The sequence below is a fragment of the Borrelia sp. RT5S genome (assembly GCF_021165755.1).
GTDB lineage: Bacteria > Spirochaetota > Spirochaetia > Borreliales > Borreliaceae > Borrelia.
Window position 1 is genome coordinate 1 of the sequence record NZ_CP088941.1, and the last position, 44,552, is coordinate 44,552.

Consider the following 44,552-nt stretch of genomic DNA (forward strand, 5'->3'; position numbering starts at 1 on the left):
ATTTAGTACAGATGTGTTGACTGGTGCTGCACGAAAATATACTCTTGCTACACTAAAACTTACTCTTGTTGCACGAAAATATACAAAAGATGTTTGTTAAGTTTTGAAAAAGTACAATTGATGCACAAAAATATACACTTGTTGCATTTTCCTTGTGTTAAGTATACTTCTACTATTTGATAATAACAAGTACTAATGTTATAATTATTTTGAGGTCATTTCAAAATGCAAGCACAATCTTTAAATACTGAAGTTCTTACTAGACAACATGTAACTCAAGAAATTATTTATGATGAGTTTGTAAAGTTAGGCATGCAGAAGTTTGTTGCTGATGACTTATCTAAACGGTACTATCACAATGAGCTTACTTATAAGGACTTGGAATATTTAGAAGATAAATTCGGCTTGTTACTGGAAAAATTTAGAGGACAGATTAAAGCACGAGATTGCTATTGTAAGGACTGAAATTGCTGCTGTTAGAACTGAGTTGAAGAATGATATTGCTAGTGCTTCAAAGTCAATCAAGTGGATGTTTGGTACTATTATTACATTTATTATTGGTCTTTTCTTAACTTTAATACCAATACTTTATACCCTGCCTAAGGGATAATTCTTTGATAAAACACTTATTAATGCTATAATTATTTAAGTCACGATCTAGTCTTTAGGACTGCTTTTTTAATAAATGCACTAAAGCAAGAAGTTTTTATAAGAAAATATAGTCACTTTAATAAGTGGCTATATTTTTTATTTAAATGAAGAAGCAGCAAAAACATGAATGGGTGGTCTTTAGAAAGACCTGCCGCCTCTACTTGAGAAAATATGTGTTATAGAAATTGTATTCTATAGTAAGTAAGTATATCTAAATAATGAGTAAAAACATAAAAGTGCTCATGTTTTTATTTAAATGAAGAAGCAGCAAATCATGTGTGTCAAAAACAAGCTCTGCCGCCCCTAACTGAAAATGCAAAAACTTACTTATTATAAAACTTCTTTATAATAAGTAAATATCTAAAGTGAGTAAATATATTTAGTATATATCTAGTAATATATCTCTAAATAATGAATAAAAACATAAAGTGCTCATGTTTTTATTTAAAAAGGAAGCACAATATCCATTCTAAGTTAAGATCCCCCTAATACTACTACTCCCTTGGGTACTATTTAATAAAGAGTACAAGCTTAAATGAAAGAGTTACATATTTGATGTTGCTACACAAATGAGGTATACTTCCTAATAAATGCTTAATTTATTCTCTAGTTTTAAAACTATTTTTAGAAAAAGAAAAGAGACTGAGTTTGTTGACATGCCTCTTTTTGTAAATCCTGACCAGTTTATTAAACTGGCTGCGTATTTACTAGAATCAAGTAATACTAAATTTAATCTAATCGGTTTGATGATGGCTACTGGTGTTCCTTTTTCTCATATACGACATAAGGTTATGGTTAAGCAAAAGGATAGCAAGACTATTGTTTACAAATCAGATCTTATAGAAGAAGAGATTACAAGACATACTCTTTGCGATGCTGGTGTTGTCGTTGCTGTTATGCGATCTCTTGTTTATAAGAACACCGATTCTCATATTATTGCTTGGAAGCTTAATAGGATAATTAAACACTTATTTAACAGCAATATTACTATAAAGACTTTAAGTAAAATATACGATGTTATTCTAATCAAACAATCAGGGTTGCCTGCTCGTACTCAAGGGTGTGGAATAGAACTAGTTGATATTGATACAATAAACCTTGCAAGTAAAATAGAGTATATAGACTCGTTTAAACCCATACAGATAAACAAAGCTAACCTATCTCATTATAAGATGAGTGACTCGCGTTTTAAGAAAACCATAGCTCGTTTAGTAGAAGAATTCTTAACAGAGGATGATGGTACTCAGAAGACAATCCACACACTTAATACCTATCTTAGGATTAAAACAGAAGAGAAAGGCATTAACTACAGATCTACTTATAGACAAAGAAAACACCTCTTATCTCGTCTTCTGCACTAGCCTAAATGCTAATCATCTTCATCCTGCATGTTACTCAGACTAAATACATTTAGGATACCAAACCCCACAAAAGCCCCCACTGCAACAGCAAGCAGTAAATAAATTAGCAACATAACTTCCAAAACATTAATTTCCCTAACCACCATTTAGGGACAAAATCACTAATAGCTTATCTTAAAAACTTCCCAAAGCACCCCTAACCATGAAAAACAGGTATAGCATATACACGTAAGCTAGAACCGCTGTAAGGAAAAGAGAAAGTATTAGAACAATAAGAACTACCCTTAAGACTTGAAACCTAAATTTAGTTTCCCTAGCTTTAGGGGACCCCTGATTCTTCTTTACTAAGGCCTCAAACTTCCTAAGCCTTCGCTCTAACTCTTCTTTAATCTCATCTTGTCTAGCTTGCTTAAGGAAAGACTTTCTTACTAGTAAGAGCATAGGAACTCCAAACAATATAATTACTGGAGTATACACAAGTAATTCACCGCCCAGCGTTAATAAAAAGCTCATGTAACTACCTATTAGAAAGAGCTAGTAGAGACCTAAAGCCCTGCTAGAGCAAGCAACTCCCACTCATACTCCACAAACCCATACCCGCTCTGCAAGCACATAAACATGCCCAGCATATTCAACCAATTAAACCTTCTCATACAAACACTCCAGTGGCATTGCAACAAAACCGCACTGCCTAAAAGATTTATAAAGTAAAGGATACCTCTTAACTTACCAACTTCAATACTTTTGTTAACTATAATTTAATTAGGACTTGTTTTATTTAATTATTAAGTTATAATTGCAAGGTAAGGATTACTAATCCTTGCCTTACCCAATATAGCTATTTTTACGCACGAAGCGGTCGGTTTTTCGTATAGAGCACAAAACCTATTGGGGGCGCCAGCTCCCGACCGCCAGCTTAGTGCGTGCGTTAACAACTGCATTTAGGCTTCTCTTTTAAGGCACTCTTACTTTTTTTGCTCTAAAAAATTAGGCTATTTTTTGTTTTTACTCACTATTTGGATATAGTTTTCTATATAGACTTAGGTAATTTCGTGTATAACAGACTCGAAATGCTGGAATATATGTTGTAGATCCTTATGGTCCCTTAGGGACCCTAAAGGGGACTTAACTCTCTTATCTCTCAAACTAATAAATTTCAACTTAGAGATTAAGTCCTCTTTTTTTTTATTATCTTGTTTAAGTAATATGGAGTTGATAAGGCTGTTTTATGCATTACTGGGTTTTTTGATAAAAATTAGGCTATTTTCGTGTTTTTGCTATTTATTTGGATATACTTACTTCTACATATAATAAACCTATTATACTGAAATCCTTTAGATTTCACATGATGGAATCCATAACCGACTTGGTACTTTGATTTATCTCGAGGTACTCTTAATTAAAACACTTAACAGCAGTGCACTTGCATTGCTGTTCTCTTATACTTGGCAACTAATAGATTTACCTTAAACCTCAAGCCTTCTTAACAACACGCCGTAGAAGCACTCTTGTCTTCTTAAGCTTAACAACAGCCTTCTTTACTACAGCCTGTTTTACTGCAGCCTTCTTCTTAAGAGCATCCTGTCGAGGCGCCCCTAAAAACTCCTCAGCCCTAGCTTTTAAAGTCTCTAAAGACTGCTTATCTTGACAAAAGATATTTAAATTGCCATCTAAGAAATTAATATCAAGACCATAACTGATGGGGGTTTTAAAGAAAGTACAAGAGATAAACTCGCCATTTGTCCCATCTCTAGTAAAGAGATAAAAATACCTACTACCTTTATCATCAGTCCTTTCAAAGAAAATCTTTAACCACCTCTGATCTGGATCAGCTTCAATTGAGATTAACTTTTCATAAAGATGTGATCTATAAATCTTCCTATTCCCTTCAGTAGTAGAAGACCTACCAAAGAAATAAAAAAACCCTGCTTGCATACAAATATTCTCTTTTGTAAAAATTACCTACTCACCTTACTGCAAAGTAAGTCCCTATACATACCTATTTTCAAACACTTTCCTTAAGCATTACAGAATCCTGTTGATAAGTTTCTAGTTTAACACTAGATACATCTATTAAACCCATACTATATTATACAATATATAGCAATACTAATTAATAGCCATGTGGAGTTACTAGTAAAAAATATTAGATTACGATTTATTTGACAATAATACTTGATAATACTTATTATTAAATACTTTTCTTTAAAAATAATACTAGTTATCGGTGAATCCTATGAATCTTTTCCCTTTTCTTTTCTCTTAAGAGCAGGCTTTGGTTGTAGTTCTTCTTCTACTCTTGCATCTACTCTTGCTTCTAAATCAGGAGCTTGTTTCTTCCCTTTCCTAACAGGTGCGGCGCTCCTATCTTGTAGTGGTACAGCTACTTGCTCTTGTTGTGGTACAGCAAGTGGATCAACGTCCTCTTGTTGCAATGCTGCATGCGGTGCTGCAGGCTGCACATCTACTTGCTGATCTTGTTGTAGTGCCTCTTGCTGCTGCGGCACTGGTTCTTTGACTGGAGCTGCTTTAACTAGTCTAGCGATAAATATTTCCTTAAAATCCTTATAAAGGGCATCAAGTATGGTATTAAACCTGAAACAACTCTTTGTTTCACATAAATATTCATTATCCTGTTTCTTAACTACAATATCACCTCTAGCCTTGCATTTCTTTTCAATCCATTCAAGCACATAAGCATATATGTAATCCCAATTCATGTCTTGTGCAGTAAGGACTGGAAAATTAGTAATACTAGCATCCTGACTCTTCTCTTGTATGTCACGGCTCTTGTAAATTTTCCAAAACTTATCTCTTCTAATCCAAGCCTTTACTGCTACGTGTTTAGGTCTAAACCTCATCTTACCTCCCTTAAAGTGCTGCTTTTAAAGCCTTTATTTACAAAAATGTTACTTCTTTGATGTGTAATACTCTCTTTTGGTGTTACAAACCCACCACAAGCCCCTCGCGGCGTGTAGTTTTTTTTAAGTCTATCTAGTATGTTGTAGTAATAAGAATTATTAAGAATTCCTTTATAGCTTAACTTATCACCAAGAGAATTCATATAAAGCCTTACCGTTTTTCTTAAGTCACTTGAAGCTAGATTTGGAAAACATTTCCTATAAGGACCCCTTTCTAGTGAGTCTATTAATACACTAAATATGATGCTTCTAGTTTCCTTATTAACTTCTATTGCTTTACCTTCTCGTTTACTCTCACTATTCTTAGCTTTATACTTATCCTTAAACCTTAATTCCCATATTATGTGATAGTCACTAACAACTTCATCTTTCCTCTTCATCATCATCCATATTTTCCTCTTGTACCTACTAATAAATTGTTCTTTAAAGTTACTAGCGATATCTTTAATGCTGTATTCCTTCTCATACTGTTTAAGTGCTGTCTCTAAGTTAAGCATTGCATTGATGTAGGTTGCTTCATTAATGCAATGCTTACTAATCTCATTCATGTACCTACTGCTTATTTTATACTCAACAGCAAGCCTGCTTACTACTCTCCCTCTCTTTACTTGAGTCGTGTTTACTTTTTCTAGTCTTTTTTCTTTATTCACTTCTATAGAATTCTTACTATAGTTATTATTAGGTTTCATAGGATCCGATACCCTCCCATGCGAAATTGCTTGCTGCTGCTTAATGCCTTCCTTTTGCTTCTTATCCGATTTATTCGATTTAGTTTCCAAACTAGCCTTTAGCTTCCTAGATTTCTTTTCTTTCTTTTCTTTAGCTACTCTCATATTGATCTCTTCAGGTGTTATTACTTCACCAGCTACTTCACTTATTACTTCATTAGCTACTTTACCAGCTACTTCACTAATGACTTTACTTACTACTTCATTTAAACTGATTGTACTTTCATCGACATTTATTGCTTGATCTGTATCGAACGGATTTTGATCAAATTTTACACTAGCAATATGCTCATCAAAATCCCCAATGATAATCTTATCTTTAAGTCCCTCTATGAGCTGTTTTTCTAAATAAGTATCAATTATTTGTTTGTATTTGCTTGCAAGCTCCATGTTTTGCATATAAAAGGAAGTGCTTCCCTTATCCACACCAAATCGTATAGTTACTGTTTTAAGTAATCCCATTTGGTTTAAAAGCTTTATGTCGTTTTGTATGGTGCGTTTGCTTACTTTCTTCTGTCCATCTCTTTCTAGTAAGTCCATGCATATTAAATAGATATCAGAAGCAGAATATCTTTGATTTAAATGCTTATATTGCTTGTTCTTAGCATTAACTGTCCAGTATATCTTATGAAGCCTATCGCCTCTATAAGACTTGCGTTTTATGATATCCTGAACCTGAAATACCTTAATCTTGCCACAACTAGCTGCATCCTTGCTCTCATTAAGCTTCATAAGCCTGTTTAGTAATAAATCTTCACGTTTTTTCTTATTTGGGGTGGGTTTAGTATTGTATTTTTTTCTGTGGTCTGTTATCATTTACCTACCTATTTGCCCTTCGAGACGGTTGGGATTTTTATTAGTGTCTCGAGGGTTTCGTTCAGTCTTAGCTATCAACTAAGACTTTATTTTTTTGTTATCTAATTATAAAGGTACGATCTAATCTATGCAATACGAAACTATCTTTTTTCCATACCTTACCACTAATTCTAGTAAACGGTTGATTTAATATTTTCATAGACTAAATACTATACCAATCACGCCAATTTATCAATAAATGCTAGGATAATTTTATTGAATTATTAAAGATTTAATGAAATACTAATAAACATAAATAGCTAGTTAATAAATTTAATTTAATTACTTTTAATAAGTTATCAACTAGCTACTTTTCTTTTTTTAAAAAATATTAAATTTAGGCAAGCCTAAATATCCTATATAGGATCTTAGTTTGATTGCTTGAGGTTTTAACTCTTATGGTGTAGATTAAATATCTTTTTTTTCTTTATTGTTTTTAGAGATATTGCTTACACCCCTGACTGAATTTACCTCGATATCCTCATTATTTGCTTTAGAAATAGCATCGCCTTCTGTTTTTTTGCAGCCAACAACTCCTGCACTTGATTTTTAAGCTCCTGCACTTGATTTTTAAGCTCCTTTATTTCCCTATCTCTTTGTGCAAATCTTCTATCTACTTTTTTTTCTACGTTTTTTTCTACGTTTTTTTCTATATTATGCTTAAATAGAGCTAGAGAAAGATCTGTGTCAGATTTGTCTTGTTTGTCTTGTTTTTGATATTTTTCAATAACTTTATTGACATCTTGTATGATTCCATAGACTTGCATTTGAATTCTTTTTTTAACATCATGACGATGAAGGTTATCCACTAAAAGAGGGATTACGTCCTCTGGAAGGTACTCAACGCCTTTAAACACGATAAATGCATTAATCTTACGTGCTTTAGCGCTTAAATTATGAGGCATAATTTTGTAGTTGTACTCCGATTCAAGTATTTCTGCTGCCTCTTTAGCTTCAAATAATTTAATTTCATCTATAACTTCCATAAAAACTCCTGATTATTATACAAAATTCAATATACTTATAAGTATATTTCATTATAAATATTATTATAATGAAATATATAATTAAATTTATAACAGTATTTATAATGAAATTTATTTATAATATTTGATATAAAGGCATAATTACGCGTATTAGTAGCTTTTAATTTTATTATAATGAAATTTTTTATGAAAAAGACATCAAATATTTGCTTTTACCAAATATTTGATGTAGTTTGTGTGGTTAATTGTTTTGTAATTTAATGATTCTATAACAAGGTTCCATAAAAGAAACAAGGCGGGCGCCTCATTTTTGTGGCTTGCTGCGGGGATGAGGTTACTGTTTATCATGGGAGGTATTTAGGTGAGTACTGGAAAACAGCTAGGCATTATTGGAAGCATAGTAACTGCAGTATTCTTAGGAACATCCGGACTTGGAACATATGCAACATATGCACTTAAGGGATTTTTATCCGAATTTAGACAAGAGATTCTAGATTTAAGAAGAGACCCTGTGCTTGAATCCTCACTAGATACCCTTAAGGGCAGGCTTGAGGTGTTAAAACACCAGCTTACCGATTTAACAGACGAGTTTACTAGCCAGCGGGATGCACATAGAGAGCTTGCAAACAGTTTAGGCAAGCAAAGAGTAGACATCGTAGCTATTAAACAAGAATTGGTGCGTTTAACTAGTCTTATTAGTGAAGAGACGAGACATAAAAGAGACGAGACATAAAAATATTTAAGAATAAAGAAGAGACATTTAAAATGAGAGATAAAATATTAAAGTTTATTTACCACATGCTCTACGGAGCACTTAAAGACTACTTCTTACGTAAGCACAAATCTGAACTGCTTGAAGGCGCGTGTCAGCAGGCGCGGGGGCAGGCTTTAGTGGTAAGTCGTGTGGTTGAGGTTGAAAAGCATAGGCTTGTACTGCCCTTACAGCACAGCTTTAGAACAAATAGTCCTGTTATTGCTGATTATGGCTGCTATTTTCTATGCATACTATTCTTAGCATTAGTTGTAAAAGAGATTAAGGACGGGGTTGAGAAGTGTTTTGATAAGTTTGAAGTTGACCTTCTATATAAAAGTTTAGCATCACTAGGAAGCTTGAGAGCACAAAATTCTTATGTAGAAAGCCCAAATTTAATACTAGCGTGCCTTGGACTTGACGAGCATGTTTGCTACAAGGACAAACACCACGATGTTAGTTATGTAGCAGGGGATGAGGACATGCTTGTTGGTCAGTACAAAGATAATGAGAGTGGGCTGCATCATTTCGTGGTTCTAGGCAGCGGGCGTGAGGTTGTATGGGATTCACTTGGCAACTCTCAAGCAGTAAGGAGTGGCTCCCTTTTAAGTCTACGGGTGTTTAAGCTACTCGATAAGAAGCTCACAGGTCCTGTTAAGGATCGTCTATCTTTTTACAAACAACAATTTGAAAACCTTAAAGAATCACTAGAAGGTATTTAGTTTAGTAACTAGTATGAATTTAATTTAAAGTAGTATTTAAAAATTGTAAAGATTATTTAAAAATCGTTATTAATTAAGAAAGGGTTTAGTTAATATTTTAATGGTTTCTTTAATTAAACGCTGGTTAAAGGTTAATTTAAACCATTAAGGGAGATCAATTGAACATTATAAAAAGTGTTAATAGGATCCTCGATGCTGCAGCACAACAGCAGGCTATAGTTGATAAGCTTGGTGGTGAGGCTGGTGTTGTACTTGCAAAACAGGGTCTTGATATTACAAATGCAGTAATAAATTTCGTCACCTCTGTTCGGGATCATATAGAGCAGGCTAACGAGAGGAAGGCAGCACAGCTCATTAAAGCAAAGCTTCAGGCTGCCATAGACATAGCAGACAAGGCCGCAGCAAGTCTGCACTCAGAAGGTGGTTGGGAAGCTTACGATAAGCTTATAGCGGAGCGTGGTCGTGCTGGTAAGGAGGCTCTTGGACGCCTTGAAGAGGAGGATGCGTAGTATGTTTAAAGACAACAAACTTATTTTAATACCACCGGTGTTGCCGTTGCTACTGCTCCTAATAATCTCATGCCGCAGCATAGCAACGCTACCACAAGAACCCAGCATGCAGGCTGGTGAGGATATTGAAATATTAGTTGCTAATGAAGCTGAGCTTTACAAGTATTGCTTAAAACTTAATGCATGGCTTGTTGATGCTAGGAAGTACGTAGGTGATTACTACCCATCAGAGCAATTTCCATACTTTGGAAATTTTGATCCAGAGTACCAAGGCGGGCTTGGTGAGGCTGGCCTTAGGGCTCGAATTGCTTACTACAAGAAATATGCAGAAGAGAGCAAACCTATAGCTAGGAGCATTTATGCTAAGTACAGCAAGACTAGCTTGGAGTAGCTAATGCCTGAAGAAGAAGTAGCTGCACAACCAGAAGTAGTTGAAGCTGAGGCAGCCCAACCAGAAGTAATTGATCAAGAGGCAGTTGATGAGAGGACACGCGAGGACTCAACTAGAGTAGGTGGTGCAGCTGGTGTGCCTCTTGAGGTGCCTGAGGCTCCTGATGAACTTAATCCTGATGAGCTTGAAGAAGAAGAGCTTTCGTGTGGTGAGGATGAGCTTGATATCGTGTTCTTCACAGACGAAGGACAGCTCTTTGATCTTACTCCCTACACTGACATTACAAGCGTGACACTGGAGCAAAGGATTGTAGACCCCACACTCAAGACAGCCTCAAGCGTGTTCAAGTTTGCAGCAGCAGGTCTTTCAAATGAATTTCTCAACTTTCTATTCTTCAGACAGGACGACATATTTGTAGTAGTAAAGGAGGGCAGCAGCCCTCTATTTGCTGGAATACTGGAAAAATTCTTTACAAGAGAGGTACTAGAGGCAACCGCATCTATTAGCTTTACTGTAAATGATTATTCCAAATTGCTACGTATCTCGTTTGAGAATCCAGTACAATTCCCAGTCAATTTTGCTCCTGATTGGCTTTACGTGTATAACCCTTACACGCAAGACCAGTCAATAGTGCACCTGATACTTGCCAAGACTAAACTAGCTAATTCTGTTGATAATGAAGCTTCTGAGGCTATTTTGGAGCGCGTGCCTGCTGTAATTATTGATAGTGGAGAGGACGTTGAGACAATTCTATCGGCTCTTCTTTACGAATTTGGTTATGCATACACATTCACGGGAGCAGGCAAGCTAGTAATACTGCCCATATGGAGATCAGAGGTAGTAAAGCGTGAGGTGCAGCTTTGCAGTATTGACGCTGCAAGCTATGTCTGTTCAAAAAGCAGCGCTAGTAGCTATGATTCAAATCGCATTATTTGGCGGCAGGGCCAGTTTCAAGCTAAAAGCGAGGCAATAGCAAAGAAGCGACCGCTCTACTCAGCACCCATTAACGTGGCAGGCACGGGCGGCGGGATGTATGTGGGTGTGCTGCAAAAGGGAGTGGTTTATCCTGATTTTGCAGACAAGGCTGGCAGTGCTGTTTATCAAGAGTATGATCCTACTTGGTTTGATACTGCATACAAATGGGATTTTACCAGACATGAAGTGTGGCATGATAAGTATGCTTTAAATGAAAACTTAGCAATAATATCAACACATAATCTTGAGGCAAGGTTTAGTGCTGACTCAAGTATCAAATTAGTGCATGAGGAGTACTTCCCTACAAAAGCCAAATTATGGTTTGTAAATGAATCAACCTCTCAAGGATCAAAATACATATACTACTTTGATATTTATGGGGATGTTTTCTATACAACCGTACGCAACATAATGCAAACTGACAATGCTGATGATTTTTATGCTAAACGAGCTGAGTATGCAACAAGGTTCATATTTGATCCAGACTCAGCAGTAAGGCTCTTTGACTTCCTAACTAACTTAAGAGTTAAGGGACACACGATAGTCAATTTTAAGTCAAAACAAGAACTACAGCTTACAGATTTCGTCAGGCTTAAGCTTGAGGATGAAGAGCTTGACCATTTCTTCTTAATACTTTCAAAAAAATATGTGCGTTTTGATATGCAAACTCGCTTCTTTGAGTATGAGGGACTTACATGGGGGGATTACTCCCATTATGATTACCTGACTACATCTAAGCACATAGGGGCTGTTGATTCGAAGCTTTTCTTAAGGGAGGTAATAGTGGCTCCTTTTAACCATGATCAATACAAGCAAGACGATGTTTATGAGGATGATTTTTTTGAAGAGCAGCAAGAGAATACAAGACCACACTTTAAAGCTACAGGTTTTAAAGACGAGGAGACAATTAAGCTTGCTATACAGCTTGCAAAAAGAGAGGGTGTAAACAAGATCAGGCTACTTGCAGGTGACTTTTACTTCTACACACCCCTACTGCTTGACAACCTTGAACTTAAAGGTGATAGCAAAACAACAGTATATACTGGTGGCTTTGCTACTAATGTATTTAGTGCACAAAAGGCTTTCAAGATGACAGGGTTTAGTGTGTGTCAGTCTCGCATGAGTGAGCTCTTAATAAGTGGTGGCAAGCTTGCTGAGTACCCACAGCCGGAAGCTGTTTATGAAGTTGTTGATGCAGTAGGCGCAGTAGTAGAAGACGCAGTAGAAGCAGCAGCAGTAAATGCACAAGACGCAGTAGAAGCAGTAGATGTAGCATTACTAGATCAATGCGATGAGTACCTGTTAGGCAATAGGTTTGCTGAGGCTGCATCATTAAGTCTTTGTTCCGTTTATGGACTTGTTGAGGAAAAGCGTGCTTCCATTTATGCAACAAACGCTTCCTTTGTTTACCTTAAAGACATGAAGTTTAGTTGTAATCTGGGCACCGCACTACAAACAGAGGGAGTCGAGAAGATTTTACTTGAAGATGCACAGTTTAGAGGCACTGCTGCTGCATGGAGGGTGTCAGGTGTACGTAATATGAACATAATGGACACACAAGTAAGCTCGTCTACTCGAGCAGCCACGGCTAGTGGAGACAATATTTTGATTAGAAATTCTGATTTTAATGGGAATAAGAATGCAGTCAAGCTTTCCAAGTTCTCTAGTGTTAGGGTACAGGGCAGCCAGTTTAGCAACAACTCAGGCACAGCCTTGCAACTTGAGCATGTAAGCAGGGCACGCCTTACTGATAACATATTCACATCAAACGACGTTGGGCTTGCAAGCACTCAAACTCAAGACTTACTCACACGTGATATACATGAGAAGAACAAGATCGCTTTTGTAAAGGAAACCAAACAAGGTGTGCTTAGCAGAGTAGTTGATGCTAATACATACAAAGAGAATACAATAGACACCCAAGAGAGGGAGGTAGCCTAGTGGGGATAAGTGATGAGGATTGGCTTGAGATTAAGAGAAGACTACAAGCTGATAATGTTAAGATCCAGTTTGGAGTAGGAGATGCTGCTGCTGCTGCAGACTACATAGGAGCTGCAGGCGAGCCTATTTATGTAGAAGACCGCGAGGCCTTTGCTGTTTGTGATGGCAAGACTAGTCAGGACCGCATTTACTATCCTGTAAACAAAGGCGTTCCAAAGACTGAAGAGACCATAGATGGGTATCTTAAGCACCTAATAGATACGTGTCTTGACAATACATACCCAAGTTTTCTAACAAATGCTTTCGCTCAAGAGGGATACCCTTTAACTAGAAGCAAGCTCGTTGAGGCTTTCGAGGGCACTAAGAAATTTTGTGTACCAGATGGTAGGAGCTTGCCTGCTGATTGCTATGTAAGGACTAGATTTGGTATAAGCTCTGCACCCAACCTCGTAGGCAGGTTCATGCGTCACTATGATCCTTATGGATCAGCTGACACACCTCGCGGCATTGGATCGCATCAAAGCGATGCCTTCCAAGACCACTACCATGGATTTAGAGAAGATAGCGATGCACTTGATTTTTCGGGTTGGCTTGTTGATGGCTTTAGCGAGCTGAGGCGTTCTGGTGATTGGTCAAGTGGATATTTAAGATTTGTCTACAACATGACACTTACTCAGCGAATCTCAAGATATTCATTCCCAGATGATACTGGACAGGCTGCTAGTGGTAATTACGCTAATGAAACACGCCCTAAAAACCTAACTTACATCTCATTTTACAGGTATGATTGGTGAACTTATGAGCATTAGTAACCAAGATTATGAGGATATAAAGAAAAGAATCCAGACGGCGTGCACTCGAATACAATTTGGATTAGGTGATGCTGCAGCTGCTGCACACTACACAGGGGATGCAGGGCAGCCTATTTATGTAGCAGACCGTGACGAGTTTGCTGTTTGTGATAAGAAGAGCAGCAACGAACGCATTTACTACAAGACAAATAGAAGCGCACCCGTGCTTCCAGATGATCTTGATGCACACCTGCAGCACATGATGCAGTTTTTCTTAAAGAAAACTCCCATTGGCGCCCTTACACCAGAATTTGCTCAAGAGGGTTCAAGATTGACTAAAAACGTATTAATTACTGCATTTAGTAATACAAATAAATTTTGCATACCAGATGGTAGGAGCTTGCCTAGAAGCTGCTACGCACGCCGCGTTTTAGGTATAAGTTCAGCTCCTAACCTCATAGGCAGGTTCCCGCGTCACTATGATTACTCGTATTCTCTAAATTTGGGCACTACACAAGAGGATGCTTTCCAAAACCATAAACATCGTGTCAAGCTTGATGAGTTTAATATAGGTTATGGCAGCTTAATAAATGAGTTTGAAAGGCTGCCTCGCGCTGATAGCTACTACTGGAGCCGCGGTGATTATTTCAGATTTGTATATGATCTAGACACAGGTGATCATATCTCAACATTCTCATTGCCTTACTACACACAAACAGTTAGAGGGTATAGTAACTACGATAGGGAAACACGCCCTCGTAATTTAGCTTACATCGCATTTTATAGGTACGATCTTTAGGATTGAAAGGTATGAGATTTGAAGAGCTAAAAGGGCGGCATTTTGTGAGTATTGCTTCAAAACAAAGAAGAATTAAAAGGGCGGCATTTTGTGAGTGTTGCATAGGTGAATTTAATATGAGTTTTGAGAATCAAGCAAAAGAAGACGAGCTGCCTCCACTAGATGGGACTAGTGATACACGAGAAGTGTTGCTTCAGCAAACAAAAGAGAGCTTAAAAGACTTAAAAGGGCGGCATTTTGTGGCAGCTGAAGAAGATGAGGAGTACACGCCAGATGGGGCATGCAGCTTGTTGCTGCAGGCAACACTTAACAAAGAGGAGCTACAAGAGGAAGTAGAAGAAGATTTACAAGAGGACGATGAAATACTAGATTTACAGGAGAGGAGAATATGAATAATAATGAACCAGATGAATTTGATTACAAGACACAACTTGAGAATTTAATTAAAGAACACTACCCACCCCTAGATGGAGCTCGAGACGCACGCGAGGCCTTACTAGCTGCATTTTTTACAAAGATGGTTGAATTTGCAAACAGTAATGTACTAGCAACAAGCCTGCATGCATTTAGAATGTTCTTCGCAACTCTTGGCATGAGTGACGTTGAGGACTTAATACTAGACATTATTAGAAAAGAAAAGCTAATACTGGGTAATAATGACTTTTTTGCAAACAGCGCCACAACAGCTGCATATACTGAAGATGAGATCGCTAGACTACAAAAAAAAGCAGAGGAATAAAGGTGCAGTTTAAAAGACTTCCAGTTTACTTTAATGCATACAAAGACAAACCCCAAGCTGAGGTTTTCATATACTACTCAAGCCGTGGTACAGGCAAGACGTATGATATTGCAACAGTTAACCTTGAGAGGAAATTCAGCCCACAGGGTGGTGATACTCTAGCTATTCGTAAGAAGAAAAACAAAACCACAGAATCAATACATAAGGAAATATTAGAATTACTAGCGAGGTACTCTTTAAGAAGAAGATTTAATATTAGTAAGGCAAAAATCGAGACAAAGGACTTAATTTATGGACGCAGGCGTGCATTTGTATTTGAAGGCGGGTACAATACATCCGATCTTAAATCTTATGCACACTTTAAAGACCTCTGGATTGAGGAAGCAAATCAGTTCACAGCTGATGATATCCAGCACCTACTCCCCACAATGCGAGAGCGCGGTGGGCGCGTTTACATGTCAAGCAACCCCGTACCGCGCTCACACTGGCTTTACAAGAGATATATTGCAAATCAAGACGACCCAAGCGTGTGTGTGATTAAGAGCACATACAAAGACAACCCATTCCTCAATGGTGGGGACACGGCTGCATGGCTTGCAAAACAACGCCTTGCTTATCATGGAAATGATATTGGCTACAGAATCGAGGTATTAGGTGAGGAGTTTGAGTTTCAAACAGCAAGACTTATTAAGGATTTCTCTATTTGTGATGCCTCTCTACTTGCAAGGACTGTGGGCAGCTACTACACTGGTGTTCATATTAAAGGCAATAGAGTAGCTTTCCTTGAAGTGCTCATTGGCAGGATTGCATACCTTCCAATAACCATTGTAACTAATGCTGCATGCAAGGTCTTACTTTCAAGAGAAGATTATGCTTGCCAAACACAACGCTTTAAGGGCGTCTTCGTGCTTCCAAATACTCGTGCTGAGCTTGCAAATGTATTCTCTCGTCTTGGTAAGGGTGCATTGCTTGCTCGCAATAAAAATCTTTATGCACTATCCGATTATTTAATCCCTAGTAATTTAAATGTCATCGCAAATGAGGAAACTGAAAGTGTAATATCGGAGTTTAGTGATACTGAGTACTACTACGATGACGATGCTGAGGAGGGTGTTGCTAGAAATATTGTTATGCAAAAGGAGCTTGACTACATTCCAGCTTTCTTAAATGTAGTCTCCATTTTTTCATGAAAAGTAGAACAAAAGGCCGTAAGAGTAAATGTATATGCTAAAAGAAGTTAATCGTAGTAAAGCATGTCTTTTTAATACAAGTCTAGGGGTTTGTAAACAAGGAAATAGAAGGCGTAAGTGTATATGCTAGAAGAGATTAGAAAAATGATCATAAATCTAGTCAGCACCATTTCCTTACCAAAAGGCATTAAAAGACAAGCAAAGGTAGGAGGCATTAAGTGCTTAAGTTTAGTTTTCTAAATAAGAGAAGAAAAGATACAAGAGGCCCCGCACTGCTGCCCGTAAGTGAGGCAGCCTCACCATGCGATGCTTCAAGGCTATTTGAGCAAATAGCTGAGATTTATGCAGGCTTTGCCTCATCAAGAGACATTTATCACGACAAGGGCGACGGGCTTGATATCCTATTTAACAAAAACTTTAGAATGATCATCAAACGCATGGTGTACTCAGCAATTCTTACAGGAGAAAGCTCATTTCATATAGTAATAGCAGACTCAGAGGACGCCACAACACCCCTAAGGCGTGAATTTCCAGTGCTCACACATAACTTTGGTGAGGTGTGGAGCACCTCTGAGGCAAAACATGACAATATACACCCAACACGTATCGTTAAGATGAGCTCATCATTCCTAAACTTTACAGCACTTCGCAAGAGCAGTAGCATAATGAACACACTACTTATTGAAACTGTGGGCTTCCTAAAAGTTAATAACTTCACTTTCCTTAAATCAGCTACCCTGCCATCAGTTAAAGACATGACTGCTGCTGACCTTGCTGAGGTTAAACGCAATGTAGATGGTGTGCTTGATGATAATCATAAGATGATGATCCTTGGTAGAGAAGACGATATCTCAAACATAACACGTTCCGTAAGTCCACTACGTGACGCATTCGAGATCATAGTATCAGATGTAACACTTCACTCAGGCATTCCTAAAGAGATACTCTATCCAGTATCCCCTTCAGGTGAGGGCAGCGTTGGCAATTACGACATATTCTATCTTAATATCGAACAGATCTCAAGACTAATGGTGGCTCCCTTCATTAATACCGTGCTTGCTAAGTTTCAACTAAAATCCAATTGGAGCTTTAAGGCTGTAAAGCCCGTGAGTCAGAAGGAACAAGCTGATATTGATGAGAAGCACGCCCGCACGCTAGCTACTTATCTTGAACTTATGCAAAAAGCTGCCGAGTTGGGTCGAGATGACTTAAAGGAGCAGGTTGAGGCTCAGTTTAGAGCTTACCTGAATAATGAATAGTGGAGGAGGCTTTATGCAAAGTAGTGGACACATTGAAGTGCATAAAACACGGAGTCCAGAATTTGGACACATTGAAGTGCATAAAACACGGAGTCCAGAATTTGGACACATTGAAGTGCAGGTTAAAGAGAGTGAACTTGAAAAGTTTAAATATTTGCAACATGCAAAGGAGGTAATATGCAAATAGAAGATGAGCTAGATGCAGTTTCTATGGAATTAGGAGCTGTTGAACCAGAGGGTGGTAACAATACAGAGGCAGCGGTAGTAGTGCAGCAAAGTAACAAGCCCAGCCGCGACAACGCTGCTCAAAGAGATAGCGTTACGATATCTCAAGATGAGTACAAGAGACTCAAGGATGCATATCGAAAGCTACCCGATATGATGCCACGAGAGGAGATTGATCGTAGGGTTGAGATTGAAAGGAATTCACTAACCAAGGCAAGACTGCAAGCAGAAGCTGATGCATTTAAAGACTCACAAAAGCTATCAGAGCTTGAGAAGAAATGCCAAGAGTACTACATCCCATCAACAGTAAAGGATGCAACTAGTGTTAAGGAAGCCAAACTTGCCTTCCTTGAGGCTATGAAACGCAAGTATAGCGTATCTAAGTTTAAAGTTGATGAGGCAGGTGATCTTGACTCACAGATTGACAATATATGTCTTGTGGTTCAAGAGAATACAGCCTACAAACAAATGGTTAACACCCAAAATAGGGAGGTAGGCAAGATTATTAATAATACTAAAGCCCAAAGGTACAAGGAAAGGAGGTTAGCACATGCCTGATTTTGATTTTACATCGATTGAGAAGAGATTTGTAATAGGCTCTGATCACAAGAGTGGTACCAACCAAACCGAGACGGCCGTGGTTGACGTTAATTCAGACATAATACAAGCCGGCATGCCTGTGCTTGCTACTGGTAAGTCAAGCCCCATGGGAGACATTCTAGTTAAGGCACCCTCATCAGCTGGTAATGGAGGCTGCAGTGTTCGGGGGTTTGCATTAAGGAAAGTAGATATTAAAGCTTATGAGAATCCAGACTATTTCCCCGGAGAAATGATTCCGATTAGGAGGTTTGGTGAGATTGTAGTCAAGCTTGACAACGCGTGGCCTGACCCTAAGATTGGTGACCTTGTCTTCTTAAAATGTGACAAACTGGTAAAGGATGGTAATGGTGGCGAGGGAGTTGTGCAGGTTGGTAGAGTCAAGGACACGGACCCTCGTGATAAGAATATCGTTCTACTCGATATTAATATTGGTCCTGAATATGACAAAGACGGTAAACTTAAGTTTGCTTAAAACTTATTAGAAAAAAGGATTTAAAAAAGGAGAGCTAATATGAGTCGAAGTATTTTCACAGAAGCAAGCGGCGCCTACAGTGGTGACATACTGCAGCTTGCAAAAGACGGTCTTGAGGAGTTAGTTCCATACAAGATAATAAACAGAAGTGACCTCAGGCAAGGATATTACGTTGCAAGGAAGGCAGTACTTGAGCACAACGTTACTGCAAGTTTTGGTGATTATAATAATGAGATTGGTAGGAGTAGCGTTTCGTTTCAAGAGGTAGCCTACAAGATGCACGTATTTGATACAGTGCAGCGCATTGCCTTAAAAGACCTCATGTATGGGTCCGTATCAGAAGATGAGGTTAAGTCTAATCTTGAACTTGGTCTTATGAAAGATGCATACCATTCAATTATCTTTGGCAAGCCACACATTAAAATGGAAGGCATCGCCACACTTACAGGCCGGAGCACGATAAAAGTACCCTCTGTTACTAGTGGGTACACACTGCACGACAGCGTTGTGCTTGCAAAGCGTGAATCGGAGAAACATAAGGAAAAGCTAGACGGGGTTTATCACCTACTGCTGCCACACAGCTTCTCACATCTACTAGCTGATCTATATAGTGAACCACAATACATTAAGATTAAAAAATCACTAGAGGACGACCACAATATCATAACTTCAGTTTTCAAAGGCCTTAAGCATCCAGTGCTTTACGAGCCCAATCCAGAGGTCATGTTTGTTCCTATGATACCTGAAATATTCTTCAGAAGATTCTCAGCTCCCGATGGGGACTACATTCACGCTTCAATGGAATCAGCTGGTGTTATCCACTTCGAGCCTGCAGAAGTTGTTGAGATCGAGATTAGTAGAGGACCATAAACTAGTAGAGGATTAGAATGGAAATACAAGGCATTACTCTAGATGATTGGCTTGGGATGTGGATTGTAAACACTCAAATTGACTACCTTAAAGCCTATTGCATTAATGAGGGTGTGGTAGAAATACCAGTGCACCTTAAAGGTGAGCTTACAGAATCACTGCGTTATGCAGCAGCCATATTGGATTTATACAGCATCACAAGTAGCGTTGCTTACAAGAACTGGCTATTAATACTACTAGATGTCGTCTATTCAGAGGTGTTTCATCCAAGGTGCAGCAAGGCTGCACAAGATAGGTGTAGACTCAGGCAGGTGCTTTCTCAACTTGACTTCCTATTCCAAAGAGTTGACACAAGACCCTATCTAGACATTGGGTACTTTTGTTAAAGGCGGCAGTAATGAAAATGGACACTAAGATCAGATTGACAACAGGTGGGTTTAATGGACACTAAGATTAATTTTAATATTAAAAAGACAATCCTTGAGACAGTAAAAGGGTTTATTGGAATTAAAGTAGAGAAGAATCTAGACGTACTACTGCCACAAATACCAGCACGCCTTAAGGAGGTAGCTAGTATTAGTGCACAAGAGACTCCATTAGGATTTAATATCGAGGTTAAAATAGCAAGCCCACTAGCCGGTAAGCTTGATACTGGAGAGGCATACAAGACACCACCAAGTCTGGCTGCAATTAGAGCGTGGGCTTCTTATAAGGGATTAGCTTCGGCTGCTGTTCCCATTTGGCTTGCTATTAAAAAGAGTGGAGCCAAGACGCGTTATACAGGCTGGATTAGAAGAGATTTGATCCTGCGGGCAAGGGACCTACTTAAATGAAGACGCGGTTTATCCAGAATTACATCCTAACACTAAAGCGTGAGCTTGCTGCATTTTTGGCTTGTTGTAAATTTCCTACAACTAAGGTTTACTACAAATCTGAGCTTTATGCATGCAGCACATTAAAGATGCCTGTCGTGGTCTTCACACTCTCAAGTAAAGGTGAGGTCGTGCTTAAATGCAAAGAGTACTCACTAGTAGTAGCTCTAGATTTTACCATAATAACTGAATGCAGCAGCGAACCGACACAAGGACTCACACTCGCTTTACTTATAACAAAGTTCTTAACTCTAAATTACTCACTAGCTGAGTTTAATATTAATGACTCATCTGTTGTTGGGGATGAACAGATTCAAATGGTAACAACTCTTAGGTGCTCGCTTGCAACTAGAGTCAATAGTAGTGATTTGGATGTTTCGTGTTAAAAGGAGTAATAAAATGACAGAGTAAAAAAATATACCCTCAGGAGCAGTGCTTGTAGCTGTTAATACCGATAAGTTTAAGTGCTGCTTTAAGGGTAAGTGAATTTAAAAACGTGAATCATAAAAAGGAAGAAACTAAGGATTTAGTTGTAAAGGACTTGTCACTTAAAATCACGAAGCCGTGACCAGTGTAGTTTAGTAGAAGTACAGATTCCAGCATTCAAGTCCAGCACAAGACTTATTAAACCAATAGATCTTAAATGTCAGGTAACACTTTCTAAACCACACGTATCCCTTTCTTATGATTTGCATCAAAAACGCCTGTTTTTGATAGATTCAAGTTCAGCAAGCAAAGGAGGATAGAGAATGGCGGAGCAAAAATTAAAAATACCCTCAGGAGCAGTGCTTGTAGCTGTTAACACTGACAAATTTAAGTGGTGCTTTAAGGGTAGTGAGGTTAAAAACAATGGTGAGGTTAATGGAAGTGATCCTAAGGACTTAGTTGTAAAAGACTTATCACTCTCAATAAGCAAGCCCTCAAAATGGAAATCAATTAAAGAATGTGTGTTTAGAGTTAAGAAATTAGGTGAAGGTTCAAAGCTAACCTCAAGCTATGCTCTTAAGGAAGGTGGTGTTCTTTATTATGAACAAAAGTCACTCTTTGAAGGCCTTAAGGAGGCGTTAGGTAATGAGGATGAGATTGAAGTACTGCTCATGCGTACATATTGTCTTGGCTACTCATACAACATCAACTCAGTAAAGGCAACTGAAACCCTTAAGACTACATGTGGATCCATATCAGCAATAGGAAAGCAGCCTGAGCACACGGTTGAATTCTCAGGGTATTCTGTAAAAGAAACTATAGAGAACAAAGAAGAGCTCCTTGAAACCTACATAGAGCGTTCACACTTCCCAACCATGGACATTATAAAGAATGGTGAGAATGGCAAGTACAAGATAGGTAAGCTTAAGAGGCCTGTAAATTATGAATTTATAGTGCTTCTAGTAAATCAGATACAAAGCCGTGACCAACGCACCAAGTTTAGTGTAGCAGAAGGACAGATTGCAACATTCAATCCTGCACAAGACTTATCAAACCAAAAAATAGACCTTAAATGCCAAGTAACACTTTCTAAACCACTCGTATCACTTTCCTATGACTACATAGAAGGCGCTGTGTTTTTTGAGATTTAGTTCAGCAAGCAAAGGAGGATAGAGAATGGCAGAGCAAAAATTAAAAATACCCTCAGGAGCAGTGCTTGTAGCTGTTAACATTGACAAATTTAAGTGGTGCTTTAAGGGAAGTGATATTAAAAATGGGAATGGTAAAGAGGAAGAACCTAAGGATTTAGTTGTAAAAGACTTATCACTTAAAACCACACAGCCCAAGAGCTGGGCTTCAATTAAAGAATGTGTGTTTAGAGTTAAGAAATTAGGTGAAGGATCAAGCTTAACCTCAAGCTATTCTCTTAAGGAAGGGGGTGTGTTTTACTACGAGCAGTCATTCCTTGAAGACCTTAAGAAGGCGTTAGGTAGTAAGGATGAGATTGAAGTACTGCTCATGAGAACATATTGCCTTGGCTACTCATACAACATCAACTCAGTAAAGGCAACTGAAACCCTTAAGACTACATGTGGATCCATATCAGCAATAGGAAAGCAACCGGAGCACACGGTTGAATTCTCAGGGTATTCCGTTAAGGAAACCGCTGAGAACAAAGAGGAGCTCCTTGAAACCTACATAGAGCGTTCACACTTCCCAACCATGGATATTACAAAGAAGAATGAAAATGGTAAGAATGGTGAGTATGAGATAGGCAAGCTTAAGAAGCCTGTAAATTATGAGTTTATAGTGCTTCTAGTAAACCAGATACAAAGCATTGACCAGCGTACCAAGTTTAGTGTAGCAGAAGGACAGATTGCAACATTCAATCCAGCACAAGATTTATCAAACCAAAAAATAGACCTTAAATGCCAAGTAACACTTTCTAAACCACTCGTATCACTTTCCTATGACTACATAGAAGGGGCTGTGTTTTTTGAGATTTAGTTCAGCAAGCAAAGGAGCAAGGAGGTCTTGGATAAAAAGAACAATTAACCAATCAAAAGTTAAAAAAGGAGGCACTAGATGCTAATTAATGTTAATTTAACAGGTAGGGTACAAATTCCCTACATCCCATCATACATAAGAAATGGTAAGGATCTTGATTTAAATTCAGAAGAAAGTGATGCATATATCGTTCTTGAGAATGTTGATTATGGGTTTATGGAAAAGCTTAAGGCTCGTCAAATACAAATATTACAAGATATTAAGAAAAGCGATGGCTCGGAGTATGATCCTGCGGGTGTAGCAAAATCAACTGCAGCTCAGATGCAATATGTACGTCAAGTATGGAACGAGCACGTAGCAGGCTTTGTTGGTCTTTTTGATCAGACAGGCAAGCTTGTTACTAAAGAAATGGTTGAGTGTGATGCGATCCTACTAGATGACATGCTGTACAGCATATCGCTGGAGCTTGGCAACTTATCCTCAACACTAAGGGCAGAGCGCTGCTTAAAAAAGTCGAGCTTGCAATCCAATACCTCGCCAAACGTGACCACTACAGCGAAGTCTTGAGGTATGCAGACAAAATTAATTCAGAGTTTATATCACAAATGAAGAGTGAGCTTGATTGGATTAGAGAAAATGAGGCTGCCATCTCATATTTGATTAACATAGCATTAGTGTCAAGAAACACTGGTAGTCTACCTGAAGCAGGTGGTCTTTTTAATCAAAATTATTGGTTCGTTCTAGTTCTAAATGAGCTGGGTCTTTATATTGAAAGACAAAAAGGTGAGGACTTAAGTGAGTAGGTGGTGGGTCTTCTCAGAGTTTTTAAATAGAATATTAATACTTTCAAATACGAACTTAGTGTTTTTAAATAGAAACTCAATGTCTTCATTTTCAAATAGAAGCCCAGTATTTTCAAATAGAACTCAAATATTTTCAAATAGAATTCAAATATTTTCAAATAGAATTCAAATATTTTCAAATAGAATTCAAATATTTTCAAATAGAATTCAAATATTTTCAAATACGATTCAACATCAACATCAAAGCCAAGAGAAAAAGAGAGTGAGTAGATGACACTAGAAGACATAATAATCCCTTTATCAATAGCAACACAGAATGAAGAAAAACTAGACGCTATGGCTGCAGCTTTGCAAGAAATGGCAAGCCAGCAGTTTGACAATATTGCCGAACTTGAGCGTAACCTTGGTGGGGTTGGTAAAGCAGCCGGATCAGTCAAGGCTGCCCAAGACGCTATGATTAAGCAAGCTAAACAGACAGCCGATGCACAGAAGAAAGTAGCTGATAGCGTTGCTGGCATTGGTAAGAAGACCGCAGGCGTTAAATCACTTGGTGCTTCATTTAAAAGCATGGGAAAAAACCTAGTTGATGTTAGGGGCTTTGCTAATAAGGTAGGTGAGTCACTTGAGCAGGTTGTAGCAAGCATGGGGCCGCTCGCTTTAGCTTTAAAGGTGCTTCAAGGCATTGGAGATGCGATTGCTGGTGGGTTTAGTGCCTCACTTGCCGCTGTTGATTCTTTTAACAAAGAGGTTGAAACATTCTCAGGCATGCTTGGAAGTGAGGACCTTGGCAAGGCATTAGCTGAGGACATGCGGGCTTTCGGGCAGGAGACGCTCTTTTCTCAAGAGGCAATAAATAATGCAGCACAAACACTGCTCTCATATGGAGCTACTGCAGATGAGACTCGCGCACGCATGAGCATGTTTGCAGACGTGGCTGGAGGGAGCAGTGCTGGCTTGGAAAAACTTGCTGAGGTTTATGCTAAAACTGAGTCTAGCAACCGCATTGCTCTAGAGGACCTCGAGTCGCTACGTGACATGGGTCTTGATATTACAGACGTGCTTGCAGAGGAGGCGGGTGTTAGTGGTGAGGCATTGTTTAAGATGGCTAGTGAGGGTAAGCTTGGCTTTAACGATCTAAGTGGTGCCTTGCAAAAGGCCACAGGTGAGGGTGGTAAGTTTTACAAAAACACGGCTCGTGAGGCCCGTACACTAGCACAGTCACAAGAACAGACTGCTAAGATGAGTGAGAAGCTGTTCTTAGAAATCGGGCAGGCACTAGAGCCCATGATGATGGGCTTTGAGAAGGTCAAGCAGTTCTTAATTGTGGGTGTCTTGACTCCCATTACTAAAATAACAGGTGCTGTTATCTCGCTTTATGCTAAGCTTATGGAAATTGCAGGCTATATTGCAGGTAAGTACGTGGAGGCCTTCAAGTGGGCTTTCGGCCCCATCCTCTCGCTTTTTAGTAAGGCAGGTGAGCTTGCTGGTAAGCTTTGGGGGGCAGTCTCTCAATTCTTAGGGCTTGCTAAGCAGCAAGAGGCAGAAGAGAAAAAACCAGAACCTGAACGCACGAAGAAATACGATCCAACGGCCATTACTGATTATGATAAGCAAATGACTGCTGATTATGAGGAGCTTCAGAAGAAAATATTTAAGATGAAGCGTGACATAGAGCTTAAACCCTACGAGGAGCAGCTTAAGGCTACTCGTCAAGTCGAGGCTTTCATTAACGCACGCAATAAGGAATTCCTTGCCAAATACAGTTCAAGCTTTGATAACTTAAATGAAGCAAATCAGAAGACGCTGGCTGGGGTTGAGAAGACCGTTGGTGATTTTGCCAGAGCCAATCACGATTTTGTTAATGCTCATAAGGACTTAAAAGCTGATTTAGCTACCAAAGAGCGTGAAATCTTAACACTTCCCTATAGGGAACAAGAGAAGGCAACCCGTAAGCTTGCTCTTGAAGCTCACGCGCGCAATAAGGAATTCCTTGCAAAATATGGTTCAAACTTTGCAAAACTTAATGAACAAAGCAGGCAGGTCGTTACTGCAATGCAACGTGAGGTTAATGAGTTTGAAAAGAGCGCGCTTGATAGGTCCTTTGCTGATTCATACAAGGCTTTGCAAGACAAGATTAGAGACATTAAATACAACCTTGCCTTACTACCTGAGGATGCCCATGGGAGGGCTGCTGTTGCTATGCAACAAGAGATAGCTGTAATGTATCGCCAGTTTAGCGAAGCTCACAAGAGTGAGTTTGAGCATCTTAATGACACTAATAAGAATGCCTTACTTAGTGCTGCCGAGCAGGCTCGCAAGGCTAGCCAAGATTGGTTTTCGTCCATAATGGCATTACTTAATGGACTAGCAAACTCCGTAAGTAAGGTTTTAACTCAAGATTTAGGTAAGGCCTTTGCGCAAAATACCGCTCGGGGTACAGACGCCTTTATCGCATCTACAGTGCAGGCTTCAAAAGATATCGTATCAAACCTTGGTGTGTGGGGTCAGCTGGCCGTTGCCATTTTTGATTTTACAGTGGGTATCTTTAAGGGAATAGAAGCAAAGGCTATTGCTGAGATTGAAAAGAGACGTGATGAGGAATTAGATCGGCTTGCTAAACAAAGTGAAGTCGAGCTCATGCGTATAGAAGACGCTTTTACTCGTGAGATTAACATGAGAAAGGAAAAGCTTTCAAAGCTTGATGAGCAGTACAGTAAGGAAATTGAGTTTTTAAAGCAAGCACAAAGTAAAGGACAAATATCAGGAGAGGAGTTTCAAAAGCGTTTAGCTAGTGTGCAGCAGGAGTACCAGACCAAGCGGGCTGCACAGCAGGAGGGCATCGCTACACAGGAGACACAGAAGAAAATTGAAGAGGAACGCAGCCGTAAGCTTACGAAACTTGAAGAAGAGAGGATTAAAGCTCAAGCAGAAGTGGATAAGATTAATGCCTCATGGTGGTATTGGAGTAAGCAAACAGACATAGATAATGCTACTGCCATACTAGATGAGATACTAAAACGCATCGCAAAACTTAAGGCCGCTGGTAGCCTAGAGGAGATTAAACTTGCTCAACGAGGTGCTGCGTTTAAAACTAACAGCCCCACTTACATGCCCAATGCTGGCGGCCTTCTAACAAGTGAGTTTGGTCAGAGTGAGTTTGTAAAGGTAACTCCAGCTCCAATTGATGAGAATTTAAGAAAAAATGAGGCTCGCATTATTGCTGAAGAGATCGTAAGGCTACAAAAGGCAGAAGGAGCTAAGGGTCAAGGAACAGTTGTGATTAATAACTATAACTTCAATGGGGACGTCCTTGATGCTGAGAAGCTTGTTCGTATGCTTAAAGCTAAGGAGCATTCACTTGGCTTTAGAATGTCAGACTAAAAGTAGCATAATACTTGACTTTTTTACATAAATAGTATATAATACATATAGTTTAAGTAACATAATTTATTATGCTTACTTAAACTACTCATAGAAGAGGGTTGTACTTCGGTACTGCCCTCTTCTTTACTTTAAGGGGTGCTTCATGTAGGTGAATTAAGATAAATTAAAATAAATTAAAAAAGTAAGTTTAAAAAGAGGATATTTAATAATGAAATTACTAAATAGAGAAGGAAGTAAATATAGGTATAAGGAGCGCATAATAGAATTGTTTCCAAAGCATTCCGCATATATTGAAGGGTTCTTAGGTACAGGAGCCATATTTTTAAACAAGCCACTAGCTCAATTTAATATACTAAATGACCACTCAAGGTTTATATACAAGTTTTTCTACATATTAAGAAGAGATCCAGACTATCTATACAACAGTGTAAAGAATGCATTAATATATAAAGATATAATGGATGAGAATCAAGACAAGATAGGGTATCAGATCCTAAGCTTGCTTTATTCACTCTTTGGGCAGGTTAGTAATACCATGGTAGTAAGCAGACACAATGGTAAGAAGATATTTCTAGAACGATTTAACAAATACAAGGACCTCGTACTAGCTAAGCTTGAGCATGCAATAATAACTAATCAAGATATATTTAGATTCCTACGAATGATAAATAAAAGAGTCAAGACTACAAAGTCATCTTTTATGTATCTAGATCCCCCGTACAGCATGTCAAAAGGAGGGCTTGTTGATAATAAGGATTGGAGTATTGATAAACTTGAAAGATTAATACTAGAGCTTAAACGGTATCCTTGGTTGTTTGCAATAAGTGAATACGATGATCCTGTTGTATTGCAATTATTTGAAAAACATGGCCTTAATGTTCACACAGTAGCTAAATCTAGTGGCCTCGCTGCTACTTTTGGGCAAATCAAACATGAAATACTTGCAACATCATACTAAACAAGGCTTTTTAAGAAAACGAGGATGCATTTAACTGATAAAAAGTGAGTATGGGGTGGTTAAGTAATTAAATTATTTCTATCCAGAGCCACACCTTATACCCTAAATCTATACTCATGAAGACTAAAGTTGAATCTCTATATATCTCGCCCAATCATATCACTAAAGTCAGGTTAAAAATAACTTGAAAATAAAAAGCAGTATTTAGATAATGCTGCTTGATATCTTTAAATTGTTCAAGTATTATCAAACATAGGGGTGTATGTTTGGTTTTTATGAAGCTTAGAGATAGAAGAGGACAGGAAATTGGCTGACAGGAGAACGAGCCCTAGAGTTATATCAGTAGCAAGTATTAAGGGTGGTGTTGGCAAGAGCACTACTTGTTTGATACTTGCTAAGCTGCTATCACAGGAGCATAAGGTTTTGCTTATCGATATGGATCCTCAGTCTTCTATTACTAGTTATTATGGTAATTTATTAGATGAACAAGGGGCGTGTATTTCAGAGTTTAATATACACCAAGTTCTTAAGGGAGAGCGGTTTATAGGGCATGCGGTTATAAATGTGGAACGAAATCTTGACATAATAGCAGGGTATTATACCTTGAAAAGGTTTTTATACGATGTTATGGAGAGATATCGCTGTGATTTATTTATTAAAATTAGTGATACAAATTTTTACTTAAAAGATGCAATACGGCACCTAAGCAAAAAGTACGATTATATTTTAATTGATACCACACCGGCAACTGGTCCTATTTTATCGAATGCACTTGTTGTTAGTAATTATGTAATCACACCAGTTGTTTGTCAGGTGTGGACATATGAAAGCATAGAACTCATTTATGAAGAAGTTAGAAATGAATTAAAATTGGACATACCTATGTATACACTAGCAACTATGTACCGGAATAGAAGCACGCATTTTAATATTAATAGGAAGCTTCAAGAGAGAGATGACTTTTTAGGAACTGTAAAAGAACGCGAAAGTTTGAATAAAAAATTCCATTTAGGAGATGCCATTGATATGAAAAGTGATTATGTAGATGAATATCGAAAAATTTTGAACAATTTTATGTTAAAGAGTGGAGAACAGGCTCTAAAAGTTTAGAGTTGTATTAGTAAACAAGGATCATTTTATGAAGGAAATAGAAGTCAAATTTAGAGCAAGAACTGACAAACAAGCATTAAAGGATATGCGTAATGATTTAGATATGAGATTTAAAACTCTTATGAGTAAGCTTGCAGTATTGGTAATACGAGATGTTGAGAATAGAATAGAAATAGCTAAAACATTGTTTGAAATACACGATGAAAAATTATATATAGCGGGTGGGTTTGCAGATTTTAAGGCGTTTGTTCAAGCTAGTAGAATATCAAAGTCAAATGTTTATAACTATATTAAAATTGGGAAGGCGCTTAAAGAAGGATATATAACGGAACAGGATATTAAAGAGCAGGGATTTCACGGCAGGAATCTTTTATTAGCAAGTGGTGATGATTTAAAAGTAGAAGGAGAGCGAGAAATAAAAAAGGGAGCAGCATTAAGAATATCGATGCCTTCAGAAGATACGTATATGTATTTTAAGTCAAATACTAAATTTGCTTCTTTTATATTAGATACGCTTTGTAGGGAAAAAAGGGCCTTATTAGATGAGTTGCTTCTCAGATATAATCAAGGGGATATGGTTGATGAAAAAATGAAGGCAGTGGATATCATTGAAACAGAGCCTGAAGAGAATATAGAGGAAATAAGCACTCGTTAATAAAATATAATATTTATAAGGCAGTAGTGGCATGAAATACACTGCGCTAATTATTAAGTTGGATAATTGAATTAGTATTTTGTATTAAAAATAAATGACTCCCTTTTGTAAAGCAGCTTGAAGAGGTAAGTAATTAACAAGACTTTAAGCAGCAAGCATTGATTGACAAGCAGTATATTACTCTACATTTTAAAAAGCAGAGGGCATGAAGCTGAGACAATGAAGACCGAGTTAATAGGATGTGATGAAGTAGAAAGGGCAGCACGACTTATAAAAGAAGGTGAGCTGGTGGTGTTTCCAACGGAAACAGTGTATGGGCTTGGAGCTAATGCATACAATGGTGCTGCTGTTAGTATGATCTTTGCAGTCAAGATGCGCCCCATTACCAACCCATTAATAGTGCATGTTGACTCAATAGAGAGGATAAGAGAGCTTGCAGCCTATGTTCCTCGGAGTGCAGAGCGCTTGATGCAAAGATTTACTCCAGGCCCCATGACATTTGTACTTAAGAATGCAGGGCGGGTGTCTAGATTTGTATGCGGTGGCCTTAGCAGCATTGCAGTAAGGATACCAAGCCATCCTGTAGCATTAAGCTTAATTAGGACAAGTGGTGTTCCAATAGCAGCCCCTTCTGCCAATCTGTCAAGACGCCCCAGCACTACCAATTTTTCTATGGCAAGCAAAGAGCTTAATGGACTAGTTAGAGGAATAATTAAGCATGAGGGGTGCTCAAGCATTGGAATAGAATCAACTGTTGTAAGCTTCACCAACACTGGGGATGTACTAATATTGCGTCCAGGTTTTATTACAAGAGAGGCAATACAGGGGGCTCTTGGGTACGAGTTTAGTGTAGATTATGCTGCAGCAGAAGAGGCGGCCGCATCTCCTGGTAATTTACTAGAGCACTACAGACCACGTATACCTGTTTACTTATTTAGAAAGCAAGATAACATAAGGAAATATTTTCTAGACAGGGACACAAAAATACTTATTACAAAAGATACCCTTAATTCATATTGGTTTAACAAGTTTAGGCTTGTAGAAAACATGTGTGTCTACGATACACTGGATGAGTATGCTGCTAACTTGTACAAAGAATTTGTCGCTTCTGAGAGAGCCTACAAACAAATAATTGCAGAGTACACACACAACCATGGGCTTGGCTACTCAATTAATAACAGACTTTCCAAAGCCAGCCTACACAAATTCGTTTCTACCTAACTTGAGCAAGAAATTATAGAGAATAAGAATGATACTATCACTATTACCTCTCCTACCTATCCAATAACACTTAACTAATACTTATGCTGAACCTTAGAAGCTGCTTGCTGCATTTTGTGAGCTGCACCCCGTAGCGTATCAAACGCGTCCTTAAACTTCTCAGGCACGTCCCCTAGCTGGTCTTTGTCTAGCTGGGCACGAACACCCCTATCAAAATCTGAGTTTACATGGTCCATAAGGTTTTTAATACATTCTTTAAGGCCACCCTTTACCGCATTCGCATAACCTTGCCGCCCATCAATATTATTAACACAAGACTCATTAACACCAAGTGCCTTTGCAGCCCGCTTAACCTTGTCAAGTGTATTAGAATCACCACTTTCTTCAATCTCGGCTAATTTTTTTGCTAACTCCAACCGCCCCAAGGCATTCTTTATATTCCCTAACACAGGGCTCGCAAGATCACCTGTATAGCCAGCACCAACTAAAGACTTGAAAGCTAGATCCATCTTACCAGCTGACTCTTTAATCTCATCAATAAACTCAGATTTCTTCTTCTTGTCCTCTTTGTTGTCATTAGTGCTATTGTAAGTCGCTTCAGCACTAGCCTTAGCTGCTGCAGCAATCTTATCAAGATCATCCTTACTTAAAGACTTAACCTCAGCAGCAGACCGACCCGTAGCCTTACTAACCTCCTCAACTGCCCGCGCAGCAACAACCTTAATATCCTCAACGGGTCTTGTTACAACCCCGCCTTCAGCTTCAGCCTTAAACCACCACTTACAGCTACCAATAAACAACATCAATAGCAAAATACTCATTACTTTTACATGCATAACAAGTCACCTCTCCCTTTCTTCAAGGGTACTCCATAAGAGGCAATAAACAATATCAAGCTGTAACTAATGGTTAGCGATGAAGTCAAATGCTAGTACTTAAGCATGACCTTATACGAAGCAGCGCTCATAGCGTGGGCTGCATCCCATAGGTTACCCAAAGGGTCTTTAAATTTATAAGGTGTGTCTTTTAAAGCAAGGCCTAACTTATCACGAACACCCTCTTCAAATAAATCAGCTACACCCTCCATAAGATTTTTAACACAAGCTTTAATTCCATTAGCTGGTGCATCGGTGTACTCCTTGTTATTTTCAATTTCCTTTATACAAGAAACATCACCACCAGACTCCAAAGCAGCCTCTGATGCTTCTTCTAATGCATTACCACCACCACGCTCTGCGAGCCTAGTCAGCTTCCCAGCTAACTCCAGCCTACCCAAAGCGGAGCTCATATTACCTATCACAGCTGCCGCACCACCCCTGAGGCCAACACTAACTAATGACTTGAAAGCCACATCAAATTTACCAGCTGCTTCTCTAATCTCATCAATAAACACAAAAACCTGCCTCTCATCATTCCTATCATTAGAGCTCCTAAAGGCCTCCTCAGCACTATCCTTGGCAGCTTTAGCAAACTTTTCAACCCCGTCTAAAGACTTAACCTCAGCTACAGACTTACCCGTAGCCTTGCTAACACCCTCAGCCGCCCATTGTTCCACAAGCTCGGGGGAGTCTTGCTCCACCTCAGACTCAAGTGTATCTTCAGCCTTCCCTGACTTACAACTGGTAAACAATATCAATATCAAAATACCTATCACTCTTGCATACATAAAAACACTCCTATTCCTTCAAAGGTACTTCACAAGAAGTAATAAGCAATTAAATGGCAAGCAAATAAGATACCAAAATTATTTGCTAGTGATGTGTTAGTAAATACTAATACTTAACCTTATGTGAAGCTGAGCCTAAAGATAGAGCTGCATCCCATAGTTTATTTAAAGAGTCTTTAAACTTATAAGGTGCATATCTTAAAGCACTACCCAACTTATCACGGACACCCTTTTCAAATAAATCAATTACACTCCCCATAAGATTTTTAACACAAGCTTTAATTCCATTAGCGTGTGCATTAGCATATCCTCTAGTGTTTTCAATGCTTTTCATACAAGAAATATCACCACCAAACTCCCATACGGTTTTCCTAGCCTCCTCAACTATATGGATACCGCCACGGTCACTCTCTATTATGGCTGCTAGCTTGCCAGCCAACCCCAACTTTCCCAAAGCGGAGCTCATATTCCCCAATACCAGATCCACAATATCGTCACTGTAGCCAGCAGCAATCAATGCATTGAAGGCTAAATCAAGCTTAAGAGCTGATTCTCTAATCTGCTCAATAAGCTCAGAATTTTTCTGATCACTACTAATCCCATCAGCACTGCAAGCAGCAGCATCAGCAAACTGTTCAAGATCTTCTTTACTTAAGTTCTTAATCTCCTCTACAGACCTACCTGTAGCACTACCAACAGCTTCAGCAGCCTTTTGCGCTACAGCTGTTAAAGACTCCACTGCCAATTCAATCTCACCCCCGCCCCTAGTCTTATACCACCATACACAACCAATAATCGATGTACAACCAACAACCGTCGTTAGAAAACACAGCACGCACATAAACAAACCACTCCTATCCCTTTAAAGGTACTACACAAGAAGCAAGAAGCAATTAAATGGCAAGTAAATAGACGTTAAATTATCGGCTATCAAAAAGGCTTTTTACTAACCTTTTAAAGGGTTATTCGTTTGATATGTTGTTCTACTTTAGCAATGATTTATAAAGGATTTAGTGGTATACTTATACGCTGTATCTGGCAAGATAGGTGGTTTATTAGACTGCAAGTATGCACCGATGGGTGTTTTAAAGCAAATCATGCTGGGTATTAAAGTAAGGAGAGGGCTTTATGAATGCATTGGGTTTTATTGGGGCGGTTTTGTTTGTGGTATACGTGTACGTGTCAGGAGCTTGCATATTACGAATCATTGAAGCTATTTTTAGTGGTAAGAAAAGGGATTCGGTAAGCAGGGTTGTGTATAGGAGTAGCAGTATGAGTAGAGGTAGGAACAACAGGGTAGCTCCAGACAGCGCAGAGGACGTTTATGTTAAGAATTTGGGCTCTGAGAAAAGACAAGAACAGCAAGATATTTTAAAGCAAAGACGGGCTGTGCGCTTGCGGGTACAAGAACAGCAAGATATTATCAAACAAAGACAGGCTGCGCGAGCACAAAAGAAACTTGATGATTGGCAACAAAAACAACGATTCATTTTGGCGCAAAAGCAGGGTATTTTAAGAAAAAACAAAACTTATTTATAATGCTTTAGGAACTCCAGAACAGACAGGTACTTTAGCTTTTCTAAAGTTGTAATTAAAGTCCTATTAAGAAGAAGCTGGGCATGAAATGACATATCCAAGGCGCTAGGGCGCCTTGGATACTTAATAGTAGGTATCCGTAAATTCATTACTGACGTTGACCGACATGCCTACCGCTAATTTTAAATAAGGCAATAGTTGCTAAGAACAGATTTAAATCTTTAAGTCACGAGTGGAGTTATGCACGCATAACTAGTAGAGGTTAAATTATAATATCTTCTCTGAAAAGTAGTAATTTGATACAGTGGGCGCGAGGGAGAGGTATGAATAAATAACATAAGAGAAGCCCTGGGTATGAGTATTCAGCGAAGGCCTTTTTTGATAAGGGTTTCGAGGATGATGTTGTAGATCGTTTTTTCTTTTAAAGTAAAGAATACTATGATAAGGGTGTGATAAGGGTGTGCGTTATAGTATTGAGTCACTTGAGGAACGACTTGTTGTGTTTAAGGAGCAGTTTACTACACTTAGTGTCGAGTTAGTGTCGAGCTTATTGGAAGGATACGACAAGGGTTGAGTCTAAGAACGACAATTTTAATGCAATTAGTGCAGCAATTAAACCATTTTTTGGATGTTGGGAAATATAGCTGTAGCTGCTTTGGGAGCTGGAAGCATTTTTAGAACAGTTATTTAGTTGCTGTATAACATTTCATAGGTATATATTTAGACTTTTGTAAGGGAAACATTTTGTATACCTAGGTTTGGGCTTCCATAAGTAAGATAAGCGATATTAAACAAGGCAATGTTTAAAGCAAGTGAAGCGATTTACAAAACAGAATATTTTAATAAATATAGCAATGAAACAGTACTAGATATGTATAAAGATAAGTATGGTATGAGTAAGGGATTTTTAAAGGAGTGTATAGATGAATTTACCAAATTTATTAAAGAAAACCACAAAGAGAACTTTAAAATAGTAATAGACTATCGTAATTGGTATGCTAAGCTACGGGGTAGCCAGAAGAAGTATTTAATTGACCTTGAAGAAAAAGGAAGGCTTAGTGAGGATCAGTTTTACGGCATTAACTTTGCTCGTGATTATTTAGAAAAAATGCATCTATTTTATTTAAAAACAGGGCGTTTAGAAAAGGAGAGCAGACAAGAGTATAATACCAGTCTTTATACATTTTTCTTACTATACAATGGTGCTGTTATTTCAGCATTAAGAGTACCTTTTGATACCTCTAGTAAAGAATTCTTTATTCAAGTTTATAAAGGTACCTTTAATTTTTTTAAATCAAAATATTATCGATTAAAGGAAATAACTGAAGTAAGTAAACTACTTAAACGTGATAAATCAAAGAATGCAGCTTTACTAAAAAACTATTATATGCGATATAGAGATTTAATATAACGAATTAAAAGGACATAGTAAAAACCCAAGGCTTTTACCTTGGCTTTTGACGATGGACATAATTTATATTTAAAACATTATACTAATAAATAGTAGGACTAAATCAGATAAAGGCAACAATAAACCCAAAACAAGACCTGTTTTAATAAAAAGAATCTTAACACTCATATTGGTTTGACAAGTCATCTCTACTTAACCTTTAACACATTTATTGTTTAGCTTTTCCATTGCCTAAACTGAACCTTTCTTGCTGCCTGACTTATGTCCCAAGCTGCTTTTTGTAGTTTATTCAAGGCATCTTTAAACTTATCAGGTGCGTTTGGTGCAGCATCTCTTAATTCATTACAAATGCCTCCCCCCCTACTATCACTAAACAGGTCGTCTACATTATCCATAAGATTTTTAATACAATCTTTAAGTCCCTCCTCTGGAGCCTTATCACTCGCTTTATCATTCCGCTGCTTTTTATCTTCAATATTGCTCATACAAGACCCAGCAGCATACCCATACTTATTCACGTCTTTTCTAATATCTTCTATTGTATTGCCACCCTTATTCTCTAATATCTTTTCCAGCTTGCCACCCAACTCTAACTTCTTCACCGCAGTATTTACTTTATCAACCACTATACTAGCCTCATTACCGCTGTACCCAGCAGCCACCAAAGACTTAAAAGCCACACCAAACTTATCAGCTGACTCTTTAATCTCATCAATAAATTCAGACTTCTTCTTGTTATTGTGCTCATCAGCACTCTTAAGGGTCTCTTCAGAGCTCTCCTTAGCCTCAACAGCAAGCTTAGAAAGCTCATCTTTACTTAAAGACTTAACCTCATCAACAGACTGACCAGTAGCCTTGCTAACCTCAGCAGCAGCCCGCTGGGCTGTAACCACTGGAGCCTCACGTTGTGTTTCCTTAACTATTTTTTTAATCCCCCCACTAGCTTGACCCCACCACTCGCAACCAACAAATAATGTTAGTAACGAAATACTTACTACTCTTACATACATAAAAACACACCTCTCCTGTATTACAAAGGTATTTCATAACAAAAAGATTAGCAATAAGAGTAAGTTAAGATGACTAGGGAATAAAGCCCAGCAAATGCTAAGTGATTCTTTAAACGTAATATTTAATATTTATTGCTTAGTTATTAATACTTAAACTTAATCCTGTATGCTACCTGACTCATTTGTGAGCTGCACTACGTAGGTTATCCAAGGCATCTTTATACTTATCATGTGAGTTATTGCTATCTATCGTGGTAAAAGAAGTATCCCTATGAAAATTTGAAAGCACATTATAAATAAGAGTATACACACAAACATTAAGATCATCTTTTTTTTAAGGTTTTCCTTTTCTTTCTCAGCAAGCCTTTTTTGCTCATTAATTTTACTGATACAAGACTGCGTATCACCAAGTGCCTGCACCGCCTGCTTAACCTCTTCAAGTTTTTTGTAATTACCACTCTTCTCGATCTCAGCTAGTTGTTTTGATAACTTCAACTTCTCAGAAGTAATCTTGATTTTATCGATCACATGATCCACATCATCACCATCGTACCCAGCAGCAACCAATGCATTGATAGCCAAATCAAGCTTGCCAGCTGACTTTTTCATCTCATCAATAAGTTCAGATCTCTTCTTTTGATTGTTATCATCCTTAGTACTCTCAAAGGTTTCAACAGTACCAGTCTTTGTGTTAAAAGCCATCTTATCAAGCTCATCTTTAGTTAAAGCCCCAACCTCAGCTACATCTCTATCAGTAGCCTTGCTTCCTGCCTCAACTGCCTTAGAAGACGCAACTTTAATATCTCCAACGGGCTTGGTTTCGGCGCCTTCAGCTTCAACCTTAGACCACCACTTGCAACCAGCAAATAACGTTAGTAGACAAATACTTACTACTCTTACTTTCATAATAAACACACCTCCCATGTACTACAAAGGTATTTTATAACAAAAGATTAGCAATAAGTAAGAGTAAGTTAAGATGACTAGGGAATAAAGCCCAGCAAATGCTAAGTGAGGTAATGTGCTTTAAAGCATCATGGCATTAAAATATGAATTTAATAATTCGCTATACCAAGAATATGGTGCAGCGAATACCGAAATTTAAAATACTAGCTTTACCATATTAATAATATCTAGATTTAAGTGCCTTTGCTGCTCTACTAATATCATGAGCTGCAACACGCAGGTTTTCTATGGCATCTTTAAACTGATTTGATGCCTCTCCATTGAATAATAGATCACGAACTCCTATAGCAAAATATGAATCTATGTCAGTCAATAGACTTCGTGCACATGTATTAATTGTATTCTTTATGTGTAAAGCCTCTTTATCATTCTCAATATTATTTATGCATGCATGCTTACCAAGCGCCTTTAAGGCTTCCTTAGCATCATCCATTGTGTTCTCATTGTTTTCTAACACATCCGTTAACTTACCTATTAGTGATATGCTTTCTAAAGCTTTAGCAATATTATCCAATGCAGGTACCGCACCAGCATTGCTGAGGCCTGAAGCTACTAATGAATTAAGAGCAAAATCGAACCTTTGAGTAGATTCTCTAATCTCATTAATAAACTCAGATTTACTTTTATTGCTATACTCATTCTCAGTACTCCTAAGGGCCCTCTGAGCACTCATTTTTATGTCCCCAGTAACATTTTCAATTTCCTCTTGATTTAAAGCTTTAATTTCCTTGACATCCTTAGCTGTACTTGTCTCATCTGATGCCTTACCTGTTAACTTTGCTCTGAGAGCCTCCAATTCTTTTTCATCGTACCCCAACCCATCCTTATCCTTTCTATCCTTACAACCAATAAATAATATAAATAATATAAATATTGAAATGCTAACGATTTTTATATTCATGTCAAAGCACCCCTACTATCTTGTAAGGTACTGCACAAGAGGCAATAAACAAGTTATATGCATACTTAATTTTAGATATTAAAGGATATTATTAAGATTTAAACCTGTTAAGTGTTCCTAAAACACAAGACAAGTTGTATGATTGAAGAAGCAATGGAGAGGATTGCATGTATAGAGTACTTTTATTAATTGGTGGGTCGCTTTTATTCGTGCTTTATGTTTTAATATCAGGATTTTGCATACTTGAAGCGATTAAGTCCTTTTTTAATAAAAATAAGCTTAATAGTAGTTTTATGTCTGAAGTTGGTCAAGTTAAGAAGCGAAGCAGCGAGGCAGGTGATGTGGATGAGGGCACTGTTTATGTTAAAAATTTGGGCACTAGTAGAGTAAGGCCACAAAATGGGTTGGGGGGCCCCAGAAGGGCGGAGTATTCAGCTCCAGTTGCAAGTAAACACAAGCTTGAGAAGCCCGAGCTGGATGCTAGTGAACTAGATAGGATGAAACAAAGGCGAGAGAGGTTAAAGAAGGCTAATGAAGAAAGGGAAGCTGCAATAGCTCTTAATAGGCAAATGAGAATGGATAAATTTACTAAAGGAAAGCCATAGGTAAAGTAAAAATGGGAGAAAAGGCGCCTTACAGCGCCTTATGTTATCTTAATAATTTCATTTTGCACATAAATACCAATGTACTACTAGTTTTAAATAAAACAATAGACAATAAGAATATGCTAGCATTACTATGCTACCTTTAGTGTAATTGTGTAAGTGGTATAACCAATAAGAAGTAGCTTACTATTAGTAGTATCGTGATATGATGAAAGTAAGGACTGCGAGGAAATTATTTAGTTAAAAGTAAAAATTGCTGTATAACATTTCATATGTATTTAGACCTTTATAAGAGAAGCATTGGTTTTTTATAAACAGGCTTGAGCTTGCATAATTAAGATGAGTGATATTAAGGTGCAGGTTTTAGCAAGGGAAGCAATTGAAATGATTTACAAAACAGAATACTCTAGTAAATATAGCAATGAAACAGTTCTGGATATGTACCGGTATAAGTACGGAATGAGTAAGGGATTTGTAGGGGAGTGTATAGCTAAGTTTTTTAAATTCATTAAAGACAACCACAAGGAGTACTTTGGAATAATAATAGACTATTTTGTTTGGTATGATAGGCTACAGGATGATGATGAGAAGCAATATTTAGATTCCATTGAAGAAAAAGGGAAGCTTGGTGAGGATGAGTTTTACGGCATTAACTTTGCTTATGATTATTTATCAAAAGTGTATTTCCTACATTCAAGACCAAGGCGTTTTAAAGAAGAGAACAGACAAGAATACCATACCGATATTTTGCTTTACAACGGAGCTATTGCTTCAGCATTAGGATTGCCTTTTGATGCCTCTAGTAACGAATGTTTTATTCAAGTTTATAAAGATACCTTTAATTTTTTTAAAACAAAATATTATAGATTAAAGGAAATATCTGAAGTAAGTAAACTACTTAAACTTGATAAAACAAAGAATGCATCTTTACTAAAAAAACGTTATATGTGATATAGAGATTCAAGATAATGATTAAATAGCAAAACGATAAAAAGCCAAGGAATAGCTCCCTATCTTTCTAATTATGATTGATATTAATTAATCAAAACTTATAGATTAATCAACTAGTAATATTATTATAACGTAGAGTTAAGAAAATTATAATACAAATATTGAATGTGTTTTGCTAACCAATAGCATCATTAAGTAGAAGAGTCGTTGTAAAAAGAGTACTGTGTTGGTTACAATAAAGCATGTAAATATGGGGTGTTTATGAAAAATTTAGTGCATGGGAGTGGATTGGATAAATTTCGTAAAGGCTTTAGTATTACTTTTCCTAGCCTTTAATAGTATAATAGGGATGAGAGTATGGGATTTTGCTTAAAGTAGGAAGTGTAGTATTTCTTTTTACATGCAGCAAATGAGTTAGTATTAGTATTTAAAGGTTATAAAGATCAAGACTTAATGGCCGAATGAACAAGAGTTTGATAGGGAGGTTTGGTATGAATACTAGTTTAGTAAGTAGAGAAATATCAGCAGAGGATGTTAGAAAGGAATTTGAAAGTAAGGGGTTTAGTCATGCCGTTATTGATTTTATATTAATAAGAAATGATAATTTCCATTATCAAGTGTTGTCTGAACGAATTAATTCTCTTGAGAAGAATCTTGAGAAGAATATGAATATAAAATTTGATGCGGTTAATGAACGAATGGATAGGATAGAGAGTAATATGGATAAGAGGATAGAAGCGGCGATAAGACCGCTTTACTGGATATTTGGGTTTATATCCACATTTACTGGTGGTGTTTTTATTGCATTGCTCACGATGATTACAAGGAAGTAAATATTATTTACTAGCTACTCTTGCCTTGTGCATTTAAAGGATTGATAAGTAGTTGGGATTAGAGACAAATTGACTTTGTGTTCCTTTTAGGTTTTCTTTAATAATAGCTTGATACTCTTATTTTAATAACTTGATATATAAATATGTATAAAATAGAATCACTTAAAATGAGATATTCTGGTGTGTTAAAATACAAGTGCTCTAGTATAGCTAGACTGAGAATCGTGTTATGGGGAGGCAGTTGAGAAACAATATAGGAGAATATGCTGGATGCTTTTAGGAACAATCTAGAGGTGATCTACAGACAGTATTTAACTGCTGAGCTTACATATCATATTCCAGAATTTGTCTTTACTAATTGTGCTGTACACTTAAGCGATATAGTTGCTTGCTATGTGAGTTGTTGTAAAAAGAGTACTGTGTTGGTTACAATAAAGCATGTAAATATGGGGTGTTTATGAAAAATTTAGTGCATGAGAGTGGATTGGATTGTTCTAATAGTAGTAAAGAGGACGGGGTTAAGTCTTGTGGCGAGTGCGTGCAGTTGGAATCAGGGGGCGCTGGTGTGCCTAAGAAGAGAGGCCGCAAGCCTTTATATCTTACGGATGAGGAGAAGAAGGCGCGACGTAGAGCTTCTGTTCAACGGTACACATCTAAGAAAAGGGATTCAATTAATGCAAAGCAAAGAAAATATTATGAACTGAATAGAGAACAGGTAAGGAAATATCAAAAGGAATATCAAGAGAATAATCCGGAATATATAAAGGAATTGTGTAGGGAGTATTGGGTAGAGAATAAGGAGAAGCGTACGGAATATAATAGAGAGTATCGAGAAAAAAATAAGGATGAATTGAGGGAATACCATAGACGCTACAAGCAAGAAAAAAAGGATGTTGTTGCAGCTTCTAATAGAAATTATTACTATGCGAATCAAGATGAACTCAAGCTTAAGAGAAGAGAGAGGTATGCAAGACAGAAGCAGGAGGCAACAAGTAGTTCTTAAATTAGGTATTAGATACCTGTGTTTTATTTAAAACCGTTTTTATATAATTGAATATTCCTTCCGCATCTGTTCTTAAGAAGTTCATATGAGTTTTTGATGAAACTGTGTCAAGTAAATGTTTGAAATCTTTAAGTCAACCTCCTTCTTGCATCGGATTTCTAAAATTGATTGTTTCCTTAGTAAATTCACCAATTACTTCTTCTGAGGACTTTCTTGTAAATAGCATTTTAACTTGCTGTAAAGTTTTTGTAGCCTCTGTTGTGTCGTCAAGCCCGCGCATCAATACCTCGATAAAGGTTTTAAAAAACCTGCTCACAAATGTTTTTTCAAACAATTAGATATTAAAGAGAATTATTACACTTTTAGTAAGTATAGAAAGCAAATAATAAAAATATATGTAATAAATATCAAAAAATTATACTTTTCTCTTGACAAACAATAGAAAAAGTAGTAACATATAGATAACTTAAAAAACTTTTTAAGAAAAATTAAAAGGGGTTTTAAGAAAACTTAAAGGAGGCTTAAATGCTTACAACAAAAAAAAGCGTGTTTCAAGACACTAGCAAAAGAGAAAAAGTACTTGAAACACTTAGCGCTAACAAATTTGTTAGTTTAACACCACTATATCATAAAGATATAGAAGGTAAAAGAGGTATCAAAAATAATAAGTACTGTTTTGAACAAAATACAGGTGTAACAGAGGAGGCAACTAAAATGAGTTACGAAATAGAATATTCTAATAGATATGAAAATAAAACAGAACTTTTGAAAAGATACCAAAATAAGTACGGTATGAGTAAGGGATTTGCAAGGGAGTGCATGGATAAATTTACTAAATTTATTAAAGACAAATATCAAGAGGCACTTGATATTACAGAAGATTATGACCATTGGTACAGTGAACTACGGGATGATCAGAAGCAATATTTAGATGGCCTTGAAGAAAACGGAGAGCTTGGTACGAATGAGTTTTACGGCATTAACTTTGCACATGATTATTTAAAAGAAATGTTTTGTTTTTATCTAGAAATAGAACATAATCTACGACAAAATCACCATACCGATTTTTATAGATTTTTACTATACAATGATGCTATTATCTCAGCACTAGAATTACCTTTTGATGCATCTAGTAAAGAATTTTTTATTCAAGCTTATGAAAATACCTTTAATTTTTTTGTAACAAAATATTCTTTACTAAAGGAAATGCTTGAAGTGAGTGAGCTAGTTGAATTAAAAACGCTATAGTTGATATAAAAATAGTAGATTGAGAAAGCCAAGGGACTAGTCCTTGGCTTTCTCAGCTTAGATAATATTGTATTTATTAATAAATAATAGCGTAAAATAAATAAAAACAATAAATATTGAATTAGTAAAGAAGCTATTGAGGATTTATTTAAAGATTAACTAGAGGCAGTATGTTAAAATTAGATTGGGATTAGAGTAGGTTGAGAGCAAGGGGGTGTAGATGAGTAATCTTGCATATGATCGATTACCAGAGTATGAGGAAGTAAAGCAGGTATTTCTTGATAAGGGGTTTCCAGAAGCAGTGGTTCAGTATGTCCTGCTTCGCAATTCTAATTATAACTATGAGAGTTTGCAAACTAGAATGACTGTGCTTGAGAAACAAATGATAACTCTTAGTAGAGATGTTAAGGAAGGCACAAGCAAGCTTGATGGTAAGATAGAGTCAGTAAGGAGTGAGCTTAGGGGTGATATAGGTAAGCTTGAGGACAAGATAGGTAAGCTAGAGGACAAGATAGGTAAGCTTGAGGGCAAGATAGAGACAGTCAAGGGCGACATAGAGTCAGTAAGGAGTGAGCTTAGGGGTGATATAGGTAAGCTAGATGACAAAATAGAGACAGTAAGGAGTGAGCTACTATCTGAGCTTAAGGAAAATAGGAAAGAGATTAAAAGTGATATTAAGACAGCAATATACCCTATTTATTGGATACTAGGAGTAGGAGTACCAGCTGCAGTAATGTTCCTTTCATATTTTAAATAGGGGTGTAGAGTAGTGACTTTATATATGTAGAGTTGCCTTTAAGAATGTTTTTGCTCGTCCATTAAGTCTAAGTTTATAAGTTTTAGGGTCAGTAATGCCGTTAGCTAGATATGCATCAAGAGAGCGCACTTCCTTAATTAGATTTATAGTAGAATTATTAAGATTAGAAATCTTATCCCCACCAGTAGTTTCATCCATTATAAGCTCCCTCTTAAATTGGTAATCCAGTATAAGATCTACATCTAGGCAGCAGTGAATGTGCCTAAATACATAATACATATGATTAACGCTAGATTTATTATAATACTACAACATTAACATGTCAATATATTTACTCCTTTTAGGATAATTATAATAATCTTTTTGTTAAGATAAAACAACTAAAGAATTGGAGGGATAAGTAGGTCAAATACATATATTAAATATAAATATAGAAAGATAAAAAGAGTAAGGGAGGTGTAATAAAGATGAGGAGTAAGCATATGTTCTATAT

Annotated in this window: 52 protein-coding genes; 38 read left to right on the forward strand and 14 right to left on the reverse strand. The window is 37.5% G+C overall.

Annotation, left to right across the window (positions count from 1 at the left end):
• Positions 1-225 precede the first annotated feature (225 nt).
• Both bdr (LSO06_RS05100) and LSO06_RS05105 read left to right on the forward strand, forming a co-directional pair.
• Entirely contained in the window at positions 226-465 is a 240-nt protein-coding gene (gene bdr / locus LSO06_RS05100; RefSeq protein WP_231761026.1) for a Bdr family repetitive protein, read from the forward strand.
• A 776-nt stretch (positions 466-1,241) separates the two neighbouring features.
• Complete coding sequence (locus LSO06_RS05105; RefSeq protein ID WP_231761027.1) at positions 1,242-2,012, forward strand: hypothetical protein; 771 nt, start codon at positions 1,242-1,244, stop codon at positions 2,010-2,012.
• Positions 2,013-2,020: 8 nt separating this feature from the next.
• Here LSO06_RS05105 and LSO06_RS05110 read toward each other — a convergent pair whose 3' ends face one another.
• From LSO06_RS05110 to LSO06_RS05135, 6 genes are all read right to left on the reverse strand, one after another.
• Positions 2,021-2,158, reverse strand: coding sequence for a hypothetical protein (locus LSO06_RS05110; protein ID WP_231761028.1), 138 nt, complete (start codon positions 2,156-2,158; stop codon positions 2,021-2,023).
• Positions 2,159-2,186: 28 nt separating this feature from the next.
• On the reverse strand, positions 2,187-2,453 hold the full coding sequence (locus LSO06_RS05115) for a hypothetical protein (RefSeq protein ID WP_231761029.1): 267 nt from the start codon (positions 2,451-2,453) through the stop codon (positions 2,187-2,189).
• A gap of 1,032 nt (positions 2,454-3,485) precedes the next feature.
• Entirely contained in the window at positions 3,486-3,947 is a 462-nt protein-coding gene (locus tag LSO06_RS05120) for a hypothetical protein (RefSeq protein WP_231761030.1), read from the reverse strand.
• Positions 3,948-4,246: 299 nt separating this feature from the next.
• A complete protein-coding gene (locus LSO06_RS05125) occupies positions 4,247-4,873 on the reverse strand; it encodes a hypothetical protein (RefSeq protein WP_231761031.1) in 627 nt (208 codons plus the stop codon).
• Positions 4,870-6,477 carry a plasmid maintenance protein gene (locus LSO06_RS05130; protein ID WP_231761032.1) on the reverse strand — a complete coding sequence of 536 codons (1,608 nt, stop codon included), beginning with the start codon at positions 6,475-6,477 and terminating at the stop codon, positions 4,870-4,872. The genes LSO06_RS05125 and LSO06_RS05130 overlap by 4 nt, the downstream gene beginning before the upstream one ends.
• A 506-nt stretch (positions 6,478-6,983) precedes the next feature.
• A complete protein-coding gene (locus tag LSO06_RS05135) occupies positions 6,984-7,502 on the reverse strand; it encodes a hypothetical protein (protein ID WP_231761033.1) in 519 nt (172 codons plus the stop codon).
• A gap of 361 nt (positions 7,503-7,863) precedes the next feature.
• Here LSO06_RS05135 and LSO06_RS05140 point away from each other — a divergent pair, with 361 nt between their 5' ends.
• The 28 genes from LSO06_RS05140 (at position 7,864) to LSO06_RS05275 (ending at position 31,172) form a co-directional block, all read left to right on the forward strand.
• Positions 7,864-8,235 carry a hypothetical protein gene (locus LSO06_RS05140; RefSeq protein WP_231761034.1) on the forward strand — a complete coding sequence of 124 codons (372 nt, stop codon included), beginning with the start codon at positions 7,864-7,866 and terminating at the stop codon, positions 8,233-8,235.
• Between the two features lie 32 nt (positions 8,236-8,267).
• Positions 8,268-8,975 carry a DUF261 family protein gene (locus LSO06_RS05145; protein ID WP_231761035.1) on the forward strand — a complete coding sequence of 236 codons (708 nt, stop codon included), beginning with the start codon at positions 8,268-8,270 and terminating at the stop codon, positions 8,973-8,975.
• A gap of 158 nt (positions 8,976-9,133) precedes the next feature.
• Entirely contained in the window at positions 9,134-9,484 is a 351-nt protein-coding gene (locus LSO06_RS05150; RefSeq protein WP_231761036.1) for a hypothetical protein, read from the forward strand.
• 1 nt (position 9,485) lies between these two features.
• Positions 9,486-9,875: a BBA14 family lipoprotein gene (locus tag LSO06_RS05155; protein ID WP_231761037.1), complete on the forward strand. Its 390-nt coding sequence runs from the start codon at positions 9,486-9,488 to the stop codon at positions 9,873-9,875.
• Positions 9,876-9,878: 3 nt separating this feature from the next.
• Positions 9,879-12,791 (forward strand): right-handed parallel beta-helix repeat-containing protein, encoded by a 2,913-nt coding sequence (locus LSO06_RS05160; RefSeq protein WP_231761038.1) that lies wholly within the window; start codon positions 9,879-9,881, stop codon positions 12,789-12,791.
• Positions 12,791-13,585: a hypothetical protein gene (locus tag LSO06_RS05165; protein ID WP_231761039.1), complete on the forward strand. Its 795-nt coding sequence runs from the start codon at positions 12,791-12,793 to the stop codon at positions 13,583-13,585. Before LSO06_RS05160 ends, LSO06_RS05165 begins: the two co-directional genes overlap by 1 nt.
• Before the next feature lie 4 nt (positions 13,586-13,589).
• Entirely contained in the window at positions 13,590-14,381 is a 792-nt protein-coding gene (locus tag LSO06_RS05170) for a hypothetical protein (RefSeq protein ID WP_231761040.1), read from the forward strand.
• 11 nt (positions 14,382-14,392) lie between these two features.
• Positions 14,393-14,773: a hypothetical protein gene (locus tag LSO06_RS05175; protein WP_231761041.1), complete on the forward strand. Its 381-nt coding sequence runs from the start codon at positions 14,393-14,395 to the stop codon at positions 14,771-14,773.
• Positions 14,770-15,120, forward strand: a complete 351-nt coding sequence (locus tag LSO06_RS05180) for a hypothetical protein (RefSeq protein ID WP_231761042.1) — start codon at positions 14,770-14,772, stop codon at positions 15,118-15,120. The genes LSO06_RS05175 and LSO06_RS05180 overlap by 4 nt, the downstream gene beginning before the upstream one ends.
• 2 nt (positions 15,121-15,122) lie before the next feature.
• Positions 15,123-16,310: a PBSX family phage terminase large subunit gene (locus LSO06_RS05185; protein ID WP_231761043.1), complete on the forward strand. Its 1,188-nt coding sequence runs from the start codon at positions 15,123-15,125 to the stop codon at positions 16,308-16,310.
• 218 nt (positions 16,311-16,528) lie between these two features.
• Positions 16,529-17,569: an anti-CBASS protein Acb1 family protein gene (locus LSO06_RS05190; protein WP_231761044.1), complete on the forward strand. Its 1,041-nt coding sequence runs from the start codon at positions 16,529-16,531 to the stop codon at positions 17,567-17,569.
• A 13-nt stretch (positions 17,570-17,582) separates the two neighbouring features.
• A complete protein-coding gene (locus LSO06_RS05195; protein ID WP_231761045.1) occupies positions 17,583-17,756 on the forward strand; it encodes a hypothetical protein in 174 nt (57 codons plus the stop codon).
• Positions 17,747-18,352: a terminase gene (locus tag LSO06_RS05200; RefSeq protein ID WP_231761046.1), complete on the forward strand. Its 606-nt coding sequence runs from the start codon at positions 17,747-17,749 to the stop codon at positions 18,350-18,352. Before LSO06_RS05195 ends, LSO06_RS05200 begins: the two co-directional genes overlap by 10 nt.
• The gene (locus tag LSO06_RS05205; protein WP_231761047.1) at positions 18,345-18,866 is read left to right on the forward strand and encodes a structural cement protein Gp24; all 522 of its coding nucleotides are present in this window, start codon (positions 18,345-18,347) and stop codon (positions 18,864-18,866) included. The genes LSO06_RS05200 and LSO06_RS05205 overlap by 8 nt, the downstream gene beginning before the upstream one ends.
• 39 nt (positions 18,867-18,905) lie before the next feature.
• Complete coding sequence (locus LSO06_RS05210) at positions 18,906-19,736, forward strand: hypothetical protein (RefSeq protein WP_231761048.1); 831 nt, start codon at positions 18,906-18,908, stop codon at positions 19,734-19,736.
• Between the two features lie 17 nt (positions 19,737-19,753).
• On the forward strand, positions 19,754-20,122 hold the full coding sequence (locus LSO06_RS05215) for a hypothetical protein (RefSeq protein WP_231761049.1): 369 nt from the start codon (positions 19,754-19,756) through the stop codon (positions 20,120-20,122).
• Positions 20,123-20,176: 54 nt separating this feature from the next.
• Positions 20,177-20,569, forward strand: coding sequence for a hypothetical protein (locus LSO06_RS05220; protein WP_231761050.1), 393 nt, complete (start codon positions 20,177-20,179; stop codon positions 20,567-20,569).
• Positions 20,566-20,994 (forward strand): hypothetical protein, encoded by a 429-nt coding sequence (locus tag LSO06_RS05225; RefSeq protein WP_231761051.1) that lies wholly within the window; start codon positions 20,566-20,568, stop codon positions 20,992-20,994. The genes LSO06_RS05220 and LSO06_RS05225 overlap by 4 nt, the downstream gene beginning before the upstream one ends.
• Positions 20,995-21,357: 363 nt before the next feature.
• The gene (locus tag LSO06_RS05230; protein WP_231761052.1) at positions 21,358-22,185 is read left to right on the forward strand and encodes a hypothetical protein; all 828 of its coding nucleotides are present in this window, start codon (positions 21,358-21,360) and stop codon (positions 22,183-22,185) included.
• Between the two features lie 25 nt (positions 22,186-22,210).
• The gene (locus tag LSO06_RS05235; RefSeq protein ID WP_231761053.1) at positions 22,211-23,041 is read left to right on the forward strand and encodes a hypothetical protein; all 831 of its coding nucleotides are present in this window, start codon (positions 22,211-22,213) and stop codon (positions 23,039-23,041) included.
• A 78-nt stretch (positions 23,042-23,119) separates the two neighbouring features.
• Positions 23,120-23,608, forward strand: a complete 489-nt coding sequence (locus LSO06_RS05240; protein WP_231761054.1) for a hypothetical protein — start codon at positions 23,120-23,122, stop codon at positions 23,606-23,608.
• On the forward strand, positions 23,605-23,844 hold the full coding sequence (locus tag LSO06_RS05245) for a hypothetical protein (RefSeq protein ID WP_231761055.1): 240 nt from the start codon (positions 23,605-23,607) through the stop codon (positions 23,842-23,844). Before LSO06_RS05240 ends, LSO06_RS05245 begins: the two co-directional genes overlap by 4 nt.
• Complete coding sequence (locus LSO06_RS05250) at positions 23,837-24,118, forward strand: hypothetical protein (RefSeq protein ID WP_231761056.1); 282 nt, start codon at positions 23,837-23,839, stop codon at positions 24,116-24,118. Before LSO06_RS05245 ends, LSO06_RS05250 begins: the two co-directional genes overlap by 8 nt.
• Positions 24,115-27,225 (forward strand): tape measure protein, encoded by a 3,111-nt coding sequence (locus LSO06_RS05255; RefSeq protein WP_231761057.1) that lies wholly within the window; start codon positions 24,115-24,117, stop codon positions 27,223-27,225. The genes LSO06_RS05250 and LSO06_RS05255 overlap by 4 nt, the downstream gene beginning before the upstream one ends.
• Positions 27,226-27,436: 211 nt before the next feature.
• Complete coding sequence (locus tag LSO06_RS05260) at positions 27,437-28,186, forward strand: DNA adenine methylase (protein WP_231761058.1); 750 nt, start codon at positions 27,437-27,439, stop codon at positions 28,184-28,186.
• A gap of 306 nt (positions 28,187-28,492) precedes the next feature.
• Positions 28,493-29,296, forward strand: a complete 804-nt coding sequence (locus LSO06_RS05265; protein ID WP_231761059.1) for a ParA family protein — start codon at positions 28,493-28,495, stop codon at positions 29,294-29,296.
• Between the two features lie 28 nt (positions 29,297-29,324).
• A complete protein-coding gene (locus tag LSO06_RS05270; RefSeq protein WP_231761060.1) occupies positions 29,325-29,951 on the forward strand; it encodes a chromosome replication/partitioning protein in 627 nt (208 codons plus the stop codon).
• Between the two features lie 219 nt (positions 29,952-30,170).
• Complete coding sequence (locus LSO06_RS05275; protein ID WP_231761061.1) at positions 30,171-31,172, forward strand: L-threonylcarbamoyladenylate synthase; 1,002 nt, start codon at positions 30,171-30,173, stop codon at positions 31,170-31,172.
• A gap of 74 nt (positions 31,173-31,246) precedes the next feature.
• Here the strand turns inward: LSO06_RS05275 and LSO06_RS05280 are convergent, their stop codons facing one another.
• From LSO06_RS05280 to LSO06_RS05290, 3 genes are all read right to left on the reverse strand, one after another.
• Entirely contained in the window at positions 31,247-32,008 is a 762-nt protein-coding gene (locus LSO06_RS05280; RefSeq protein WP_231761062.1) for a hypothetical protein, read from the reverse strand.
• A 92-nt stretch (positions 32,009-32,100) separates the two neighbouring features.
• Positions 32,101-32,838 (reverse strand): hypothetical protein, encoded by a 738-nt coding sequence (locus LSO06_RS05285; protein WP_231761063.1) that lies wholly within the window; start codon positions 32,836-32,838, stop codon positions 32,101-32,103.
• A 106-nt stretch (positions 32,839-32,944) separates the two neighbouring features.
• Entirely contained in the window at positions 32,945-33,679 is a 735-nt protein-coding gene (locus LSO06_RS05290) for a hypothetical protein (RefSeq protein ID WP_231761064.1), read from the reverse strand.
• Positions 33,680-33,966: 287 nt separating this feature from the next.
• Between LSO06_RS05290 and LSO06_RS05295 the strand changes: the two genes are divergently transcribed.
• Positions 33,967-34,377: a hypothetical protein gene (locus tag LSO06_RS05295; RefSeq protein WP_231761065.1), complete on the forward strand. Its 411-nt coding sequence runs from the start codon at positions 33,967-33,969 to the stop codon at positions 34,375-34,377.
• 796 nt (positions 34,378-35,173) lie between these two features.
• A complete protein-coding gene (locus LSO06_RS05300) occupies positions 35,174-35,785 on the forward strand; it encodes a hypothetical protein (protein ID WP_231761066.1) in 612 nt (203 codons plus the stop codon).
• Positions 35,786-36,000: 215 nt separating this feature from the next.
• Here the strand turns inward: LSO06_RS05300 and LSO06_RS05305 are convergent, their stop codons facing one another.
• The 3 genes from LSO06_RS05305 to LSO06_RS05315 all read right to left on the reverse strand — a co-directional run bounded on the left by LSO06_RS05305 (position 36,001) and on the right by LSO06_RS05315 (position 38,662).
• Positions 36,001-36,795 carry a hypothetical protein gene (locus LSO06_RS05305; protein ID WP_231761067.1) on the reverse strand — a complete coding sequence of 265 codons (795 nt, stop codon included), beginning with the start codon at positions 36,793-36,795 and terminating at the stop codon, positions 36,001-36,003.
• A gap of 246 nt (positions 36,796-37,041) precedes the next feature.
• The gene (locus tag LSO06_RS05310) at positions 37,042-37,701 is read right to left on the reverse strand and encodes a hypothetical protein (RefSeq protein WP_231761068.1); all 660 of its coding nucleotides are present in this window, start codon (positions 37,699-37,701) and stop codon (positions 37,042-37,044) included.
• Positions 37,702-37,918: 217 nt separating this feature from the next.
• Positions 37,919-38,662, reverse strand: a complete 744-nt coding sequence (locus LSO06_RS05315) for a hypothetical protein (protein ID WP_231761069.1) — start codon at positions 38,660-38,662, stop codon at positions 37,919-37,921.
• A 167-nt stretch (positions 38,663-38,829) separates the two neighbouring features.
• Here LSO06_RS05315 and LSO06_RS05320 point away from each other — a divergent pair, with 167 nt between their 5' ends.
• The 4 genes from LSO06_RS05320 to LSO06_RS05335 all read left to right on the forward strand — a co-directional run bounded on the left by LSO06_RS05320 (position 38,830) and on the right by LSO06_RS05335 (position 42,054).
• Entirely contained in the window at positions 38,830-39,267 is a 438-nt protein-coding gene (locus LSO06_RS05320) for a hypothetical protein (protein WP_231761070.1), read from the forward strand.
• Between the two features lie 339 nt (positions 39,268-39,606).
• A complete protein-coding gene (locus tag LSO06_RS05325) occupies positions 39,607-40,218 on the forward strand; it encodes a hypothetical protein (protein WP_231761071.1) in 612 nt (203 codons plus the stop codon).
• A 491-nt stretch (positions 40,219-40,709) separates the two neighbouring features.
• A complete protein-coding gene (bdr, locus tag LSO06_RS05330) occupies positions 40,710-41,051 on the forward strand; it encodes a Bdr family repetitive protein (protein WP_231761072.1) in 342 nt (113 codons plus the stop codon).
• Between the two features lie 457 nt (positions 41,052-41,508).
• Positions 41,509-42,054: a hypothetical protein gene (locus tag LSO06_RS05335; protein ID WP_231761073.1), complete on the forward strand. Its 546-nt coding sequence runs from the start codon at positions 41,509-41,511 to the stop codon at positions 42,052-42,054.
• Positions 42,055-42,187: 133 nt separating this feature from the next.
• Here LSO06_RS05335 and LSO06_RS05340 read toward each other — a convergent pair whose 3' ends face one another.
• Positions 42,188-42,370: a hypothetical protein gene (locus tag LSO06_RS05340; RefSeq protein ID WP_231761074.1), complete on the reverse strand. Its 183-nt coding sequence runs from the start codon at positions 42,368-42,370 to the stop codon at positions 42,188-42,190.
• A 209-nt stretch (positions 42,371-42,579) separates the two neighbouring features.
• Here LSO06_RS05340 and LSO06_RS05345 point away from each other — a divergent pair, with 209 nt between their 5' ends.
• Together LSO06_RS05345 and bdr (LSO06_RS05350) are read left to right on the forward strand one after the other, a co-directional pair.
• Positions 42,580-43,302: a hypothetical protein gene (locus LSO06_RS05345; RefSeq protein ID WP_231761075.1), complete on the forward strand. Its 723-nt coding sequence runs from the start codon at positions 42,580-42,582 to the stop codon at positions 43,300-43,302.
• Positions 43,303-43,522: 220 nt separating this feature from the next.
• On the forward strand, positions 43,523-44,059 hold the full coding sequence (bdr, locus tag LSO06_RS05350; RefSeq protein WP_231761076.1) for a Bdr family repetitive protein: 537 nt from the start codon (positions 43,523-43,525) through the stop codon (positions 44,057-44,059).
• 18 nt (positions 44,060-44,077) lie between these two features.
• On the opposite strand, the gene LSO06_RS05355 is transcribed toward bdr (LSO06_RS05350), so the two are convergent.
• Positions 44,078-44,338 (reverse strand): hypothetical protein, encoded by a 261-nt coding sequence (locus tag LSO06_RS05355; protein WP_231761077.1) that lies wholly within the window; start codon positions 44,336-44,338, stop codon positions 44,078-44,080.
• Positions 44,339-44,552 lie beyond the last annotated feature (214 nt).

Coding starts and splice junctions, on each gene's coding strand:
- bdr (WP_231761026.1), top strand. CDS start 226: ATGCAAGCACAATCTTTAAATACTGAAGTTCTTACTAGACAACATGTA.
- LSO06_RS05105 (WP_231761027.1), top strand. CDS start 1,242: ATGCTTAATTTATTCTCTAGTTTTAAAACTATTTTTAGAAAAAGAAAA.
- LSO06_RS05110 (WP_231761028.1), bottom strand. CDS start 2,158: ATGGTGGTTAGGGAAATTAATGTTTTGGAAGTTATGTTGCTAATTTAT.
- LSO06_RS05115 (WP_231761029.1), bottom strand. CDS start 2,453: ATGCTCTTACTAGTAAGAAAGTCTTTCCTTAAGCAAGCTAGACAAGAT.
- LSO06_RS05120 (WP_231761030.1), bottom strand. CDS start 3,947: ATGCAAGCAGGGTTTTTTTATTTCTTTGGTAGGTCTTCTACTACTGAA.
- LSO06_RS05125 (WP_231761031.1), bottom strand. CDS start 4,873: ATGAGGTTTAGACCTAAACACGTAGCAGTAAAGGCTTGGATTAGAAGA.
- LSO06_RS05130 (WP_231761032.1), bottom strand. CDS start 6,477: ATGATAACAGACCACAGAAAAAAATACAATACTAAACCCACCCCAAAT.
- LSO06_RS05135 (WP_231761033.1), bottom strand. CDS start 7,502: ATGGAAGTTATAGATGAAATTAAATTATTTGAAGCTAAAGAGGCAGCA.
- LSO06_RS05145 (WP_231761035.1), top strand. CDS start 8,268: ATGAGAGATAAAATATTAAAGTTTATTTACCACATGCTCTACGGAGCA.
- LSO06_RS05155 (WP_231761037.1), top strand. CDS start 9,486: ATGTTTAAAGACAACAAACTTATTTTAATACCACCGGTGTTGCCGTTG.
- LSO06_RS05160 (WP_231761038.1), top strand. CDS start 9,879: ATGCCTGAAGAAGAAGTAGCTGCACAACCAGAAGTAGTTGAAGCTGAG.
- LSO06_RS05170 (WP_231761040.1), top strand. CDS start 13,590: ATGAGCATTAGTAACCAAGATTATGAGGATATAAAGAAAAGAATCCAG.
- LSO06_RS05175 (WP_231761041.1), top strand. CDS start 14,393: ATGAGATTTGAAGAGCTAAAAGGGCGGCATTTTGTGAGTATTGCTTCA.
- LSO06_RS05180 (WP_231761042.1), top strand. CDS start 14,770: ATGAATAATAATGAACCAGATGAATTTGATTACAAGACACAACTTGAG.
- LSO06_RS05195 (WP_231761045.1), top strand. CDS start 17,583: ATGCAAAGTAGTGGACACATTGAAGTGCATAAAACACGGAGTCCAGAA.
- LSO06_RS05200 (WP_231761046.1), top strand. CDS start 17,747: ATGCAAATAGAAGATGAGCTAGATGCAGTTTCTATGGAATTAGGAGCT.
- LSO06_RS05205 (WP_231761047.1), top strand. CDS start 18,345: ATGCCTGATTTTGATTTTACATCGATTGAGAAGAGATTTGTAATAGGC.
- LSO06_RS05210 (WP_231761048.1), top strand. CDS start 18,906: ATGAGTCGAAGTATTTTCACAGAAGCAAGCGGCGCCTACAGTGGTGAC.
- LSO06_RS05215 (WP_231761049.1), top strand. CDS start 19,754: ATGGAAATACAAGGCATTACTCTAGATGATTGGCTTGGGATGTGGATT.
- LSO06_RS05220 (WP_231761050.1), top strand. CDS start 20,177: ATGGACACTAAGATTAATTTTAATATTAAAAAGACAATCCTTGAGACA.
- LSO06_RS05225 (WP_231761051.1), top strand. CDS start 20,566: ATGAAGACGCGGTTTATCCAGAATTACATCCTAACACTAAAGCGTGAG.
- LSO06_RS05230 (WP_231761052.1), top strand. CDS start 21,358: ATGGCGGAGCAAAAATTAAAAATACCCTCAGGAGCAGTGCTTGTAGCT.
- LSO06_RS05235 (WP_231761053.1), top strand. CDS start 22,211: ATGGCAGAGCAAAAATTAAAAATACCCTCAGGAGCAGTGCTTGTAGCT.
- LSO06_RS05240 (WP_231761054.1), top strand. CDS start 23,120: ATGCTAATTAATGTTAATTTAACAGGTAGGGTACAAATTCCCTACATC.
- LSO06_RS05255 (WP_231761057.1), top strand. CDS start 24,115: ATGACACTAGAAGACATAATAATCCCTTTATCAATAGCAACACAGAAT.
- LSO06_RS05260 (WP_231761058.1), top strand. CDS start 27,437: ATGAAATTACTAAATAGAGAAGGAAGTAAATATAGGTATAAGGAGCGC.
- LSO06_RS05270 (WP_231761060.1), top strand. CDS start 29,325: ATGAAGGAAATAGAAGTCAAATTTAGAGCAAGAACTGACAAACAAGCA.
- LSO06_RS05275 (WP_231761061.1), top strand. CDS start 30,171: ATGAAGACCGAGTTAATAGGATGTGATGAAGTAGAAAGGGCAGCACGA.
- LSO06_RS05280 (WP_231761062.1), bottom strand. CDS start 32,008: ATGCATGTAAAAGTAATGAGTATTTTGCTATTGATGTTGTTTATTGGT.
- LSO06_RS05285 (WP_231761063.1), bottom strand. CDS start 32,838: ATGTATGCAAGAGTGATAGGTATTTTGATATTGATATTGTTTACCAGT.
- LSO06_RS05290 (WP_231761064.1), bottom strand. CDS start 33,679: ATGTGCGTGCTGTGTTTTCTAACGACGGTTGTTGGTTGTACATCGATT.
- LSO06_RS05295 (WP_231761065.1), top strand. CDS start 33,967: ATGAATGCATTGGGTTTTATTGGGGCGGTTTTGTTTGTGGTATACGTG.
- LSO06_RS05300 (WP_231761066.1), top strand. CDS start 35,174: ATGTTTAAAGCAAGTGAAGCGATTTACAAAACAGAATATTTTAATAAA.
- LSO06_RS05305 (WP_231761067.1), bottom strand. CDS start 36,795: ATGTATGTAAGAGTAGTAAGTATTTCGTTACTAACATTATTTGTTGGT.
- LSO06_RS05310 (WP_231761068.1), bottom strand. CDS start 37,701: ATGAAAGTAAGAGTAGTAAGTATTTGTCTACTAACGTTATTTGCTGGT.
- LSO06_RS05315 (WP_231761069.1), bottom strand. CDS start 38,662: ATGAATATAAAAATCGTTAGCATTTCAATATTTATATTATTTATATTA.
- LSO06_RS05320 (WP_231761070.1), top strand. CDS start 38,830: ATGTATAGAGTACTTTTATTAATTGGTGGGTCGCTTTTATTCGTGCTT.
- LSO06_RS05325 (WP_231761071.1), top strand. CDS start 39,607: ATGAGTGATATTAAGGTGCAGGTTTTAGCAAGGGAAGCAATTGAAATG.
- bdr (WP_231761072.1), top strand. CDS start 40,710: ATGAATACTAGTTTAGTAAGTAGAGAAATATCAGCAGAGGATGTTAGA.
- LSO06_RS05335 (WP_231761073.1), top strand. CDS start 41,509: ATGAAAAATTTAGTGCATGAGAGTGGATTGGATTGTTCTAATAGTAGT.
- LSO06_RS05345 (WP_231761075.1), top strand. CDS start 42,580: ATGCTTACAACAAAAAAAAGCGTGTTTCAAGACACTAGCAAAAGAGAA.
- bdr (WP_231761076.1), top strand. CDS start 43,523: ATGAGTAATCTTGCATATGATCGATTACCAGAGTATGAGGAAGTAAAG.
- LSO06_RS05355 (WP_231761077.1), bottom strand. CDS start 44,338: ATGTATTATGTATTTAGGCACATTCACTGCTGCCTAGATGTAGATCTT.